We start from the raw sequence: 57,225 nt of genomic DNA on the forward strand, positions 1-57,225 counted from the left end.
GCTGTATGGTACCGGCCCGCCGATCCAGCAACGCGGAGCTGTAGACCCTGCTGCCGATCGCCTCGGCCGCCGCGTCGGCGTCCAGATAGTCCACCGGTGCGCCCAGCGCCTGCCACTCGGCTGCCCGGCCGGCCAGCTCTTCGGCCCCTGCCGCGCCGACGCCGCAGTGCAACGTGCCGGCGCGGGTGGCCTCGCAGGCGATGCCGTGCCGCTCGATCAGTTCGAAGACGGCGGCCGGCCCGCCGCCCAGAAGATCGAGCAGCCGTTTGCCGTGCACCGGGCCGAGGACGTTGGGCAATTCGCGCGGGCGGACCCACATGCCGGCATTGACCAGGCCGACATTGCGCCCCGACCCGCCGAACCCGGCCTCCTCCGCCTCCAGAACGATGACATCGACGCCCTGCCCGGCAAGATGCAGGGCTGCAGACAGCCCTGTATATCCAGCCCCGACGATGGCCACGTCGGCGGTCTTCTCACCATCCAGGGCCGGCGCAGCGGGCGCCGGCGGCGCAGTCCGCTCCCAAAGCCCGTGCGTCCTGTCGTCCTGTTGCATCTAGGGAAACCCGCGCATGAATCGGCGGCATCTTAAGACGACGGATGGGAAAGATGCCAAGCGAAGATTGGTCCGGCCGACAGTCCCGTACGGAATGTCGGTGCATACTGCCTCTAAGCCGGATTGCGGACGCCGACCGCCGATGGGGTGAATTGCGCTACGCCCGTGCCGGCCTGTCTACTGACGCGAAGGCGAAACGGCAGGAGACTACGAGCGCATGACGGCAGGATCGATCTTTCGGGTGGGCGGCTGCGTGCTGGCGCTTGCGATGGCGATGACGTTCCCGGCGCTACGCGCCGAAGCCACGGAACGCGCCTTCTCGACACGCGTGGTCGAATCCGGCCACAGCCTGACCGACCCGATTCCGCCCATGCTGTCGCGCATGGTCGTTGCCGCCGGCGGCAAGCCCAGCATTGCCCGCTCGACCATTCCCGGCAGCCCCATGGATTGGCGGCGCAACAACCCGACCGACCCCTTGCCCAACGCCTGGACCGACATTCAGGACTACGAATTGCTGGTGCTGACGGAGCGGGTCTCGCTGTCCACCACCGTCCAGTGGCACGACTCGGAGAACGAGGCGCTGCGCTGGGTCGAAAACGCGTGGGAAAAGGGCGATGGCGGCAAGGGCGCGCAGACGATGCTGTACGCAAGCTGGATCCACATAACCAGCGGACCGAACTTCGACAATTTCAACAAGGATCCGGAAGGCCATGTGCCCTTCCGCCTGCGCCTGCCGATGGAGTGGCAGCGTTGGGAGAAGATCGCCTCGCATGTGAACGCGAACCGGCCGGAGGGCTCGCCCCCGGTGCGGATGATACCGGGGCCGCTGCTGTTCGCCGCTCTCTACGATGCGGTCGAGGCCAAGCAGGCGCCCGACCTGGAAAAGATGGAGATGCTGTTCACCGACGCCATCCACATCAACGATATCGGCGCCTATTTCATCAGCCTGGCGCACTACGCGATGATCTACGGCCGCGACCCGCGCGGACTGCCGGCCGATGTCGGGCAGGACCAGCCCCCCACCCCGGCCCTGGCAGCTTTCATGCAGGAACTCGTCTGGAAGGTGCTGAACGATTACGAGGGCTCGGGGCTCGCCCCGGCCTGAACCTTCCGGCTGACATTCAGCCGCGACTGGGTTTTCTTTGCCGGGCACGGCCCTAGCTGATTGTCGCACGATCGCTTTATGGAAGGGCGTGCGATGGAATGGGTTCACTCGATCCTCATCCGGTCTCCGGAGATCGCCCTGTTCCTGTCGCTTGCAGGCGGATACGCGCTCGGCAAGGTACAGTTCGGCAAATTCCAGCTCGGCGGGGTCGCGGGCTCCCTTCTTGTCGCGGTGGTCATCAGCCAGTTCGGCGTCACCATCGACAATGGCGTCAAGACGCTCCTGTTCGCGCTTTTCATCTATGCGGTCGGCTTCGAAAGCGGACCCGGCTTCTTCCGGTCCCTTGGCCGGCAGTCGATCCGCGAGATCGTTCTGGCCGCCGTGCTGGCCGTCACCGGGCTTGCTACCGTTATCGTCTTCGCGCGGCTTTTCGGCCTCGACAAGGGGCTGGCGGCCGGCGTGGCCGCCGGCGCCCTGACGCAATCGGCCATCATCGGCACGGCCAGCTCCGCCCTTGCGCAACTGGATCTAGCGGCCGAGGAAATCCAGCGCCTTCAGGGCAATGTGGCGGTGGGCTACGCCGTCACGTACATCTTCGGCTCGTTCGGGGCCATCATCGTCTGCGTCAACATCCTGCCCTGGCTGATGGGCCGATCCATCCGCGATGACGCCATGAAGGCCGAGGCAGCCCTTCTGGCCGGTGCGCAGCAGTATGGCGCGGGCGAATCTCCCGCCGTGCCGGACCTCGTCGGACGCCTGTTCCGTATCGACGGGGCAAGCGGCCGCAGCATCGCGGAGATCGAGGCTGCGGCGTCGTCTCCGGTCAGCGTCGAGCGGGTCAAGCGCAACGGCTCCATCATCGGCGTCGAGCCCGATCTCCAGCTCCAGAAGGACGATATCGTGCTTCTGGTGGGGCGGCGCGGGGGCGTTCTCGAAGGGTCCACCAGCCTTGGGCCCGAAGTTCCCGCATCCGAGGGCATGGACGTGGTGATGGTCAGCCGCGATATCTCGCTGACCTCGCGCGATTTCGTCGGCCGCACGGTCGGCGACATCATGACGAAGACCGCGTCCGCGTTGAAGCACGGCATCTACGTCACCGCCATCAAGCGCGGCGGCACGCCGGTGGCGATCGTGCCGGATGCGCGCGTCGAGGCAGGCGATGTCGTGACCGTCTATGGCAGCGCCTCCGACGTCGCCCGCGTGGCGAAGGCGGCCGGCACACCCATCCTGCCCAGCGACAAGACCGATTTCGTCTATCATGGCCTCGGCATCGTCGCGGGCCTTCTGGTCGGTCTTCTGGTGCTGCGCGTCGGCGATGTGCCGCTGACGCTCGGCGCCGGCGGCGGCGCACTGCTTTCGGGTCTGGTCTTCGGCTGGTATCGCGGCCGCAACATGGCTATCGGCAACCTGCCGCTGCCCGCTTCGACCCTGCTGCGCGACCTTGGTCTGGCCGGGTTCGTCGCCGCCGTCGGGCTGCAATCCGGCCTGCAGGCCGTCAGTACCGTGCGCGAAAACGGCATATCGTTGTTCCTGATCGGCGTCGTGGTGACGCTGCTGCCGATGCTGATCACCATGCTGGTCGGGCGATATGTCCTGAAATACGACAACACCGCCATCTTCGCCGGCGCCCTGTCGGGCTCGCGCAGCGCCAACCCGGCCTTCGGTGAAATTCTCGACAAGGCCGGAAACTCCATTCCGACCGCTTCCTTCGCCATCACCTACGCGCTGGCCAACGTCTTCCTGACCCTTCTCGGGCCCTTGGTCGTCGCCTTCGCCTGAACAGGGAGTTGCATTCAATGACGACAGACTACTCGCAATACGCCAAGCTCAGTCCGTTCGAATTGAAGGACGAACTGATCAAGCTGGCCTCCGGCAAGGCCAACCGGATGATGCTGAATGCCGGCCGCGGCAACCCGAACTTCCTGGCAACCCTGCCGCGCCGGGCCTTTTTCCAGCTTGGCCTGTTCGCCGCTGCAGAGTCGGAGCTGTCGTTTTCCTACCTGCCCAACGGGGTTGGCGGGCTCCCGAAGATCGAGGGTATCGAGGGTCGCTTCGAACGCTTCTGTGCCGACAATCGGGGCAGTGACGGCGTTCTGTTCCTGGCGCGCGCAATGAGCTACGTGCGCGACCAGATCGGCCTTTCGGCATCGGACTTCCTGCACGAGATGATCGAGGGCATCCTCGGCTGCAACTACCCCGTGCCGCCCCGGATGCTGCGGCTCAGCGAAAAGATCGTCCGCGAATATATCGTCAAGGAGATGATCGGCGGCAACGTGCCGACCCGCAGCATCGACCTGTTCGCGGTCGAGGGAGGAACGGCCGCAATGGCCTACATCTTCCACACGCTGCAGCAGAACGGCCTGATCCGGCGCGGTGACAAGGTGGCCATCGGCAAGCCGGTCTTCACGCCCTATATCGAGATCCCCGAACTCGAGGAATACGGCCTCGAGCAGGTATCGCTGGATGCCGACCCGAACATGCATTGGCAGTATCCGGATGCGGAGCTGGACAAGCTGAAAGACCCGGCGGTCAAGATGTTCTTCCTCGTCAATCCGAGCAACCCGCCCTCGGTGAAGATGGACGAGCGCAGCCTGCGCCGCATCGCCGATATCGTCGCCAATGAGCGCCCCGACCTGATGATCCTGACGGACGACGTCTACGGCACCTTCGCCGACGACTTCCAGTCGCTCTTCGCGATCTGTCCCGCAAACACGATCCTGGTCTATTCCTTCTCCAAATATTTCGGCGCAACCGGCTGGCGCCTGGGCGTCGTCGCCACCGCCAAGGACAATGTGATGGATGGCGCGCTGGCGGGCCTGCCCGATGCGGAGAGACAGTCGCTCGACCGGCGCTACCAGTCCATCGTGCCCGATGTCTCGGCACTGTCCTTCATCGACCGGCTGGTTGCCGACAGCCGCGCCGTGGCCCTGAACCACACGGCCGGCCTCTCGACACCGCAGCAGGTGCAGATGGTGCTGTTTTCTCTTTTCGCGCTGATGGACGAGGCGGACGGCTACAAGGCGGAACTGAAGAAGCTGATCCGCCGGCGCGAGCGCGCCCTCTACCGCGAGCTCGGCATGCCGCCGCAATCCGATCCGAACGAGGTGGATTACTATACGCTGCTCGACCTCGAGCCCATCGCACGCCATCTGCATGGCGACGCCTTTGCCGCCTATGTGGTGGAAAAGGCCACCGCCGGCGACATGCTGTTCCGCATCGCCGACGAAACCGGCATCGTGCTGCTGCCCGGCAAGGGGTTCGGCACGCACGAGCCCGCCGGCCGCGTTTCCCTCGCCAATCTCAACGAGTACGAGTACGCCGAGATCGGGCGTTCGCTGCGCCGGATGGCCGACGAGTTTTACGAGGCCTTCCTGCAGGAAAAAGGCGGCACGCCGGCCGCCTGATTCCACGTTTTCTCCGGGGGGCGCCTACTCGGCCGGTACGGCGATCGCCTCCGGCTGGGGTTTCGCCTCGCCGCGCTCGTGGCCGCCCAGCACCGCATGCAGGCGGTCGGTGTCCAGTTCGCCCTCCCAGCGCGCCACCACGAGGGTCGCGACGGCGTTGCCGACAAGGTTTGTCAGGGCCCGGCATTCCGACATGAAGCGGTCGATGCCGAGAATGAGCGCCATGCCGGCAACCGGCACGGACGGCACCACCGACAGCGTTGCGGCCAGAGTGATGAAGCCGGCGCCGGTGATGCCCGCCGCGCCCTTGGAGGACAGCATGGCCACCAGCAGCAACAGGATCTGGTCGGTCAACGACAGCTCGATATTGGTGGCCTGCGCAATGAACAGCGCCGCCAGCGTCATGTAGATGTTGGTTCCGTCAAGGTTGAAGGAATAACCGGTCGGAACCACGAGCCCGACGACGCTGCGCTTGGCCCCGGCCCGCTCCATCTTGTCCATCAGCGTCGGCAGTGCGGCTTCGGACGACGAGGTGCCGAGCACCAGCAGCAGCTCTTCCTTGATGTAGCGGATGAGCGCGAAGATGGAGAAGCCGTTGTAGCGGCATACGGCGCCGAGGATGATGACGACGAAGAGGATCGAGGTGAGGTAGAAGGTGCCCACCAGCATGGCCAGGTTGGCGACCGAGCTGATCCCGTATTTGCCGATGGTGAAGGCCATGGCGCCGAAGGCGCCGATGGGAGCGGCCTTCATCAAGATGCCGACCAGCTTGAACATGGGCACGGATACGGCCTGGAAGAAATCCAGCACCGGCTTGCCCTTTTCGCCGACCATGCCCAGCGCGATGCCGAACAGAACCGAGAAGAACAGCACCTGCAGGATGTCGCCTTCCGCGAAGGCCGACACGATGGTGGTGGGGATGACGTTGGACAGGAAGCCGACCAGGCTCTGCTCGTGTGCCTTGGTGGCGTAGTTGGCCACGGCGCTCGGGTCCAGCGAGGCCGGGTCGATGTTCAGCCCGGCGCCGGGCTTGACCACATTGGCCACGATGAGGCCGACGATGAGTGCCAGCGTCGAGAAGGTGAGGAAGTAGGCCATGGCCTTGCCGGCAACCCGCCCGACCTTCTTCAGGTCGCTCATGCCGGCGATGCCGGTGACGATGGTCAGGAAGATCACCGGCGCGATGATCATCTTGACGAGCTTGATGAAGGCATCGCCCAGCGGCTTCAGGCTTTCGCCGAGCTGCGGGTAGAAATGCCCGAGCGCGATGCCGAGCGCGATCGCGACAAGCACCTGGACATAGAGTTGCGCATAGATCGGCTTGCGCTTCTGGGGGCCTGCGTCGGTTTCGACAGCCATGGGTACGGCCATGATATTCCCTCCCGTAACGGTGGACAGGGTGCCGGGGCACCCCATGTTCTCCCGGTCCGGGGCGATGCGCACGGACCTCAAGCCACCCTTTCGCAAGCGGCGTGCCATTCGCTTTGCGCAGGCCTCCCATGCCGGATTTGCAGGGGTGGCGGCCGCCTGAGTGCTGGATCGGGCGCAGGATTGTGCGATATTTCGCTCGCCTGTTGCAGCCAATGTGCGGTAAACCGCACAGATGAGAGGAATAGCGAAACCGGGAGCGATCTGGCTGGCTGTGGCGTGCCTGGTGGCGCTTGCCTGCATCGGTGCGGCCGGCCCCCTGGCGCGCCAGCACCGCCTGTCGGAGCTTTCGGAAGAAGCCGCGCGTGCCGCCCCGCTGGCGCGTGCCGTGCTGGCCAGCGAGATCGGCAAGCAGCGCAGCGTGCCCCTGATCCTGTCGCAGGACACCGATATTGCCGGAGTGCTGGCCGCGCCCGATGCCGACGCGCTCCGGCGGACCGACGAGCGCCTGGCGCAACTGGCCGGCCAGACGGGCGCGAGCGTCATCTATTTGATCGATGCTGCCGGGGACACGGTCGCCGCCAGCAATCATGCACAGGCCGACAGCTTCGTCGGCAACAATTATGCCTTCCGCGACTACTTCCAGCGCGCTCTGCGCGAGGGCGCAGGTGAACAATATGGCCTCGGCACCGTCAGCCGCCGGCCGGGCCTCTATCTGTCGCGGCGCGTGGATGGCGCGGATGGAGGCGCCTTGGGCGTCGTCGTGGTCAAGGTCGAGCTGGACAGCGTCGAGCAGGCCTGGGCCGCCAGTGGCCGGCCCACTTTCGTCGATGACGGGCGGGGCGTCGTACTGGCGACCAGCGTTCCGGACTGGCGGTTCCGGGCGCTTCGACCGCTGACAGCGGCAGAGGCCGAGGCCATCCGATACAGCATCCAGTTTGCCGATGCGGGGCTGCAGCCCCTCGACATGACCGGCATGGCCGGAACGGCGGTTGACGGCATCGTCACCGTCGATGCCGGCGGCGGCATGCAAGCCCATGTGGAGGCGACCCTGCCCCTGCAGGACAACCCGGCCGAGTGGCGCATCCACGTGCTGGTTCCGGCAGCAGCGGCCCTTGCGCAGGCGCAGCTTTACTGGCGCGGCATCACCGCGCTTGCGCTGGCCCTGGCATTCGGAACGCTGTTCTTCCTGCACCGCAGGCGCCGCTGGGCCGCCGAACGGCGCGCCGACATGGTCCGCACTGCCGCCGTGCTGGAGCAGCGCGTGAACGAGCGCACCTCTGAACTGTCCGCAGCCAATCTCCGGCTGGAAGCGGAAATTACCGAGCGCGAAAGCGTGGAGGCGCGCGTCCTGCGCCTGCGCGACGACCTTGCACAGGCCAACCGCCTGGCCTCGCTGGGGCAGATCACCGCCGGCGTGGCACACGAGATCAACCAGCCGCTTGCCGCGATCCGCACCTTTGCCGAAAACGCCGGAACGTTCCTCGACAGGGGCGATACCCCGCGCACCCGCGCGAACCTCGATACGATTGCCGGCCTTGCCGACCGGATCGGCGAGATCACCGGAACGTTGCGCAACTTCGCCCGGCGGCAGACGGGCGTGCGCCAGGTGATGGATATCGCCGAACCGGTCGACGGCGCGGTCATGATGCTCCGTAGCCGGATGAAGCAGCAGAATGTCCGGCTGGAACGGCAGGCACCCTCCGCACCGGCGCTGGTGGATGGCAACAAGACCCGTCTGGAGCAGGTTTTCGTCAACCTCCTGCGCAACGCATTGGACGCGATGGAGGGCGAGGGCGCGATCCTGATCCGGACGAGCGTCAGCGGCGACAGCGTCCACGTCGCGATCGAGGATACGGGCCCCGGCCTGTCGCAGGAAATGCTGGATCGCCTGTTCACGCCCTTTTCCACCACGCGGCAGAACGGTCTTGGCCTTGGCCTCGTAATCACCGCCGATATCCTGCGCGATCTGGGCGGCGGCATCGCCGCCGGCAAAGCCCCGTCTGGCGGTGCCTGCATGACGATCACGCTTCCGAGGGCAGCGGAATGAACCCATCCATCAACCGTGTCCTGTTCGTGGACGATGACGCTGCCATGCGCTCCGCCAATGCCCAGACGCTGGAGCTGGCGGGCTTCGAGCCCGTTCTTGCGGCATCCGCGATGGAGGCGATGACAGAGCTGGAAAGCGGTTTCGACGGCGTCGTCGTTTCCGATATCCGCATGCCGGGCATGGACGGGCTGCAACTCTTCGAGGCGATCCGCGCCATCGATCCGGACCTGCCCGTCATCCTGATAACCGGTCACGGCGATGTGGACATGGCCGTGTCGGCGCTCAAGCGCGGCGTCTACGACTTCATCCCGAAGCCCTTTCCCCGCGACCGGCTCCTTGCCAGCATCGCGCGGGCGGTGGAAAAGCGCAGCCTCGTGATGGAAAACCGGCGCCTGCGCGCAATGGCCGCCGAAGTGGACGAAGACCTGCCCCTGATCGGTCAGACGCCGCAGATGCGCAGCCTGCGCCGCACCCTGCGCCAGATCGCGGAAACCGAGGTCGACGTTCTGATCGAGGGGGAAACCGGCTCCGGCAAGGACGTGGTCGCCAATCTCATCCATCGGTGGAGCGCCCGCGCTCCCAAGCCCTTCGTGGCACTGAACTGCGGTGCCCTGCCGGAGACGGTGATCGAAAGCGAGTTGTTCGGCCATGAGGCCGGCGCCTTCACCGGCGCGCAGAAACGGCGCGTCGGCCGGATCGAGCATTCGGCGGGGGGCACCCTCTTTCTCGACGAGATCGAGTCCATGCCGCCATCCCTGCAGGTCAAGCTGCTGCGGGTCCTGGAAACACGCCGGATCGACCCTCTCGGCACGAATGAGAGCCGGCCCGTGAACATAAGGGTCGTCGCGGCCTCCAAGGTCGATCTTGGCAACCCCACTGAACGTCGGGATTTCCGGGAGGACCTGTACTATCGGTTGAATGTCGTGACCTTGCGCATCCCACCGCTGCGTGAGCGCATGGACGACGTGCCGCTCTTGTTCGCGCATTTCCTGCAATCCGCCGCCCGTCGCTTCGGCCGCCAAACCCCTGCCCTGACGAAGGCCGTCCACGATCGGCTGCGCGCCCATCGCTGGCCGGGTAATGTCCGAGAGCTTGCGCACTTCGCCGAACGCACGGTGCTTGGCCTCAGCGATTTGGAATCCATTCCCACCGGTGCCGGCGCGCCTGCAATCGACAGCGCTGCGCCTCTTCCGGATCGGGTCGCCGCATTCGAGGCCGAGGCGATCCGTCAGGCGTTGCGGGAACATGACGGAGACGCGCGCGCGACCATCGAGGCGCTCGGCATCCCGCGCAAGACGTTTTACGACAAGCTGCAGCGTCACGGGATCGCTCGCCGGGACTTCGGCTCAACGCCGGATGCAGATTGATTGCCCGATCAACAAATTATTTGACGAGGCGATGCACTCCTTTTGATGTACAATATGCATGTTCACACGAGTTCGTGATCGCACACACTTATCCATTAAAATCATATAGTTACGCTAAAATCATATAAATGATTTTACATTTTACAACCTTAGGTTGATATTTTTTGGTCGTTAAATTGATAAATGATATGCAACTCTTATGGCCCCTGGGTGTTGTGTTGGGCGATGGCGGATGCTGACCGCCGAACCATGAAAGGAAATTTGTCACATGACCGAACTTCTCGATGCCAATATCGACCTGCTGACCGAAATGCTTCTTCGATCACGAGAGATCGCCGTGGACGAGAACCTCGATCAGCTCTTGCCGGCGCTGGACGCTGCCATCTTCATCACGGGCCGCGCCATCGCGGATCGGATGGACGATAGCGCATGGGCATATCTGGAGTCCGGCGCCACCTTGAACTGACGCTTACGACCCGCTTGCCATTAGTCATACTTTATGTACTCTTGATTATCAGGGCCCCGTCAAGCGGGCCATAATCGGGAGGAATCACATGCAAGGTAAAACCCTCGCAGCCGGAGCCGCGTTGATCGCCGCCCTTCTGGCCGGGACCGTTTCCGCATCGGCGCTGACGGTCGGCTTTTCGCAGATCGGGTCGGAGTCCGGGTGGCGCGCGGCGGAGACGACGGTTACCCGCCAGGAAGCCGAAAAGCGCGGCATTGACCTGAAATTCGCGGACGCGCAGCAGAAGCAGGAAAACCAGATCAAGGCGGTGCGCGGCTTCATCGCACAGGGCGTCGACGCCATCCTGATCGCGCCCGTCGTTGCGACCGGGTGGGATCAGGTTCTGGAAGAAGCCAAGGAAGCCGAAATTCCGGTCGTGCTGCTGGATCGCCAGATCGATGCGCCGGACGACCTCTATCTCACGGCCGTCACGTCCGACCAGGTCTTCGAGGGCAAGGTTGCCGGCGAATGGCTGGTGAAGGATGTGGGCGATACCGAATGCAAGGTCGTCGAACTGCAGGGCACGACCGGCTCCTCGCCCGCCATCAACCGCAAGAAGGGCTTCGAGGAAGCAATCGCCGGACACGACAACATCCAGATCGTCCGCAGCCAGACCGGCGACTTCACCCGGGCCAAGGGCAAGGAAGTGATGGAAAGCTTCATCAAGGCCGAAGGCGGCGGCAAGGATATCTGCGCGGTCTACGCCCATAATGACGACATGGTCGTCGGCGCCATCCAGGCCATCAAGGAAGCAGGTCTGAAGCCCGGAACCGACATCAAGGTCGTGTCGATCGACGCGGTGCCGGACATCTTCCGCGCCATGGCCGATGGCGAGGCGAACGCGACCGTGGAGCTGACGCCCAATATGGCCGGACCGGCCTTCGAGGCCATCTCGGCCTATCTGGACAATGGCACGGCCCCGCCGAAGTGGATCCAGACGGAGTCCAAGCTCTATACCGCACAGGACGACCCGATGGCGGTCTATGAGGCCAAGAAGAACCTCGGCTACTGATGGAAGCGCCCGTTCTCGAGGCGCGCGGCATCGAAAAATCCTTTTTCGGTGTCCGCGCCCTCGACCACGTCGACTTTACGCTGGCGCGCGGTGAGGTGCATGCCCTGCTGGGTGAAAACGGCGCCGGCAAGTCCACCCTCATCAAGATCCTCACCGGCGCCTACCGGCGCGACGGCGGCACGATCCGGGTGGACGGCGTCGAGGCGGACCCGCGCAATGTCGGCGAGGCGCAGGCGCTTGGCATCGGCACCGTGTACCAGGAGGTCAACCTTCTGCCCAACCTGACGGTGGCCGAGAACCTGTATCTCGGGCGCCAGCCGCGCCGCTTCGGCCTGGTCGACTATCGGCGTATGAATGCCGATGCGCGCGGCCTGATGAAGCGGTACGGCCTTTCCATCGACGTGAAGCAGACACTGGACAGCTTCTCGGTGGCCATCCGCCAGATCGTCGCCATCGCCCGGGCCGTCGATCTTTCGGGCAAGGTGCTGGTGCTGGACGAGCCAACCGCCAGCCTCGACCCCGGCGAGGTTGAGCTGGTGTTCGGCGTCATCCGCACCCTGCGGGACCAGGGGCTTGGGATCGTCATCATTACCCATTTTCTCGACCAGGTCTTCGCCATCGCCGACCGGATCACGGTGCTGCGCAACGGCAAGCTGGCGGGCAGCCGGCCGGTCCACGGGCTGCAGCGCATGGAGCTGATCGCCCTGATGCTGGGTCGCGAGCTGGAAGGCGAGACGCTGGGCCGCGCCGCCCCGCGCGCCGCCGCTGCCGGAGATCCGGCGTTCCGCTTCGAGGCTTACGGACGCAAAGGCGGCGTTGCACCATTCGACCTTGCCATCGGCGCCGGGGAAGTGGTGGGCGTTGCTGGCCTGCTCGGGTCGGGCCGCACCGAGACGGCGCGGCTTCTGTTCGGCGCCGACCGCCACGACAGCGGAACCGCCTTCGTCGACGGGCATGAGATTTCCATCGGATCGCCCGAGCGGGCCGTCGCCGCCGGATTCGGCTTCTGCCCGGAAGAGCGCAAGACCGAGGGCATCGTCGCCGATCTTTCGGTACGGGAAAATATCGTTCTTGCCCTGCAGGCCCGGCGCGGCTGGGCACGGCCCCTGCGCCGCAGCGAGCAGGCCGCCCTTGCGGACCGTTTCATCGAGGTGCTCGATATCCGCCCGGCCGATCCGGAGATGCCCATCAAGTTCCTGTCGGGCGGCAACCAGCAGAAGGCGCTCTTGGCGCGCTGGCTGGCGACCGAACCGCGCCTCCTGATCCTGGACGAACCGACGCGCGGCATCGATGTGGGCGCCCATGCGGAAATCATCCGCCTCATCGATACGCTGCGCAACGACGGCATGGCGCTGGTGGTCATCTCGTCGGAGCTGGAAGAGCTCGTGGCCTATGCCTCGCGCGTGGTGGTGCTGGCCGACCGCCGCCACGTTGCGGAGTTGGCCGGCGACGAGATTTCGCCGGCATCGATCATGGCGTCCATCGCAGCGCATGGGCATGACGGAGGCACGGCATGACCCGCCTGAAGCGGCTTCTGCCGCAGCTTGTCGCGCTGGCGATCATCCTTGCAGCCAACAGCCTTCTGTCGCCGGGCTTCCTGGACGTCAGCTTCCAGAATGGACGCTTCTACGGCAGCCTCGTGGATATCCTGGTCCGCGGCGCGCCCGTCGGCCTGCTCGCCGTCGGCATGACTCTCGTTATCGCCAGCAAAGGCATCGACCTTTCGGTTGGCGCGGTGATGGCCATCAGCGGCGCAACCGCAGTGTCCCTGACGCTGTCAGGCACGCCGCTGCCCGCTACGCTTGCGGCCACGCTGGCGGTTGGGCTCGTGTGCGGCATCTGGAACGGGCTGCTGGTCGCGGTCCTGAAGATTCAGCCCATCGTGGCAACGCTGATCCTGATGGTCGCGGGGCGCGGCATCGCCCAGCTCATCACCGAGGGAGCCATCCTGACCTTCAACGATCCCGGCCTCGCCTATCTGGGCTCCGGCGCCCTGTTCGGCATTCCGGTTCCCATCCTGGCGCTCGTGCTCGTGGCGCTCGCCGTCGGTCTGACGGTCCGGCGCACGGCGCTTGGCCTGCTGCTGGAATCGGTCGGCATCAACCGCACGGCCAGCACGCTGGCGGGCGTCCGCACGCGGTTCCTGCTGATCGCCGTATACGCCCTGTCCGGGCTGACCGCGGCCATCGCCGGCATCATCGTGGCGGCCGACATCCGCGGGGCCGATGCCAACAATGCCGGTCTCTGGCTGGAGCTGGATGCCATCCTGGCGGTGGTGATCGGCGGTAATTCGCTTCTGGGCGGCCGCTTCTCCATTGTCGCCTCGCTGATCGGCGCGCTTATCATCCAGTCCATCAACACCGGCATCCTGATGGCGGGCTATCCCCCCGAATTCAATCTCATCATCAAGGCCGGCATCATCGTCGTCATCCTTGCGGTGCAGTCTCCGGCGCTGGCGGTGGCCGGGTCATTCCTGCGTCCGCGACGTCGCGATGCCCGGCAGGAGAAGGCCGCCACACGATGATTCCCACGCGCATCCTGCCGTTTCTGGCCACCCTTGCCGTCTTCTTTGCGGCCTATGCGCTGTGTGTCACCCAGTACCCGAACATGCTGTCCAGCCGCGTCATCGCCAATCTCCTGACCGACAATGCCTTTCTCGGCATCGCGGCCGTCGGCATGACCTTCGTCATCCTGTCGGGCGGCATAGATCTGTCGATCGGCTCGGTCATCGCCTTCACCAGCGTCTTCCTGGCCGTCACCATATCGGCGGGGCTGAGCCCGTTCGTGGCGCTTCCGCTGCTGCTCGTCGTCACGGCGGCCTTCGGCGCGGTGATGGGGGCGGCCATCCACTACCTTACCATGCCGCCCTTCGTCGTCACGCTGGCGGGCATGTTCCTGGCACGCGGAGCCGCCTTCCTGATCTCGACGGATTCGGTTCCCCTGTCGGATCCGGTCCTGTCGGCCATCTCCAGCTTCTACATCCGGCTGCCCGGCGGCGGCCGGCTGACCGCCATCGCCATGGCGATGCTTGTCGTGTTCGTGGTGGGCGGCATCCTGGCGCAGCGCACCCGCTTCGGCGCCAATGTCTATGCGCTGGGCGGCAATGCCCAGTCGGCGGAACTGATGGGCGTGCCCGTCGCCCGCACGACCATCCTGATCTATGCGCTATCCGGCTTCCTGGCCGGCCTGTCAGGCATCGTCTACACGCTGTATACGTCGGCCGGCTATTCGCTGGCCACGGTCGGCGTGGAGCTGGATGCCATCGCCGCCGTGGTGATCGGCGGCACGCTCCTCACCGGGGGCACCGGCCTGGTGGCCGGCACCTTTGTCGGGCTGCTGATCCAGGGTCTCATCCAGACATACATCGTCTTCGACGGAACCCTGTCCTCGTGGTGGACGAAGATCGCGATCGGCTTCCTGCTCTTCGCCTTCATCGTCCTGCAGCGCGTCATCCTCTGGCGGAGCGAGGCGCGGACGGCTGCGGCGGGTTAACCGCCTTGAACAGGCGCCCGCGTTCGGTTGCCAGCACGATCAGGATGGCGACGAAGCCGAGGACGGCATAGCCGACAACCACCGGCGTAGCCGTGCCATCGTAATGCTGCCCGATATAGAAACCCAGAAGCGCGCCGCCGACCGTGGTGACGAAGCCCTGGAAAGATGCCGCCGTACCGGCCACCGAGCCCACCGGGTCCATCGCCATGGCGCTGAAATTCGGCATGACGAGGCCGAAGCAGAACATCATCAGCGATTGCAGCAGCAGGAAGGAAACGAGCGACTCGTGGCCTGAAAGGGCGATGGCCGCATGCAGGCACGCGATGGCGGTAAAGGCGACGATGGCCGTATGCGACACCATGCGCATGCCGAGCCGCTCGACGATCCGCGAATTGGTGAAGGACGACGCCGCCATGAACAGGGCGATCCCGGCAAAGAACAGCGGGAAGGAAGACCCCGTGTCGAACACCTCGACAAAGATCTGCTGCGCCGAATTGATGAAGCCGAACAGGCAGCCGAGCACCGCCGCCGCCGCAAGCGTATAGCCAAGGCAGGCGCGGTTGGTGGCGGCGATGCGGAATGCGCCGACGACCGACGAAAAGACGATCGGCGAACGGTTCTGAGCCGGCAGCGTTTCGGGCAGGCGCAGCCAGACCCAGCCCGCCAGCAGGAAACCGAACAGCCCGAGCGCCAGGAATATCCATTCCCAGGGTGCAAAGACGACGATGGCCTGCCCGAAGCTGGGCGCGATGACCGGCACGGCGATGAACATGATGAAGGCGATGGACATGACCCGTGCCATGTGCCGGCCCGAATAGCAGTCGCGCACGATGGAGACGGCCAGCACCCGCGTCGCGGCCGAGCCGATGCCCTGCACGATCCGCGCCGCCATCATCTGGTCGAGCGAGGTCGCCATCGCGGCGGCGCATCCGCCGATCGTGTAGACCGCAAGGCCGAACAGCAGCACGCCGCGCCGGCCGAACCGGTCCGACAGCGGACCGTAGAACAATTGCGCCACGCCGAAACCGAGAAGGTAGGCGGTGATGATAAGCTGCCGCTGATTGTCGTCGGTGATGGACAGCGCATCGCCGATCTGCGGCAGCGCGGGCAGCATGGCGTCGATGGCAAGCGCATTGACCGCCATAAGCGAGGCGACGATGGCGACGAACTCGCGAAATCCCATGCCGGCATGCGGCGACGCAGGGGGCAGCCTGTCGGCTGTTTCCTGTGAACTTGTCATGAGGTTCGATTACCTTTTGCGGCCGGCGCGGAATGGCGCGGACCTGCGCCCTTTTAATCGTAAGTCAGGCATAAGGCCAGCCCGCACGAATTCGTCCACGCGCGCGTATCCTCTTTTCAGCGGTAGCGCCCCGGTATATGTGCACAACCACAAAGCATAGGGACACTCTGATGAAGCCGCAGGCATATCCCCGGGATGGTCTGTCCGCCAGCGGGCCGGCAACGCCTTCGCCCACGGTGGCGCGGGTGACGGTTCCGCCAATCCCGGAGGCGCAGGGTTGGCTGGCCGGCTATGATGGCAGCCATGGGCCCGTCGTGGACATGAGCCAGGCGGTGCCCGGTTACGCGCCGGCCGCCTTTTTCACGGAGCGCTTCGCAGAGGCGGCGACCCGCCCCGACAATGCGCGATACGGGTCCATTCTCGGCAACGCCGCCTTGCGGGCAGCCTATGCGGAGCATGTCGCGGCCCTGTATGGCGCTGCCATCGAGCCCGCATCCACGGCCATTACGGCGGGTTGCAACCAGGCCTTCTTTACCGCCGCCATGGTGGTGGCCGGATCAGGCGATTCCATCCTGCTGCCGACGCCCTGGTACTTCAACCATCAGATGACGCTGGCGATGCTCGGCATCACGCCCACCCCCGTCGAAACGCAGGCGGAGGATGGCTTCATCCCGACGGTCGAGGCCGTCGAGGCCGCGATCCTGCCCTCCAGCCGGGCGCTCGTCCTCGTCACACCGAACAACCCGACCGGGGCAGTCTGCCCACCGGAGCGCATCGAAGCCCTGTTCGAGCTGTGCCGCCGTCGCGGCCTGTATCTGATCCTCGACGAGACCTATCGCGACTTCCTGAAACCGGAGGGCGGTGCGCCGCACGGCCTTTTCGGCCGACCGGACTGGCAGGACACGTTGATTGCGCTTTATTCGTTCTCGAAATCCTACGCCATCCCCGGCCACCGGCTCGGAGCCATGAGCGCGGGGCCGGGCGTTCTGACAGAGGCCGAGAAGGTGCTGGACTGCATGCAGATCTGCCCGCCGCGCCCCAGCCAGGCGGCGCTTTCCCCCAGCATCGCGGGCACCGCCGAGTGGCGTGCCGGCAAATCGCGCGAAATCCGCAACAGGGCGGGCACGTTCCGCAGCGCCATGGCCGCGGCCACAGGTTGGGACGTCGTGCAGGCCGGCGCCTATTTCGCCTATGTGCGCCACCCGTATGCAGGCCGGGACGCCCGCTCGGTCTCGAGGTTTTTGGCGCAGAGGCTTGGTCTCCTGACCTTGCCGGGAAGCTATTTCGGCCCCGGCCAGGAAGGCTATCTGCGCATCGCATTCGCCAATGTCGACGATGCCGGGATCGCCGCCTTCGCGGCACGCCTGGCGGCACATGGCATGGACGGACCACTGGAGGACGCGGCGTGAGCGCGAACGACACAAAGCTCGACGATCTGCGGCAGCGTTTCGGCGGCGACAATGAAAGCGTCATCTACGATCCGCATTTCGCGGCGATGGCGCGGCAGGTGATCGACGCGGGCGGCACCCGGCAGGCGCCCTATGCCGGCATGCCGACCCTTCTGGACGTGCCGTTCAGGCCGGTGGACTGGAGCAGTCCCGACCTGGCCGGGCTGGATGTCGCCATGATCGGCGTTCCGATGGATCTGGGCATCACCAACCGTAACGGTTGCCGCTTCGGCCCGCGCGCCATCCGCGCGATGGAGCGCGTCGGCCCGTACAATCATGTCCTGCGCACCATGCCGGCGCGCGAGCTGGCGGTTGCCGATGTCGGCGACGTACCCTTCCGCTCGCGCTTCGACCTGGCCGGCTCGCACGAGGATATCGAGGCGACCATCGGCAAGATCGTCGCCGCCGGCGTCATCCCGCTGTCGGTCGGCGGCGACCACTCGATCTCGCTGCCGATCCTGCGCGCCATCGGCCGCGACCGGCCGGTGGGCATGATCCATATCGACGCGCATTGCGACACGTCCGGCCCCTTCGATAATTGCCGGTTCCACCATGGCGGGCCTTTCCGGCAGGCGGTTCTGGACGGCGTTCTGGACCCCCTGCGCACCATCCAGATCGGTATCAGGGGCGCTTCGGAATATCTGTGGGAGTTTTCCTACGCATCCGGCATGAGCGTCATCCATGCCGAAGAGGTGCAGGCGCTCGGCACCGATGCCATCGTTCAGAAGGCTCGCGCCATCGCCGGCGACGGCCCCGTCTACCTGTCCTTCGACATCGACAGCCTGGACCCTGCCTTCGCGCCGGGCACGGGCACGCCCGAGATCGGCGGCCTCACCACGCGTGAGGTTCAGGCGATCCTGCGCGGGCTGGCGGGCCTTAACTTCGTCGGCGGCGACGTCGTCGAAGTGGCGCCCCAGTACGACGCCACCACCAATACGGCCCATGCCGGGGCCCAGATGCTGTTCGAGATACTGAGCCTCATGCCTTTCACCCCGGCGCTCGCCGCCAAAAAGGAGACCATCGGATGACGAAGCCCTTTTCCCTGACGCGCCGCAGCCTGATGGCGGGTACTGCGGCGGCCGCCGCCAGCCTTGCCATGCCCTCCATCGTGCGCGCTCAGGACCGCTCGCTGAAGGTCGGCGTCTATGGCGGATACTTCAAGGATTCCTTCGACGAGCACATCTTCCCGGCATTCACCGAAGCCACCGGCATCGAGGTGGAATCGATCGCCGAGCCGACGGGCGAGGCCTGGCTGGTACAGTTGCAGCAGGCCGCGCGCGCCGGCATGGCGCCGGCCGACGTTTCGATGATGTCGCAGACGGCGCTGCGCAAGGGCATCGCAACGGAGCTCTGGACGCCGGTGGATACCGCCCGGATCGAGCGCTTCAACGAGATCCTGCCGCCCTTCGTTGCCGCCTATCCGGATGACCGGGTAGCCGGGGTGGGCGCCGTGTCTTGGTACATCACGCTCGTCTCCAACACGGAATCCTACCCGCAAGCCCCTGAAAGCTGGGCCTTCCTTTGGGATCCGTCGAACGAGGGCAAGCTCGGCCTGCTGGCGCTGGCCTCCAACAGCTTCCTGCTGGAAGTGACGGCCAAGACCTTCTTCGGCGGCACCGACAAGCTCGCCACCGATGAGGGCGTCCTGGAAGTCATGCAGAAGCTGGCCGAACTGAAGCCGAACGTGCAGCTCTGGTATCGCGACGAAGCCCAGTTCGAACAGGCGCTGAAATCCGGCGAAATCCCGATGGGGCAGTATTATCACGACGTTACCGGCCTTGCCGCCAAGGAGGGCTTCCCGGTCCGCTCGACATTCCCCAAGGAGGGCGGCATCTCGGATTCCGGCTCCTGGGCCATTTCCAGCGCCTCGGAAAAGGTGGATGAGGCCCATGAATTCATGAACTTCACCACCACGCCGGCGATCCAGGCGCTGATGGCGCGGCAGATCGGCACCGCCCCGATCATCCGGCGCGAGCTCCTGGACCTGACCGACGATGAGTTCAACGCGGTCTCGTCCTCGATCGACCCGATCGTCCCGCGCTACGAGCTCTATGTCGACAAGGCAGACTGGGTGAACCAGAAGTGGACGGAACTGATCGTAAGCTGATGAGCGGCCTTGTTATCTCCAACCTGACGCGCCGCTACGACAGCGTGACCGCCGTCGACGGCGTGGAACTGACGGTCGAGCCGGGCAGCTTCGTCTGCCTGCTCGGCCCGTCGGGCTGCGGCAAGACGACCCTTTTGCGGATGATCGCCGGGCTGGAGGCGCCAAGCGAGGGCACAATCGCCTTCGATGGACGGGACATGACCGGCCTTCCCGTCCACCAGCGCGATATCGGCATGGTGTTCCAGTCTCTTGCGCTGTTTCCGCATCTGTCGGTGGGCGACAACATCGCCTATCCGCTGGCCATCCGTGGCGTCGGCAAGGCCGACAGGGACCGGCGCGTGGCCGAGCTTCTGGATCTCGTCCGGCTGCCGGGCGTCGCCGGCCGGGCCATTATGCAGCTTTCAGGCGGACAGCGCCAGCGCGTTGCCATCGCCCGCGCGCTTGCCGTCTCGCCGCGCCTGTTCCTGCTGGACGAACCGCTGTCCGCACTCGACGCCAAGCTGCGCGAGGCGATGCAGGTCGAGCTTCGGCAGCTTCAACAGCGCCTCGGCATCACCACCATCGTCGTGACGCACGACCAGCGCGAAGCGATGACGATGGCCGACCGCATCGTGGTGATGCAGGCAGGCCGGGTGCAGCAGGCTGCCCCGCCGGTGGACGTCTACCGCCACCCCGCCACCCCCTTCGTGGCCGACTTCATCGGACAGACGAACCTCGTCACCGTGGAAAGCGGACCCGGCGGCGCCCGCATGCTGGGCATCGATGTCGGCCAGCGCGCGGCAGGCACCGCCTCCATCCGGCCGGAAGACATCCTCCTGAACGCCGAAGGCCAGGGGCCGGTAGCCGCAACGGTGGACTTCGTGCGCGACATCGGCTCCAGCGTGGAAATCCACCTGACGGCCGCTGGGCAACGCATCGTGGCGCTTGCCCCGGCCGGCTTTCACCCCTCGGTGGGCGACACGGTGTCGCTGGGCGTGAGGCCGGACAGCCCGACCTTCTTCGCAGCGGCAGGCGCCTGATGCGGGCAAGCGCTGCCGGCAGCGGACCGCTGCGCGACAACCTGCCGCTGATTTTCCCGGCGGCGATGCTGATCGCCTTCTTCATCGTGCCCTTCGCCACGATGATCTCCGTCTCGCTGTTCGAACGTGCCCAGGGCGGCTTTTACGAGCCAAGCCTGACGCTGGAACATTATCAGCGTTTCTTCACCCTGTTCTTCGGACGCATCCTCGCCTTTTCGCTGGGCCTCTCCGCCCTTGTCGCCGCCCTGTGCATCGCCATCGGCGTTCCCTTCACGCGGGCGCTGACGCGCCTTCCACGCCGGCAGCAGGTGCCCTGGCTCGTTGCACTTCTGGCCGTGCTGTCGCTGTCCGAAGTCATCATCGGCTTCGCCTGGTCGACGCTCCTGTCGCGGACGGCCGGCATCTCGAACCTGTTCGTGTTCCTGGGCCTTACCGAGACGCCCACGGCCTACTCGCCCGGTTTCGTCGCGGTGCTGCTCGGCATGACGTATCAGGCGTTTCCCTATGCGGTGCTGGTTCTCTATCCCGCCTTCTCGCGGCTCGACCCATCGCTGGCCGAATCGGCGCAGACCATGGGCGCCACCCCGACGCGAGCCTTCCTGACGGTCGTGCTTCCAGCCCTGCGGCCCGCCATCGTCGCCACGTTCATCCTCATCTTCGTCTTCGCGCTGGGCAGCTATCTGCTGCCGCAGCTTCTGGGGCGGCCACAGCACTGGACATTGTCGGTCTTCATCACCGACCAGGCCATCTACCAGTCCAACATGCCCTTCGCGGCGGCGATGGCCGTCTTCCTCGTCATCACCAGCATCGCCCTCGTCTCTCTGACGGCAGCCATCGGGCGCGGACGCGGGGTGGCCCAATGAAGGGCCTCGCCAACCGCCTGCTGTTCATCGCCGTCGGCCTGTTCATGGCGGCGCCGCTTGTCGTCATCGCCGGCGTATCGCTGAACGAAAAGCGCACGCTGACCTTTCCCCCGCAGGGCCTGTCGCTGCGCTGGTATGGCGAAATCTTCACCGACGCCGGCTGGCGTGCCGCGCTGACGGCCTCCGTCACCGTTGCGGCACTGGCTGCGGCGTTGAGCGTGCTGATCGCGCTTCCCATCGCCTACGCCCTATGGCGTCGCACGACCCGCTTTGGCCGCCTCATTCAATTGCTGGGTGTTTCGCCCTTCGTGCTGCCGCCCGTCATCACGGCGCTCGGCGCCCTGTCCTTCTGGATCACGGCCGGCTTCTACGGCCAGCACTTCACGGTGGTGATCAGCCACGCGATCTTCTTCACCTCGCTGCCGCTCGTCACGCTGACGCTGGGCTTTGCGACGATCGACAAGGAGATGGTGGAGGCGTCCCGATCCATGGGGGCAAACGAGCGCACCGTCCTCTCGACCATCGTGCTGCCGATGATCGCGCCGTACCTGATCTCGGGCTTCGCCTTCGCCTTCGTCCTGTCGCTCAACGAATACATCGTCGCCTACATGACCGTCGGTTTCACGCTGGAGACGATCCCGATCAAGATCTTCAATGCGCTGCGCTACGGTTACACGCCGGTCATGGCCAGCGTGACGGTGTTCTTCGTGCTGATCGCCGTCGCCGTTTTCGGCGGCATAGCACGCTTCGGAGACCTGCCGCGCCTTCTGGGAGCATGGAAGTCGAACGAGCGCTGACCACCTTGCCTTGAAATGATCCCGATTGCGCGGTTCATGCAACCACAGGGACGCGTGGAATACAGGCTGAAGACATGTCGCAAGCTGCCGGTGGGCTGAGTTCCCTCATCGAATCGCCACTGACGACCCTGATCCTCAATATCATCGGAGCGCTTGTCGGCGCAGCGCTCGTATCGCTTGCCGTCAAGACGCTGGCGCGCACCGTGTCGTCCTTCGCCTGGATCAAGGCGAACCGCGAGATATCCAAGGGTGCCGATCTTGCCGCGCGGCTGCGCGAGCGCGATCCGACGCGCATGCAGATCGCGCTGATCGTGCAGCAATTCTCGGTCTACATCGTCCTGTCGCTGTTCATGACCGGCGCGGCCATCGCCTGCCTCGCCTCGCATGGCAGCCGTTTCGATGCCTGGTTTCCCCTGTGCGTCGGGCTTATCGCGCTTCTGTTCCAGAAGACGCACGAAGATTACGCACGCAGTTCCGACCTTCTACAGATGAAGCATCCGGGCATCGCCCCGATCGAGGCGCGCGTCCATGTTTTCTATCTGGCCCTGACGCCCGAGCAGAAACACGAAATGGACCATCGCCTCGGCGATCTGCGCGCAAGTTTCGCCAGCCTGCGCAATGGCGGCCCACACGGCGCCCCCGGCGCCCCCGGCGCTCAGCCGGCCTGATCGAGCGCCGCACGCAACTCGGCAATGAAGGCCGTTGCCTTTGCATCGGACGGGGCGCGCCAGTCCCCGCGCGGTGACAGCGCGCCGCTGGACGACACTTTCGGTCCGTTCGGCATCGCCGTCCGCTTGAACTGGCTGGTCTGGAAAAAGCGGAACAGGAAACTTTCGAGCCACCGGGCGATGGTCTGCAGATCGTAGGCGCGCCGCGCTTCGTCCGGGAAATTGGCGGGCCATCGGCCGGCCTGTGCATCGCCCCATGCCTCGAGCGCCAGGAACGCCACCTTGGACGGCGCCTGCCCGCCGCGCATGATGTGATACAGGAAGAAATCGTGCAGCGCGTAGGGGCCGATCCGGTCTTCCGTGCTCTGCATGCGCCCGGCCGCATCGGCCGGCACCAGTTCGGGCGAAATCTCGGTATCGAGAATGTCCGCCAGTACGGCATCGGCTTCCGCGTCGAACTGGCCGCTGGCGATGCACCAGCGGATCAGATGCTGGATCAACGTCTTGGGTACGCCGGGATTGACGGCGTAGTGGCTCATCTGGTCGCCGACGCCATAGGTGCTCCACCCGAGCGCGATTTCCGACAGGTCGCCGGTGCCGATCACGAAGCCGCGGCGCTGGTTGGCGAGGCGGAACAGATAATCCGTCCGCAGGCCCGCCTGTACGTTCTCGAACGTCACGTCATAGGCCGGCTCGCCGGCAGCGAACGGGTGGTCCATGTCCGCCAGCATCTGCCGCGCCGCAGGGCGGATGTCGATTTCTTCGCCGTTCACGCCAAGCGCCCGCATCAGCCGCCACGCATTGGCCTTGGTGGATTCGCCCGTTGCAAAACCCGGCATGGTGAAGCCCAGGATACGCTCGCGGGGGAGGCCCAGACGGTCGCAGGCCTTGGCCGCGACGATCAGTGCATGGGTGGAATCCAGCCCACCCGAAACGCCGATCACCATGGTGTCGCCGGGCGTCGATTCGAAACGCCGGATCAGCCCGTGCACCTGGATATTGAAGGCCTCGTAGCAATCCTGGTCGAGCTGCTCCGGCCGGTTGGGAACGAAGGGAAAGCGGCGGATGGCCCGCTTGAGCGGCATTGGCCGCCCGTGCGGCGCGTGGGCAAATGCGACGCGCCGGAAGTCAAGCTCCGGATCTTCGGCTGCGCGGACTGCATCGTTGAACGTGCCGTTTCGCAGGCGTTCCTGGCGGATGCGGGCAAGATCGACATCGGCCAGCACGAGGCTCGCCTCCAGGGAGAACCGCTCCGATTCCGCCAGGAGCTCGCCCAGTTCATGCACCATGCCCTGCCCGTCCCAGGCCACATCGTTGGTGCTTTCGCCGGCGCCCGCCGCCGCATAGACATAGGCCGCCATGCAGCGCATGGACTGCGATGCCGCCAGAAGATGCCGCTCCGCGGACTTGCCCACCGTGATGTTGGAAGCGGACAGGTTGCAAAGAACGTTCGCACCGGCAAGCGCGCCGGCGGTGGAGGGCGGCGTCGGCGCCCAGTAATCCTCGCAGATTTCCACATGGAAGACGAAGTCGGCCAGATCGGTGGCGGCGAAGAGAAGGTCCGGCCCGAAGGGCACGTCCTGCCCGGCCAGCTCGACCGTCAGTCCGGCAAGGCCGATGCCGGGCGCAAACCAGCGCTTCTCGTAATACTCCCGGTAATTGGGGAGATAGGATTTCGGCACGACGCCCAGAATACGCCCGCGCGAGATCGCCACCGCGCAATTATAGAGGCGGCCCTTGCGACGCAGCGGTGCGCCCACCAGAAGCACGGGTGACAGGTCTCGTGTGCCCTCGACCACCGCGGCGACGGCGTCCTCGACGGCGTTCAGCAAGCCGTCCTGCATGTGCAGGTCGTCGATCGAATAGCCGGAAAGCCCGAGTTCGGGAAAGACGACGAGATCGGCGCCGTCATCGGCCGCCCTGCGGGCGAGCTGCAGGGTGGAACGGGCATTTTCCAGGGGATCGGCCAGGGCCACGCGCGGCGTCGCCGCCCCGACCCGCGCAAAGCCGTGTCGGTGGAATGCGCCGAAGGGCATGGTGCTGGACTGCGGCGACACGCGGGAACCTCGCTGTGCGGACATCTGGGCCCATGGTCTAAAGCATCCATCCAGGCAGTGGAAGCGCCGGGCGCACTTGACCTCCCCCGCCGGTGCGACATGTCCGCAGTCTGACTTCGAGGGGAAAACGATGGCAGCCACCCGTACGAGCAAGACGACGACGTTCGCAGCCGCCATTGCCGGGCTTCTCGGCCTGGCTCTGGCTGTCGGCGGTATCTGGCTGATCGCAGTCGGCGGATCCTGGTATTATCTGGTGCTCGCCATCGGCTTTCTCGTGACCGCATTCCTGCTGCACCGCCGCCAGCCGGCCGCGCTGGCCGTCTATGCCCTGATCGTGCTGGGCACGCTTGCCTGGGCGCTGTGGGAGGTTGGCCTGGACTGGTGGCCCCTGGCGGCCCGGGGCGGGCTGATCGTGGTGCTCGGCTTCCTGCTGCTGCTTCCCGCAATCACAAGGCGCCTCGGCCTGCAGACCCTGCCGCAGGCGTTGGACGGCGTACCCGGCCATGCCTCGGCGTTTCGCGGCAATGGGCTGGCGCTCAGCCTGTCGCTTGGCGTTGCACTGGTTGCGGCGCTCGCTTCCTGGTTCACCGACCGGCACAGCGTGGTCGGCGAAGTGGGCGGGGCGGTGGCGCAGGCCCCGGACGACCTTGGCGTTCCGCCGGGCGAATGGCATTCCTATGGCCGCACCAAGCAGGGACAGCGCTATTCCCCGCTGACCGACATCACCCCGGAAAACGTCTCGGACCTGGCGGTGGCCTGGCATTACAAGACAGGCGACATCAGCCAACCGGGCGACCCGGAGGAAACCACCTTCCAGGTAACGCCTTTGAAGATCGGTGAAAGGCTGTATCTCTGCACGCCGCATCAATCCGTCATCGCGCTGAACGCCACCACGGGTGACGAAATCTGGCGTTACGATCCGCAGATCCGCGGCGAGCTGGCGCTGCAGCATCTGACGTGCCGTGGCCTGTCCTATCAGCCGCCGTCCGGTACGCCGGCCGACGCGGCGGCCGCGCAGCCGGGACAGACGCCCCTGCCGACCGAGGCCGTTCAGACGCTTCACCCGCAGGGTGCGGCCGCGGAATCGGGCGCCGTGCGCGCGCCGGTCGACGGCGCGACGGCCGAGCGGCCCCTGCCGGACCTGCCGGTGGCGATAGACGGGCAAGCCCCCGCCTCGGCCTGCGATGCCAAGCTGTTCATGCCGACGGCGGATGGCCGGGTCATTGCCGTCAATCCCGAGGACGGCTCGGTCTGCTCCAACTTCGGCGGCGGCGACGGGCAGATCGACCTGTGGCGCAACATGCCGAACGTCAATCCGGGCTCCTATTACTCCACTTCGCCGGTCATCGTGGCGGGTGACAGCATCATTGTCGGCGGCACCGTCCTCGACAACGTGTCGACGACGGAGCCTTCCGGCGTCATCCGCGCCTTCGACATCGCAAGCGGCGAGCTTCTCTGGAACTGGGACAGCGGCAACCCGGACGACACCGCGCCGCTGGCGCCGGGCCAGACCTATACGCCGAACTCGCCCAATAGCTGGTCGATCTCCAGCCTCGACGAAGACCTCGGCCTCGTCTACGTGCCGCTGGGCAACCAGCCGCCAGACCAGTGGGGCGGCAATCGCAGCGAAACGGTAGAGCGATACTCGTCCTCCGTCGTGGCGCTCGACGTCGCCACCGGCGCGGTACGCTGGGTGTTCCAGACCGTGCATCACGACCTGTGGGATTATGACGTTCCCTCGCAGCCGACCCTCGTGGACATCGCGGTGGACGGCGCCCTTGTGCCGGCCCTCGTGCAGCCCACCAAGCAGGGCGAGATCTTCGTGCTCGACCGGCGCACCGGCGAGCCGATCCTGCCGGTGACGGAGCGCCCGGCACCGCAGGGTGCCGCCGAGGGCGACTTCACCGCGCCGACGCAGCCGGTCTCGGCCATGTCCTTCGATCCGCCGCCGCTGACCGAAAAGGACATGTGGGGCGCAACGCCCTTCGACCAGCTCCTGTGCCGCATCGCCTTCCACAATCTGCGCTATGAAGGCCGCTTCACGCCGCCTTCCGAGCAGGGGACACTGGTCTATCCGGGCAATTTCGGCGTGTTCAACTGGGGCAGCGTCGCGGTGGATCCGGTGCGGCAGGTGGTCTTCGCGACGCCCGCCTATCTGGCCTTCACCTCGCAACTGTTCCGCCGCCAGGACGATACGTCCCTGGTCGTCAACGCGCAGCCGCCTGCGGGTGCGCTGCCGGCGCTGAACGAGAATTTCGGCGGCCCCTTCGCGGTTCAGATGGGCCCGTTCCTGTCGCAGATCGGCATTCCCTGCCAGTCGCCTCCCTGGGGCTATGTCGCGGCGGCCGACCTGCGCACCGGCAAGGTGATCTGGCAGCACAAGAACGGCACGGTCCGCGATGTTTCGCCCGTTCCGCTGCCCCTGCGGCTGGGCGTGCCAAGCCTTGGCGGGCCGATGATAACGGCAGGCGGCGTCGCATTCCTGTCCGGCACGATCGACTATTATATCCGTGCCTACGACCTGACGACCGGTGCTGAAATCTGGAAGGACCGGCTGCCGGCCGGTGGCCAGGCAACGCCGATGACCTACACCGGGGCCGACGGACGCCAGTATCTTCTGGTCGTTGCCGGCGGCCACGGCTCGCTCGGCACCAAGCGGGGCGACGACGTGATCGCCTATGCCCTGCCCCAATAGGGGCAGGCGCCGCATCAGAACGAATGGCCGATCCGGAAGCTGATCGTCTCGTCGCGTCCGTCATTGTTGAGGACGTTGCGGTATTCCAGCCCGGCCGACCAGTCGTCGCCGAATTCGGCCTTGATGCCGGGCGCGACGGTCAGTTGCTCGCGGCCGATGCCCGCCGACGAGAAATCCGGCAGGACCAGCCCTCCGCCGGCCATCGGAGAGACGCGGCTGGCGCCGGAAACCTCGTGCGTCAGCTCGGCCCGTGCCCCCGGCTTGAGGACGAGGTTGGATAGTTCGATCGTGTACTCGCCGCGCACCGCCAGGATGGCCAGCACGCTGTCCACCGTCTGCTCGCCCAAGGTCAGGTCGGTTTCGCCGATCCGCTGGTCCATCGGGTCGAACCGGGTGTGCGAGACTTCGAACCGCCCATAGGGCGACAGCAAAAACCCGTCATCGCGCAGCTCGTAGCCCGCCGATACGGACCCGAAGCCCTGTGCGGCAGCCCGCGAGCCATACTGCAGATCCTGCGGGTCCACGGCGTAGCGGGCATTGGCAAAGTCCATCCACGAGCCGCCGGCAGCCACGTCGATGAAGGTAAAGGCGGTGGGATTGTAGCTGCCGTACAGGGCAGCGCCCAGGCCCTGCCCGCGGGCGCGCGTTCCGAACGAGCCCACCTCGCCGATCGCGCGGTCGAAGCTCAGGCCCATTCCCAGGCTTGCCTGTCTGGAGAGCTCGGCGTCGAAGCCCGAGGCGATCCCGACGCTGGTCCTGTCCAGATCGATCATGCCGTTGGTGCGTCGTCCGAAATCGACGGAGCCCGCCGACCACAGCGCATGTCCCTCGTCGGTAAAGCGGCGCCGCGCCTGCAGTTCATCGGGCCGGTCCGCGCGCCAGGGTGCGTCATCCACATGGTAGGCGGCCGGCAGCTCGGAATCGAGTTCGCGCCATTCCCGTTCGAGCGCGGTTTCGTCGGCCCGTCCATCCGACGTGCCGATGCGGATGGAGTATCCACTCGTCTGGCGGTCGGTGGCATCGCGCAGGACTTCCATCCGCTCATGCAGGCGGCGCGATTGAACACGCGCGAAACGGCGGCCGATATCCACCTGCGCCCCGACAAGTCCGGAGATTTCCTTCTGGTCGCTCGTCTCCTGCGCATGCGCGGGCACGGCCGGTGCCGCCATGAGGAAGCCCATGGACAGGATCGTTGCCAGAAACGGGCGCGTACGCGAGACGGCCCGCAAACGTACAGTCTGCGTTGGCAAAGCTCACATCACTCATCAGTGGTTGATGAGCCGAACATGGCCACGCTTTTGCTGCAGCGCAAATCACAATGATCGAGAAGGGGCTTGCAGTCCTGTTGCGTTGCAAAAAGTCAACAAATCCGGCCACAGTCCGGACATCATACTTAAGAATGTCTTAAGGCTGCTGAATATCTGTGCGCCTGCCGCGCCTGTTGCATGCAGACAGGACAAGGGGCGGCAGTGCCGCCCCTCCGCGATTTGTCGTCAATGCCCTTCGATCAGCCGAGCGATACGAGATTGCGCCGGTCGAATTGGTAAAGCCACGTCTCCGTCAGCGGCTTGCCGTCCAGCGCCATGAACATGCGCAGCTCGGCAATCTTGTCGGGCTCGATCTCCAGGTCGAAGGTCGCACGCCAGACATTGCCATTGGGCACCGGTTCGGCGAACGGCCGGATCACGGTGCCGCTGGAGGTGGTGACGTTGACATCCGGGAACACGCCGTAGGGTATCTGCGTCATGACGGACGGACGGTCGAACTCGACCGCAAACTTGAAGACATTGTCCGGCCGGGGCTTGCCCGGCTCGCCGCCGCGGCCGATCCGCGTGGCGACCGTCTGGGCAATGTTGTCGGCCGGGTGCGGCTCGTTGTCCTTCCAGAACAGGCGATAATGCAGCTTGTACTGCGACCCCTTCGTTGCCGGCGCGTCCGGAACCCAGAACGCCCCGACATTGTCGTGGATCTCGTCGTCGGTCGGGATCTCCAGAAGTTCGACGCGCCCGGCGCCCAGCGGCTCGACCGGCTCCACCCACAGGCTTGGACGTCGGTCGTACATGACGCCGTCCTGGTAATGGTCGAAGTTCCGGTCTCGCTGCAGAAGGCCGAAGCCGCGCGGATCGGTGTCGCTGAACGAGGAGATCGTCGTGAAGGGCGGATTGTTCAGCGGCCGCCAGAGGCGTTCGCCATCGCTCATCCACAAGGCGAGACCGTCGGAGTCGTGCACTTCCGGACGCCAGTCGTTGAGGCGCTCGCGTCCGTACTCGCCATACCAGAACATGGATGTCAGCGGCATCAGCCCGAGACGCTGGATGTCCTCGCGCAGGAAAAGCGCCGCCTCCACATCCATCTCGACGCCCTGCCGCCGATCCAGGCCGCGCGTCAGGTAGAAGCGGAAAGCGCCGGTGATGCTGGGCCCGTTGAGGAAGGCGCAGACCACGACGGGCTGCGCGGGATCCTGCGCCTCGTCGATATAGAACTCGGTGAAGTCGGGGAACTCTTCGTTCACGCCGGGGACGGCGGCATTGATGACCACGCCCCGGGCCGACAGGCCATACTGGCCCGAGGCGCCGATGGCGCGGAAGTAGGAGGCGCCCAGAAAGGCGACCCAATCCTGCGTGCGCCAATCTTCGGCGCCGTTCCACTCCTGCAGGCGGAAGCCGGCGAAGCCGGAATCGGCGGGCAGGTCGTGCGCCGGCGAATCGGCGGGCATCTCGAACAGATCTGGCGAGTACTTGAACTCCCGCGCCTGGCCGTTGACCACGACGTGCATGGCCACCGCCTTGCCGAAGAACTGGCCGAGGTGGAAGAAGGTGGCCGGATAGGCCCCGTCATTGCCGGCGAAGGGCGAGTCCGACGTCTTGAACTTCAGCTTGCCATGCTGCTCGTAGTCGATCTTCTGCACGATTTCCGGATCGGGCCGGTACGGCGGCACATAAGGCTTGGTCGCGGAATCGCGCGCTCGTTCCACGAGTTTCTCATAGGAGAACTCGAAAGGCTCTCCCATGACGGCCGCCGCGGCTGCGGGGCGCAAAGCACCGGGCGCTGCCGCCAGGGCAGCGAGTGCGGCGGAAGAATAAAGGAAATTCCGTCGGTTCAGCTTTGCCATCGGTTCCATCGGTTGGTTGCGTGTGCGGACACTTCTCATGCGACGTTACGCCGCCATCCGGCAAGTCAGGAAGCGGCCAATCAGGGCACGATGATGGCCGACATCCCTCGAATTTCAAGTTGGAAGCCCTAATTCCGGCACCTGGCCGCGCTTGGATGCGCAACCCTGGATTGAAATTTGCTTGGAAGAGACATGAACAGGCTCGGGTTCATCGATGGGTTGCGAGGCTATTTCCTCGTCTTCATGATGATCAACCATCTCAATTTCACGGGCGGGTACTGGCTGGTCAAACTCAACCACAACCAGCTCGCCTTCGTCGAGGATGCTCAGGGGTTCATTTTCCTGTCGGGGCTGCTCGTCGGCCTCGTCTATGCCCGCAAGATGCTGAAGGGCGGCTTCATGGCCGGCGCTCAGGCGGTTTGGAAGCGCGCTCGGCAGCTCTATGTGTATGTTCTGGTTGCCCTGGCGATCCTGCTCGTGGCCGCCGCCACGCTTCCGCAGGCGGCGGAGTTGTGGTCGCCCTGGATGGGCGATCTGTCGATCACCGATCCGGTGCGGGTGATCTCGGCCATGCTGATGATCTACCAGCCGACCTATATGGACATCCTGCCCCAGTACATCGTGTACATGCTCGTTTCGCCGTTCGCGCTGTGGCTGTGCCTTCACAAGCGCTGGGGTGTCGTGGCGCTGATATCCTTCATGGCGTGGCTGATCGCGCAGCTCGGTCTTCATACCGTTCTGACCGGGCCCATCGACCAGGCGCTGGCCGGCGACGGCCCGATCGGCATTCGCGCCCATTTCAACGTCCTGGCGTGGCAGGTCGTGTTTTTCTCCGGCGTCATCATGGGCGCGATGACCGCCCAGAAAAAGATTCCCTGGGATCGCATCTTCAGCCCCGATCGCAGCATCCTGCCCGTTGCGGCGCTCGTGATCTGCCTCTTCTTCCTGCCGCTGCGCGTCGCGACCGGCTATGGGCTCATGTCGGACGAACTTTTGCAGAGCTTCATGCCCTTCGAGGTCCGGGCAACCTTCGGCCTCGTCTATCTGGCGAATTTCGTTGCGGCCGGCGTCGGCATCGCATGGCTGGCGATTGCCGGGCCCAGGCATCGCAATGCCACGGTGCGGTGGATCGCCAATGCCCTGCACTATGTGATGACGCTGTCTTTCCTGCGCCTGATCGGCCGTCACTCGCTGCAGGTCTATGCCTGGCACATCATCATCGTCTACGGCCTGATCTATGTGGATCTGCGCACGCCCGAATTCAGCGAGGTCACGAAGACGCTCATCGCCATCTTCGGCATCTCGCTTCTGGCCATACCGGCCCTGTGGCGAGAGCGCGGCTCGTCCGATGACGGCCCGAAGCCGACTGCCCCGATCGCACGTTGAGCCAAAAAAAGGGGCGCCCCGCAGGACGCCCCTTTTATCGTAAAGACGGATGACGCGGCTCAGGCAGCCGTCGACTTCAAATGCGCGCGCAGCATCCAGGCGAACTTGTCGTGCACCTCGATACGGCCGGTGGCCATATCGTTCGTGGCCCAGTCGCCATGCTGCTCGGCAACCTGCGCCAGGGCCGACAGGGTGGACGACAGGGTCTCCTGGTCGGCCAGAAGCAGCTCCACCATGGTCTTGGCGTCGGTGTGGCCGTCATGCTCGGTGATTGCGCTGCGGTCGAGATAGACCGAGTAGCGCCCTTCCGCATGGGCGTCGAAGGCCTTGATGCGCTCGGCCAGAAGGTCCTGCGCCTCGAAATGGTCTTCGTAGATTTCCTGGAAAAGCGCATGAAGCGGCCCGAAGGACCAGCCCGTGACGTTCCAGTGGAAATTCTGTGCCTTCAGCGTCTCGATTGCCGTCTCGGCCAGCGCCTGGGTAAGGCCATTGACGATTTCTTCCTTGGCATTCGGTTCGATCTTTGCGGCGATCAGGCCCATGGTCTTAAACTCCGATCCGGCCGGTCAACGACGTTCGCGCATGACCCGGCGCTCCTGTAATTCTGGAACGATTACAAGGTAGCCCTGTCTGCTCCCTCTTGCAATCCCTGTTTAGAACTTTTCTAAACTAGGTCCCGGTCGCTGTCATCGCACCCCGGTTCGCCGAAATGGCCCCGCCGGATCGCGTCCAGGCTCAGCCAGTAATCGGCCGGCCGGATACGCGAGCGGAAGCCGGCCAGCGCCACTGCGGCGCTGATCGGAACCAGTACAGAAAGTATTGCGGTTGGAGACAATGCGATCATCGGTGCCCTCTTCGCCGTGCCTGTCCATATGTAAAGTGGATAAACACTTTCATGTTTTTGGCAAGAGGGATTTGGATGGCGGTGACGTGCGGGGTCAGACCGTGCCGACGACCGCGGCGCAATCTCCCGACTTCACGAGGCCTGGAAAATGCCGTGCCGCAAGGATGCCCGAAAGGCCGGCACGCAGGTCGACCGGCTCCGTCCCGGTGCGGTCCACGCTGTGGATGCGGGCGACGACGTCACCCTGCTCCACCGGCATGCCCAGATCGACAAGTGGCTCCATCAACCCGTCATGCTCGGCGAAGGTGAAACAGTCTGCCGACGGCATGTCGAGCCAGCGTGTCGGCGCCGGCTCCGGTTCGCCGGACAGGATGCCGGCATGGCGCAGCACGTTGGCGACACCGCGCCGGGCGATGCCCACCGTGTTCGCCGTCGATGTGCCGCCACCGCCGAGTTCGGTTGTCACGAAGATCTTGCCCTGCTCTTCGGCTGCGGTGTCGTACATGCCGACGGCATCGATCTCGAGCATCTTCATCGAATAGGGTGCGCCGAAGGCCGCCACCGCGGCGAAGCTGGCCGCCTCCTGTGCCTTGTCGGGCAGGATGTGAGCGGCGGCAAAGGGTACGAAATCCAGCGTACGGCCGCCGGAGTGGAAGTCCAGGACGATATCGGCCATCGGCAGAAGGTGACGCTGGAAGAAGTCGGCGATCTTCTGCGTCACCGTGCCGTCCGGCCTGCCGGGGAAGGTCCGGTTGAGATTGCCCTTGTCGATGGGAGAGGTCCGCGTGCCGGCACGGAAGGCCGGATAGTTCATCGCCGGCACGATGATGACGCGGCCGGACACCTCTTCCGGCCGCAGGCGGCGGGCCAGGTCGAACAGGGCGATGGGCCCCTCGTACTCGTCGCCGTGGTTTCCGCCGGTCAGGAGCGCGGTCGGCCCCTCGCCATTGGCCACGACGGTAATCGGGATCATGACCGAGCCCCAGGCGGAATCGTCCCGGCTGTACGGCAGGCGCAGGAAGCCGTGCCGCACCCCCGGTGCGGCAAGGTCGATGGTGGGCACGATGGGCGATGGAGGCAGGTCGAGCGTCATCAGCATGGCCTTATGCCTTGATGAAGAGCTGGCGCGGCACGTCTGCCAGGATCTCCACGCCGGTATCCGTGATAGCGATGGATTCGGTGATCTCCAGCCCCATGTCCTCCAGCCACAGGCCGGTCATGAAGTGGAATGTCATGCCGGGCTGAAGAACCGTCTTGTCGCCCGGGCGAAGGCTCATGGTGCGCTCGCCCCAATCCGGCGGATAGGACAGGCCGATCGGATAGCCGGTGCGATTGTCTTTGACGATCCCGTACTTGCGCAGCACCGCGAAGAACGCGTTGGCGATATCCTCGCAGGTATTGCCGGGCCTTGCCGCGGCAAGGCCTGCCTCCATGCCTTCCAGCGTCGCCTTTTCCGCATCCAGGAAGGCCTGCGTCGGCTTGCCGAGGAAGATCGTGCGCGAAAGCGGGCAGTGATAGCGCTTGTAGCAGCCGGCGATCTCGAAGAAGGTGCCCTCCCCGGTCCGCATGGGCCTGTCGTCCCATGTCAGATGCGGCGCGGAGGCATCCGCCCCCGAAGGCAGCAGCGGCACGATGGCCGGATAGTCGCCGCCGAAGCCGTCGATGCCGCGGGTGCCCGCATCGTAGATTTCGGCCACGAGGTCGCATTTGCGCATTCCGGGCTCGATCGTATCGACGATCCGCTTATGCATGGCGCCCACGATCTTCGCCGCGATGCGCATGTAGTCGAGCTCCTGCGGGCTCTTGACCGCGCGCTGCCAGTTGACGAGCGCCGTCGCATCCACGAAGCGCGCGCCAGGCAGATGTTCGCGCAGCGCGGCGTAGGCCGCGGCGGAAAACCAGTAATTGTCCATCTCGACGCCGATCGTCAGCGTGTCCCAGCCGCGCTCGCGCAGCACCTCGGACAGGTAGTCCATCGGGTGCCGCTCGGTGGACTGCACGTAATGGTCGGCGTAGCCGACGATATTGTCGTGCGACAGATACGCCGTGCGCTTTGCGCCATTGGCGTCCTGGCCGCGCCCGTACCAGACGGGCTCGCCCTCGGGGGGCACGATGACGCCCTGGTGCACATAGAAGGACCAGCCGTCATAGCCGGTCAGCCACGCCATGTTGGACGGGTCCGACACGTAGAGAAGGTCGATGCCCTTGGCCGCCATGGCCTTGCGCGTCTTCTGAAGACGGCTGGCATATTCGGCGCGGGTAAAATTGAGCTGCGGCTCTGTCATGGTGCACCCTGGAAAGGAGGATCAGCTGGTAAAGCGCGTACCCACCCCGGCCGACTTGGCGCGGGCATGGGCCAGCGTGGCGATGGCGGTATCCTGCACACCGGTTCCGGTGAGGTCCGCGAAGGTGATGGAGTGGGCATCGGCGCGTCCGGGCGCCTGCCCTGCGACGACAGCGCCAAGCTCGGGAAAGGGCGCGTCGGCGGCCACCAGGCCGGCCGCGATGGCATGATGCAACTCGCCCAGAATGCGCGTCTGGGCCAGCTTGTCGGCGACGTAGCGGGCGGCTGCCACGAGAGTGGGGTCCACTTCGTTCTTGTGCTCGGCATCCGAGCCCATGGCCGTGACATGGGTGCCGGGGCGCACCCAGCCGCGCTGCAGGATCGGCACCCGCGACGGTGTCGTCGTGACGATGATGTCGGCGCGCCGCGCCGCCTCCTGCGGGTCGCGGGCCGCTTCGACCGGCAGACCGATCGCCTCGGTCATCTCGGCGGCGGCGGCCTCGGCACGCGCGGCGTCGCGAGCCCATATCGTGGCGCCCTGCAGGGGGCGCACCATGGCCAGTGCCCGCAACTGCAGACGCGCCTGCATGCCGGCGCCGAAGGTGGTGGCATGGGATGCATCCGCTCGTGCCAGATGGCGCGCCGCCACCGCGCCGGCGGCCGCCGTGCGAATGTCGGTCAAATAGCCATTGTCGAGAAGCAGCGCCTGGACCAGCCCGGTGCGGGCGGACAGCAGCACCATCATGCCGTTGACGCTTGGCAGCCCCAGTTTCGGGTTGTCGAAGAAGCCCGGGCTGATCTTGATGGCGAAGCCGTCGATGCCGGGCACATAGGCGGTCTTTACGTCCACCTCGCCATTATGCTCCGCAACATCCAGGCGCAGGATCGGCGGCATCACGACCGCCTTCTCCGCAAGGGCGCGGAATGCGCGCTCCACCGTATCGATGGCATCGATGTCCAATGGCACCAGGGTGCGCAGGTCCGGCTCCGTCAGGATCAGCATGTCGGGCATCAGGCCGCGTCCTCCAGCCCGTCGGCGCCGGCTATCACGCGGCGGTGCAGGTCCATGTCGATATTGCGCCCCGAAACAAGGGCCAGCACCGGACCGGAAGGCCGTATCCGCCCGGCGACGAGGGCCGCGATGCCGACTGCGCCGGCCCCCTCCACCACTTCGCGCTCTTCGAGATAGGCGTGGCGCATCCCCGCCGCGATCTCCGCCTCGCTCACCAGGATCACGTCGTCGACCAGATCCCGCACCATGGAGAAGGTGTAGCGGTTCGCATGGCCCACCCCGCCGCCGAGCGAGTCGGCCAGTGTTGGCAGCTCCTCTACCTCGACGGGCCGGCCGGCCTGAAGGCTGGCCGCCATGGCCGCGCCCCGCTCCATCGAGATGCCGAGGATGCGCACGGTAGGCCGCAGCGCCTTGATCGCGCAGGCGATACCGGCAATCAGCCCGCCGCCGGACAGCGGAACCAGCACGGTCTGCACTTCCGGCGCCTGCTCCAGGATCTCCAGCCCGATCGTACCCTGGCCAGCGATGACGTCGGCGTGGTCGAAGGGCGGCACGGAGACGATCCCCTCCTCGGCCACCATCCGGTCCACTTCGCGCTGCGCGTCGTCCTGGCTGCGACCGACGATGCGCGCTTCGGCGCCCAGCGCCGAGATCGCCTTCACCTTGTTCATCGGCACCAGGCTGGACATCGCGATGATGGCGCGTGCGCCCGTCCGGCGCGCCGCATAGGCAAGAGCCCGGCCGTGATTGCCGGTCGACGCCGCCGCAACGCCGCGCGCCCGCTCGGCCGCCGACAGGCGTTCCACGGCATTGGCCGCACCGCGCAGCTTGAAGGCACCGGTGATCTGCCGTTGCTCGTGCTTCAGGAACACCGGTACGCCAACCCGCCCGGACAGGCTTTCCGACTGGTCCACGGGCGTTTCCCGCACGATTCCTGCGATACGCCGGCGGGCGTCCTGAATATCGGAAAGGGCGATCATGCGGCCTCCGGCATGGCAGTACGCATCAGCCGGCCGACGGCGCGCGGCCCGGCCGTCAGGCCACAATGGTTGAGGGCGGCCCAGGCACTGGCCTGGTTGCTGGTCACAACCGGCCGGCCGATCCGCGCCTCGATCTCGTCGATAACCCCGGCCGAGCGGACCGCCGTGCACGAGATGAAAAGCGCCTGCGCGTCGTCCGCCGTTGCGGACACGGCGGCATCGACAATACTTTGCCGGCTTATTCTTGCCATCTGGCGGTCATCCGTCAGGCCCAGGCAGGTAAAGCCGGCAAGCTCGAGCCCCTTGTCCTCGAAGTAGCGGGCCATCGGCACGCTGGTCTCGACCGTATAGGGCGTCAGCACGCTGACACGACGTGCGTCGAGCGCCATCAGGCCTTGAACCGCGGCCAGAGGCGGCGTTACCACGGGCACGCCGGGCTTGCCGAGCGCGATGGCGTCCGCCACCGCCGCATCGCCGATGACGACCGAGGCCGAGGTGCACGAAAAAACGATCGCGTCGAGGCTCTCGTCCGGCAACAGCAGGGCGGCGGCCTCCGACAGGCGCGGCGCCGCAGCGGCAAGGTTTTGCGGCGTCGTCGGGTTGGCATAGGCAATCCGCGCGGCATGGAGGGCCACGCCTGGCGCCGCCACCAGGCGTACGAAGTCGGGCTCGCTCGTCAGGTCCGTCGCCAGCAGGATCAGGCCGATCCGCCTGTCGACCGGCTGTGGATCGAACTGCAGTGGAGCGGTGGCCAGACGGACCGTTGCGGACATGTCAGGCGACCTTTCCATAGCGCCGCTCGAGATAGCGTACGCCGAAGACCGAGATGAGCGAGATGACCAGGAAGAAGGCACCGACGAGCGTGATCGGCTCTATGTAGCGATAATTGTAGTTGGCGATCGAGCGCGCCTGGTTCATCAACTCCAGCACGGTGATGGCCGACAGAAGCGGCGTTTCCTTGAACATGGCGATAAGGTAGTTGGCCAGCGCCGGAACCATCGGCGCCACGGCCTGCGGCAGCACGACGTGGCGCCAGGTCTGCCCGCCGGTCATGTTGCAGGCCTTGGCTGCCTCCCACTGGCCGCGCGGCACGTTCTCGATGCCGGCGCGGTACACTTCCGCCGTGTAGGTGGCGTAGTGCAGCCCGAGGCCGATGACGCCGGCAACCAGCGGCGCCAGCGTGATGCCGATATCCGGCAGGATGTAGAAGAGAAAATAGAGCTGCACCAGCAGCGGCGTGCCGCGGATGAATTCCACCACCAGCGAAACGGGGCGCGCCAGCCAGGGGTTTGCCGACCGCCGCGCGACGGCGATGACCAGGCCGAGCACGGCCGCCAGCACGAAGCCGAGCAGCGTCGCGACAACGGTGATCTTCGCACCCGCGACAAGGGTCGGCATGATCTGCCAGACGAAATTCCAATCCCATTCCATCGCGTCAGGCCCTCACGCCGTCGAGGCCGCGGGACAGCCGCCGTTCCAGAAACCGGATTCCGGCGGTGATGACCGACGCCATGGCGAAGTACAGGACGAGGATGGTGATGAAGGGGACAGCGGTATTGCCGGTCTGCGCCCGCACCACCTGCGCCTGGAAGGTCATGTCCGCCAGCGAGATCAGCGACACGATGGCCGTCGCCTTGAGAAGCTCGATAGCGTTGTTGTTGAAGGTGGGCAGCATGATCACCAGTGCCTGCGGCAGGATGATGTGGCGCATGGCCTGCCAGCGCGTCAGGTTGAGCGCCACGCAGGCCTCGCGCTGCTCGCGGCCTATGGCACGGATGGCGCCGCGCACCACCTCCGCGCCATAGGCGCCGACATTCAGGCCCAGCGCCAGCACGCCGGCCTGCATTTCGCTGAGGGTCAGGCCCATCAGCGGCAGGACGTAATAAGCCCAGAAAAGCTGCACGAAGATCGACGTGCCGCGAAAGAACTCGACATATGTGGTGGCCAGCGCCCGCACCCACCAGAGCTGCAAGACGCGCCCCAGACCGGCCACGAAGGCGACGAGCAACGCGAAGAGACAACCATAGACCGTCAGCTTCACGGTGACGACCGCGCCTTCCAGTATCAGCTGGAGATAGCCGAGCCACATATCCATCGGAGTTCTTCTTCAGCCGGGCTTATTGCTGGGCGCACAGCTTTTCGCGCGTCGTCGACATCGCCGCCTCCGCCGAGAAGCCATAGGGCTCGATGATCTGGGCGAACTCGCCCGACGCCTTGATGGCCGCCAGTTCGCGGTCGAAGGCATCGCGCAGCTCGGTCTGGTCCTTGCGGAAGGCTGCGCCGTCGCAATAGACCGGCGCGCCCTCCACGGGGGCCACCACTTCCAGGCTGGTGTCGTTGGCCTGCTTGACCAGCGCGTTGATCGACAGGACCGGCAGAGAATAGACGTCAATGCGCCCCTGCTGCAGCATGGTCAGGCCGCTTTGCGCGTCCGGCACCACGATGACACGGTCGCGCGGCACGCCGGCCTCCAGGGCCAGGCGTTCTTCCGTGCCACCGCCCGGCGCGCCGATGCGCAGTTCGGCATTGTCGGCGATGTCCTTGTAGGACTTCAGCCCATGCGGATTGCCGGCCTTCAGCAGGAAGGCCTCGGCATCGCACAGGACCGGCTCCGAATAGGCGACGGCGGCGCAGCGCTCGGGCTTCATGAATAGACCGGCGGTCACGGCGTCGAAGCGCCGCGCCTGCAGGCCGGGTATCATCGCGCCATATTCGGAGATCGAGGCGACCACGTCGTCGACGCCGAGCCGCTTGAAGACGGCGCGGGCGACATCGGGCGCGGCGCCCGATACGCTTCCGTCCGGGTTGACGGCGGTGAAAGGCGGCTCGTTGGCGATGGCGATGCGCGCAAAGCCCTGCTCTTTCAGGGCGTCGAGCGCCTCCTGAGCCTGTGCCGGCAGGGCCGACAGGGCAAGCGCGCTCAGCGAGACACCGAGGATGGCACGGCGGATCTTGGCATTCGGCATGGGTGTGGCTCCGTTGGCAGAAGCATGTCCGGCCGCGGCAAGACCGCCGCGACGCCGAACGATGCGATGACTTCCCGACCGACGCTCAGACGCGCTGGCCGGCGGCGACGACCTTGCGAAGGAACGCCTGGGTGCGCTCCTCCTTCGGGTTGGTGAAGATGGCGTCCGGCGGTCCGGACTCGACGATGCGTCCCTTGTCGAAAAACAGGACACGGTCCGCGAAATCGTGGGCAAAGCTCATTTCGTGGGTCACGAGCAGCATGGTCATGTCCGTCTCGCGTCCGAGAAGGCGCATGACGTTCAGCACCTCCTCGACCAGCTCGGGATCGAGCGCGGACGTCACCTCGTCGAACAGCATGATGCGGGGGTTGAGCGCCAGCGCGCGGGCGATCGCAACCCGCTGCTTCTGCCCGCCGGAAAGCTGCGACGGCATGGATTTGGCCTTGTCGGCCATGCCCACCATGTCCAGCAGTTCCAGCGCCCGCTTCTTTGCATCGGCCGGCTTGACGCCCTGTGTCAGGACAGGCGCCAACGTGACGTTCTCGCAGACGCATTTGTGCGGAAACAGGTTGAAGTGCTGGAACACCATGCCGATCTTGGCCCGCATCCGATGCAGGTGCTTTTCGTCGGCCGGCTTCAGCGCACCCTCGGCGCCCATGTGGAACAGATGGTCCCCGTCCACCTTGATGTGGCCGTCGGTCAGGTCTTCCAGCGTCATCAGAATGCGCAGGATGGTCGTCTTGCCCGAACCGGACGGGCCGATCAGCGCGATCTTCTCGCCGGGCATGACATCGAAGTTCAATCGGTCGAGCACGGTCAGCTCACCGAAGCGCTTGGTCACGTTTTCGAACTGGATGATCGGTGACGCCACGTAGCATCCTCTGATTGAGGCCATCGAGTGACGCAACGATGAGACCGGCACCAAATCATGTCAATTGACAAAATCAAATCATGACAATTTAGCTGGCGATGCCGATTTTTGGTGCAGGCCCCGCCCAGTCTCGCGCCGCTTCAGATCGCCAGCAGCAGCGGCTCCGGGTCGGACCGGTGGAGGTTTGCGATGACCTTCAGCCCGGTGCGCAGCTCCGCCTCCGTGGTCGAGCCGACCGACACGCGCACGGCAGGCTGCCGGATCGAACCCATCTGAAACGAGCGACCCGGAGCAACGGCAACGCCCCGCAGGCGCGCCTGCGCCACGAACAGCTCTTCCGCCTCGGGCGTTTCCAGCGGCAGCCACAGATGCAGCCCTTCGCGGTGGGCCTTGTAAGGAATTCCGGCCAGCATCTCGGCAACCACCTCCTGACGCTGCCGCAGGGCCTGCCGCTGCCAGCGCACCAGCTCGACGGCGGTGCCGTCGGCCACCCAGCGCGTCGCAAGCTCGGCGATCAGCGGCGTGGCGATCCAGTTGGTCACGAGGTGCCGGTTCACCACGGCCGACAGCATCCTGTCCGGCACGGCCAGATATCCCGTCCGAAGGCCGGGCAGCACCGTCTTGGTGAAGGAGGTGACATAGAGTGTCCGCTCGGGGGCGAAAGCCGCGACGGGCGGTGGCCTGTCCTCGATCAGCGGTCCCAGAACGTCGTTCTCGATAATGGCGATGTCGTGCTTGCGGGCAACGGCGGCGATGGCGGCCCGCCGGCCTTCGCCCATCAGCGCCGCGGTCGGGCCGATGACGGAGGGCTGCAGGAACACCGCGCGGATGCCGTCGTGCCGGCATGCGGCGTCGAGCGCGTCGGGCAGTATGCCCTCGTCGTCGATGTCCAGCGCCGTCAGCTTGAGCCCAAGATAGGTGGCCAGCGGAACCAGCGTGTGATGGCCGATCGCCTCCGTCCCCACCGCGCCGCCGGCGCCCGCCACGCTCATCAGGGCGATGGTCATGCCCGCCGTCGCCCCGTTCGTCAGGCAGATGTTGGCCGGCGCCACGGACACCCCGCAATGGCGCAGCCAATCCACCGCAACGGCCTTATGGCGCGGGAAGACGACATTGGGGCGGAACGACAGGACGGTCGACGGCGGCAGGCTGCCGGCCAGATCCACCAGGGCGGCCTGCATGCGCTCCACATGCATCGTCTCGCAGACCGGCTTGAGGATGGACAGATCGACGATCTCGCCCAGCCGCTCCGGAATGTAGGGCAGGGTCCCTTCCGGCTTGTCGCCCCGCACGAAGGTGCCGCGCCCCGTTTCCCCCGATACGAGGCCCCGGCGGATAAGCTCCTCATAGGCCCGGCTGACGGTCTGGACCGAGAGTTTCAGCCCGTCGGCCATGATCCGGTGGGGCGGCAGCCGCACGCCGGCCGCCAGCCGCCCATCGCCGATGGCACGGCCGATCTGATCGGCGAGCGACAGATAGTAGGGCCGCCGCAGAGCGGGCCGATCGATGTACCACATTGTCATGAATTGACCTTTGCCGAAATCATGACAATTCACAATTGGAAAATGCGGCGCTTGGGCTTAAACATCCAGTCTCGACCGACCGAAGGGCAAGGGGCGGCATGAAGCTCGACGCAGCGGATCTGCGCATCCTCAAAGAGATCCAGAATGACGGCCGGATCACCAAGCTGGCGCTGGCCGAGCGCGTCGGCCTGTCGCCTACGCCATGCTGGAACCGGCTGAAGAAGCTTGAGGACTCCGGCATAGTGATGGGCTACCGGGCACGGATCCGCATGCGGGGTATCGCGCCGATCGCCGAGGTGCTGGTAGAGGTCACGCTCGGCAACCACCGGCAAGCCGATTTCGACCGCTTCGAGCGGGCGATCCGCGCGGCGCCGGAGGTGGTGTCCTGCTGGTCGGTGGGCGGCGGCGTCGACTATATACTCAAGGTCGTCAGCCCAGGCATCGACCACTATCAGCGGCTTGTGGACGGCTGGCTGGCCCGGGAAATCGGAATCGCACGCTACTTCACCTACATCGTCACGCGCACGGTCAAGGAGGAGATCGATGCGCCGGTGGAATTGCTGGCCTTGAAGCCTTCTAAGGAGTAGTCGTTGCCACACGCGCAATGGAGATGGACATGAACCGACTGATCCGACCGGAAGACAAGGACGCGTGGCTTACCCTGTGGGAGGGCTATCAGCGCTTCTACAAGGTCGAGATTCCGCGTGACGTTTCCGAGAAGACGTTCGCGCGGCTGCTGGACCCGGCCGAGCCGATGTTCGGCGTGCTGGCCTTCGAGGACGACAAGCCGCTCGGCCTCGTCCACTACATCTTTCACCGGTCCACCTGGACTGTCGGCGACTATTGCTACCTGCAGGATCTGTTCGTGGCCGAGGGCATGCGCGGCCGCAGCCTCGGCCGCAAGCTGATCGATTTCGTCTATTCCGAAGCGGCCAAGGCCGGCGCATCGCGCGTGTACTGGCTGACGCACGAAACCAATCGCGCCGCCATGAAGCTGTACGACCAGGTGGCCGACCGGACGGGCTTCCTGCAATATTCCAAAAGCTTCTGATCCCGACCGGACCGGAAGAGATTGTCTCTGCCCCGGCGACGGTCTTGAGAGATTGTCTCCGCGGGCGGGCACCAGAAAAGACCAAACAGGGCACCGCTCCCGCCTAGGCTCGAATCTCCACCACAAGGGGATTCGACGAGATGAGCGCCTGTTTCGCCCGACACCAGACCCATGCCGCGCTGGACCGCCTGTCCGACAGGCGCTTGCTGCGGGATAACGGCTATTGCGATGGCCGCTGGGTGCGGGAGCCGTCCGGCGCTGCCTTCCCCGTGAGCGACCCGGCTTCCGGCACGCCCCTTGCCTATGTTTCGACGCTGGGAGCGGAGATGACCACCAAGGCCGTCGAGGCCGCGCAGGCGGCCCTGAAGCCGTGGCAGGCGCTGACGCCGCAGGCCCGCGCGGCAATTCTGATGCGCTGGCACGACCTGATCCTTGCCGCCAAAGACGATCTGGCGCTCATCATGACGCTGGAGCAGGGCAAACCCCTGGCCGAGTCGCTGGGCGAAATCGATTATGCGGCATCGTTCGTCTCCTTCTACGCAGAGGAAGGCAAGCGCGTATCGGCGGAAGGCGTCGCCAGCCATCTGCCCGGCGCCGCCATGAGCGTGTCCCGGGTGCCGGTCGGCGCCGTCGGCCTGGTCACGCCCTGGAACTTCCCTTCCGCGATGCTGACGCGCAAGGCCGCCGCGGCGCTGGCGGCGGGCTGCAGCGTGGTTGCCCACCCCTCCTCCCATACGCCGCTGTCCGCCCTGGCTCTTGCCGAGCTGGCCGAGCGTGCGGGCTTTGCCCCCGGTCTCTTCAATGTCCTCACCGGAGAGGCCGCGACGATCGTCGGCACGATGTGCGCCGATACGCGCCTGCGCGCCATCAGCTTCACCGGTTCCACCGAGATCGGCCGCATGATCGCCGCGCAGTGCGCCCCGAGCGTCAAGCGGCTGGTGATGGAACTCGGCGGCCACGCCCCCTTCATCGTGTTCGAGGATGCAGATATCGAGCGGGCCGTCGATATCGCCATGGACGCGAAATTCGCGACATCCGGCCAGGACTGCCTTGCAGCCAACCGCATCTACGTCCAGCGCGCGCTATACGACGCCTTCGTCGAGCGTTTCGCAGACCGGACCAGGGCGCTGAAGCTCGGCAACGGGCTGGATGCCGGCGTGGACATCGGCCCGCTGATGCACGAGCGCGCGGTTGCCAAGGCGGCGGAGCATGTCGCCGATGCAAAGGGGCGCGGGGCACGCCTTATGGCCGGCGGAACGGCGGGCCGGCCGGGCCCGCTGTATTTTGCTCCCACCGTCCTGGCGGACGTGCCGGACGATGCCCTGATCATGCGCGAGGAGACCTTCGCGCCCGTTGCCGCCATCACCCCCTTCGATACGGAGGACGAGGTGATCGCGCGGGCGAACGACAGCGAATACGGGCTTGTCGCCTATGTCGTGACACGCGATGCCGCCCGTGCCGCGCGCCTGTCTTCGGCGCTGGAATACGGCATGGTCGCGGTAAACCGGGTCAAGATCACCGGTGCGCCCGTTCCCTTTGGCGGCGTCAAGCAATCCGGCCTCGGCCGCGAGGGGTCACGACACGGCCTCGAGGCGTTCACCGACCTCAAATATGTCTGCCTCGACCTCGCCTGAGGACAAGGCTCCCCAAAAGTTTCACGCAAGGAGATCGCCATGATGCTCGACCAGGCCAGCCGCGACAATGAATTGAACGCCTACGACCGCGATCATTTCTTCCATCCGTCCACACATGCGGGCATGCATGCGCGCGGCGAAACGCCCAACCGCATCATCGAGGGCGGTCAAGGCTGCACCATCGTCGACCGCGACGGCCGCGAGAGCCTCGATGCCTTTGCCGGCCTTTATTGCGTCAATGTCGGCTATGGCCGGCACGAGATCGCCGACGCCATCGCAGAGCAGGCCCACAAGCTCAGCTATTACCACGCCTATGCAGGCAACGGCTCCGAGCCGTCCATTCGTCTGGCGAAGATGATCGTCGACCGCGCCCCGGCCAATATGAGCAGGGTCTATTTCGGTCTGTCCGGCTCGGATGCCAACGAAACGAACATCAAGCTGATCTGGTACTACAACAACGTGCTGGGCCGGCCGGAAAAGAAGAAGATCATCTCGCGCTGGCGCGGCTATCACGGCTCGGGGATCATGACCGGCTCCCTCACCGGGCTGCAGCTTTTCCACGACGCGTTCGACCTGCCGCGCGCGCCCGTGCTGCACACCGAGGCGCCCTATTACTTCCGCCGCGAAGACCGCTCCATGAACGAGGAGCAGTTCTCGCAGCATTGCGCCGACAAGCTGGAAGAGATGATCCTTGCCGAAGGGCCGGACACCGTGGCCGCCTTCATCGGCGAGCCGGTCCTTGGCACCGGTGGCATCGTGCCGCCGCCGGCCGGCTACTGGCAGAAGATCCAGGCGGTGCTGAAGAAGTACGATATCCTGCTGGTGGCCGACGAGGTCGTTACCGGTTTCGGCCGTCTCGGCTCCATGTTTGGATCGGACCATTACGGCATCGAGGCCGATTTGATCACCATCGCAAAGGGACTCACCTCCGCCTACCTGCCCCTTTCGGGAACCATCGTGTCCGACAAGGTCTGGAACGTCCTGGTGCAGGGCTCCGACGCCAAAGGCGTCCTCGGCCATGGCTGGACCTACTCGGCACACCCGCTGTGTGCGGCGGCGGGCATCGCCAACCTTGAACTGATCGACCGGCTCGACCTGATCGCGAACGCGCGGGACACCGGCGCCTACCTGCGCGAGGCGCTGTCGGCGGCGGTATCCGGCCACAGGCTGGTGGGTGACGTACGCGGAGAGGGCATGCTGGCCGCGGTGGAATTCGTGGCCGACAAGGATGACAGGATCTTCTTCGATCCGGCGCTGAAGGTCGGTCCGCGCATAGCCGCCGCATTGTTCGAGCGCGGCGTCATCGGGCGCGGCATGCCGCAAGGGGATATATTGGGCTTTGCCCCGCCCTTCTGCCTGACGCGCGAGGAAGCCGACAGGGTCGCACAGGCGACACGCGACGCCATCGAGGCGGTGGCGTCCGAGCTATAGGGGCCTGCGCCGTCTGTCCGTTCGGTCAGGCGGCGCCCAGCTTGGCGACGATTTCGTCGGGCATGTAAGGCTTTGTCACGAAGCCGAGCGGCTTGGCATCGGCAGCGACGGAGCGGAGCTTTTCATTGATCTGCGCGCTGACGAAAAGGGACGGTATGTCCAGTTCGGCGCGCAGGCGGCGAGCCGTTTCGATGCCGCAGGTGCCGCGCGCCAGATTGACGTCCATGATCGCCGCGTTCACCGGCGTCTCACGCGCCAGGGCCAGTGCGGCCTCCGTGTCGGTCGCGATCCCGACCACTTCGAAGCCCGCCTCGGACAGCAGATCCTCAAGATCCATGGCAATCAGGAACTCATCTTCGACGATCATGATGCGATAGGTCATGCGGCAAGCGTTCCCGGTTGTCGTCGGACCGTCATGTTCCCGACTATCGATCTCATAACGGCGAAACCCCGAAAAAGTGCCGAAGGCGTGAAAACCTTTTTGTCGCAGCGCAAGACGCCCCGTGATTCGAACCGGCCCGCTTTTCGCATTTGGGCAATTCGACTGCGCCGTGCGTCAATCGACACTTGAGAATGCCGCTAACCTTCCCCGCACCATACGCCTCCATATCCCATGATCTGCGCTGCGGCGCACAGAAGAAGGAAGCGCGCATGATGCGGCTGACCCCTGTCATCCTTGCAACAATGTCCATCCTGACGGTACCGGCCACCGCCGCCGATGGCTCGGCCTGTGCGGCCCCCCGGTTTTCCGATGTCGGCTGGACGGACATCACGGCCACGACGGCCGTCGCCAACGAACTCCTGACTGCCCTCGGCTACAGCCCGGACGTGTCCGTGCTTTCGGTGGCGATCACCTTCCGGGCGCTCGAGCAGGGCGACACCGACGTCTTCCTGGGCAACTGGATGCCGCTGCAGGAGCCCATCGCGACCCCGCTGATCGATTCCGGCGCCATCGAAGTGGCCGCCGTCAACCTGACGGGCGCGCGCATCGGCTTTGCCGTCCCGCAGTCCACCTACGATGCCGGTTTGAAGACCTATGCCGACATCGACGGCTTCAAGGACAAGCTGGAAGGGCAGATCTACGGTATCGAGGCCGGCAGCAGCGCCAACGAGACCATCCAAAAGATGATCACCGACGATACGTTCGGCCTCGGCGATTTCGTCCTGGTGGAATCCAGCGAACAAGCCATGCTGGCGCAGGTGTCTTCGCGCATGCGCCAGAATGGCGATGTCCTGTTTTTCGGCTGGCAGCCGCACCCGATGAACCTCAACCACGATCTCGCCTATCTGGCCGACGGCAACGACGTGTTCGGCCCCGATGACGGCGGCGCCACCGTGCAGACGGTAACCCGGAAGGGCCTTTCCACCGATTGCCCGAACCTCGGCGCGCTGTTGTCCAACCTCGTCTTCGACGTCGCCATGGAAGACCGCTTGATGAGCGACATCATCGACAAGGGCATGCAGCCGGATGCGGCCGCCCTTGCGTGGTTGAAGGAGAACCCGGAGACGCTGGCCCGCTGGCTCGATGGCGTGACCACGCTGGACGGGCAACCCGGCCTTGCCGCCGTGGAAGCCAGCCTCGGCGGCTGATCAGCCGCGCCCCCTCCGCGCCGCGGAGGGCGCCTGCCCGTAATGGCGGCGGAAGGCGCGCGACAGCGCCGAGATGGACGAGAAGCCGCTGCGATCGGCGATTTCGGCCATCGACAGATTGGTATCCACCACAAGGCGGCGCGCCTGGGCGATCCGCAATTTCAGGAAATAGGCCGCCGGCGACATCTCGACCATGCGCCGGAACAGAAGCTCCAGATTGCGTGTGGACAGGCCGACGCGCAGCGCGATGGCGGCCATCGTCAACGGCCGGTCCAGATGGGTCTCCATGATGCGGATTGCCTCGGCGACGCGCGGCTCGTGCCGGCGGATACGCCCCAGGGAAACGACGGGCTGGGTATCGCCCGCGGCCCGCATTTCCTCGTAGATATACAGGCTCGCCACGTCGAGCGCGGCGGAATAGCCGTTGCGCGCGCGGATCAGCGTCAACATCAGGTCCAGCGCCGGCGTGGCGCCGCCCGTGGTGTAGATGGCACCGTCGCCGACGAACCGGTCGGGCACCACCTCGACATGCGGAAAGCGCGCCGCGAAATCCTCCAGATCCTCCCAATGGGTCGTGGCGCGCCGTCCGTCCAGCAGGCCGGCCAGCGCAAGCACCCAGGCGCCGGCCTCGACGCCGAACACCATGTCGGCGCGGCGGACGCCCTTTCGGACGGCCATCAGCGTTTCGGGCGTCGCCTGCCGCTCTGCCCCGAAAGCCGCAACGAGGACCAGCAGCGGGCCGCAGGCATCGGCATCGAAACGGCCTTCGACGGCCACCGGCACGCCGCAACTGGCGCAAGGCGCCGATCCATCCATGGAAAACAGCCGCCAACGATAGGCTTCCCGGCCAAGAACCCGGTTGGCGCCGCGCAGCGGGTCCAGCGCCGTGGCAAGCGACATAAGGGAGAAGCCCGGAAACAACAGGAGGGAAACGTCCAGCGTATCGTCGGTCTCGGTGAAGATCATCGCATCGCATAATGTCAAACGGGTTTCGCAGACAGTGTGATGCGGCTTCTTCCTCTCGTCCACCCTTTCCCGAGCATTTCCAGCAACGGAAGGTCAGACGATGCCGCTTTCCATGAACCGCGACGTCTTCATCACCTGCGCGGTGACGGGTTCCGGCGACACGGCCGGGCGCTCGCCGCATGTCCCGGTCACGCCGGCCGAGATCGCCACATCGGCCATCGATGCGGCCAAGGCCGGCGCGGCCATCGTGCATTGCCACGTCCGTGACCCGGAAACCGGCAAGCCCGCCCGCGACAGGGCACTCTACCGCGAAGTCACGGAGCGAATCCGTGATGCGGATGTGGATGTGGTGCTGAACCTGACGGCAGGCATGGGCGGCGACCTCGTCTTCGGAAGCGTCGAACGCCCCCTCCCCGTGAACGAGGCAGCCACCGACATGGCCGGGGCCACGGAACGGCTTGCCCATATCGCCGAATGCCGGCCGGAAATCTGCACGCTGGATTGCGGCACCATGAACTTCAACCTTGGCGACTATGTCATGGTGAATACGCCGGGCACGCTGCGCGAGATGGCCCGGCAGATCACCGCGCTGGGCGTGCGCCCCGAGATCGAGGCCTTCGATACCGGCCATCTCTGGTTCGCGCGGCAACTGGCGGAAGAGGGCCTGATCGAAGACCCGGTGCTGGTTCAGCTTTGCATGGGTATTCCCTGGGGCGCGCCCGACGATCTCAACACCTATCTGGCAATGGTGAACGCCATGCCGGCCGGCTGGACCTTCTCTGCCTTCGCCATCGGCCGCAACGCCATGGCCTGGCCCGCCGCCGCGGTGCTTGCCGGCGGCAATGTGCGCGTCGGGCTGGAGGACAATCTGCGCCTTGGCAAAGACCGGTTCGCCACCAATGCCGAACTGGTGGAGTCCGCCGTGCGCGTGGTGGAGGGCATGGGGGCCCGCATCGTCGGGCCGCAAGCCGTCCGCGAGAAGCTGAAGCTCACCAAACGCGAGGTCGTGCGATGACGGGCCCGGCAATCGGACGGGCCGCCTGTGTCGGTGGCGGCGTCATCGGCGGGGGCTGGGTGGCCCGGTTCCTGCTGGCCGGCATCGATGTGGACGTGTTCGACCCCCACCCGGACGCGCAGCGCATCGTCGGCGAGGTGGTGTCCAATGCCGAGCGCGCCTATGCCATGCTGACTTACGCGCCGCTGCCGCCGCGCGGCCGCCTTGTCTTTCATGACAGCCTTGCCGAGGCGGTAGCGACGGCGGACTGGATACAGGAAAGCGTGCCCGAGCGGCTGGACCTCAAGCGAAGCGTTCTGGCTGAGATCGATGCCGCCGCGCAGCCCGGCGCGATAATCGGATCGTCGACGTCGGGGCTCCTGCCCACCGACCTGCAGGCCGAGATGGCGCATCCGGAGCGCTTGTTCGTCGCCCATCCCTACAATCCTGTCTATCTTCTTCCGCTGGTGGAACTGGTGGGCGGGCAGCAGACGGACAAGGCGGTCCTCGGGCGGGCACAGACCGCCCTGCAGGCCATTGGCATGAAGGGCGTCGTCATCCACCGGGAGATCGAGGCCTTTGTCGGCGATCGGCTTCTGGAAGCCCTGTGGCGCGAGGCGCTGTGGCTCGTCAAGGACGATGTCTGCGACGTCGAAACGCTGGATGACGTGATCCGCTACTCGTTCGGCCTGCGCTGGGCACAGATGGGCCTTTTCCAAACCTATCGCATTGCCGGGGGCGAAGCCGGGATGCGGCATTTCCTTCAGCAGTTCGGACCGTGCCTCGCCTGGCCATGGACCAGGCTGACCGACGTGCCCGAGATGGACGCGGCGCTTGTCGACAAGATCGCCGCCCAGTCGGACGCCCAGGCCGGCGGGCTGTCGATCCGCGAGCTGGAACGCCTGCGCGACGAAAACCTGGTCGGCATCCTGCAATCCCTGAAAGCCGGCGACGGCGGCAAGGGCTGGGGCGCGGGCCGGCTGCTGGCCGAGTTCGAGCAGACATTGCAGGCAAGCGCGTCGCCTTCACCCGACGCGGGCGGCCGTCTGAGGCTGCTGTCGGCAACGGTCAGCCCCGCCTGGATCGACTATAATGGCCACATGACGGAGCACCGCTATCTCCAGCTTTTCGGCGAGGCGACGGACGCCTTCCTGCGGTTGATCGGCGTCGATGCAGACTATGTGGCAGGCGGAAGCAGCTACTACACCGTCGAGAGCCATCTGCGGCATCTGGGCCAGGCCCGCGCCGGCCAGCGCCTCGATGTCGAGACCTTCCTTCTGGGGCATGACGCAAAGCGGCTGCACCTTGCACATGCGATCACGGACGAGGCCGGCGCGACACTGGCAACGGCGGAGCACATGTTGCTGCATGTCACGGCCGAGCGCGCCGCGCCTGCGCCGCCGGCCGTGGCGGCAGCGCTAAATGGCGTGGCGCAGCGTGCCGCCCACCTGCCGCGCCCGGACTATGTCGGACGTGCCGTCGCCATGCCGCAGGCCAAGCCGTGATCAGATGATGGTGCGCAGCCGATGGCTTTGCGGATGCACCATCCGCACATGGGTGATCGGCCGCGTCAGGATGAAGGTCAGCCGCTCTGCCACGAAAACCGGCTGGCCTGCCGGCAGGGCAAGATAACCCGCCTCCGCCTCGGTTGCGGCAGCCGCCAGGAAGCTGAGTTCCGCATAGGAGAAGGGCGCGTTGTTGACCAGCCATTCATTGGGGCCGATGGCACGAAAGGCCTCGTCCCGGGCGGTCGGGACGGCGTCGAGGCTGATGAGCCTGTCCTCGTACTGATATGGCTTGCCGTCCGCGCGATGCAGGCATGCGATAGCCAGAACGGGCCGCCCCACGGGCACGCCCAGCCGGCGCGCATCGGCCGGGCCGGCGGCGTGCTCGGTGCGCGTCAGCAAAGCATAATCATAGGTCTGGCCGAGCGCCGCGATCTCTTCCCCTACGATGGGGATGGACAGCCGGGCCTGCCGGACGGGGTTCAGCGCAACGCGGGTGCCGGCCTTGCGCTTGCGCTCCAGAAGGCCGGTGCGCGCCAGCTCCTGCAAAGCGCGGTTGACGGTGGCCCGCGCCGCGCCGAACTCGTCCGCCAGGGCCGCCTCGCCGGGGATGAGCGTGCCCGGCGGCCAGACCTTGTCGCCGATGCGCCGGGCGATCTCGTCCTTGATGGTGCGAAAGGATACCCGCTCGTTCATGAAAGCTGCGTCAGCCGCGACAGCGTCCTGGCGTAGCGCGCCTCGAGCGCCGCGCGTGCCACATGCCGCCCGGCTTGCACGCTGTGTCGCCCGGCCGACCACACATCCGTTATGGCGCGGGAATCGGCGGTGAAGACGAACGCGTCGATCAGGCCGTCGCCCTTGCCGGAGCCCGCCAGGCGGCCGGCATCCAGCGCGACGAGATCCGCCCACTTGCCGGGGGCGATGGCGCCACTGTCACGGCCGAGCGCCCGCGCGCCACCGGCCAGGGCGGCATCGTAGAGGCGGCGGCCGACGGATCCGCCGGGCTCGGCAAGCACGGCCCGGCCCCGATGCTTCAGCCTTTGGGAATATTCGAGCTGTCGCAATTCCTCCCCCGTCGAGATGCGGATGTTGGAATCAGAGCCTATGCCGAAATGGCCGCCGGCCGAAAGATAATCGACGCCGTTGAAGATGCCGTCGCCCAGATTGGCCTCGGTCACCGGGCACAGGCCGGCCACCGCGCCGCTGCGCGCCAGTCGTTCCGTTTCGTCCTGCGTCATGTGGGTGGCGTGGATCAGGCACCAGCGCGCATCCACGTCGTGATTGTCGAACAGCCATTCCACCGGACGCGCGCCCGTGGCGGCCACCACCTCTTCTATCTCGAGTTCCTGTTCCGCGATGTGCATGTGAAGCGGGCCGGATTTGCGCAACGCCGCAGCCTCGGCAAGGCTTTGCGCCGATACCGCGCGCAGCGAATGCGGCGCAATGCCCAGCGCCGCATCGCCCGGCAGGCGGGCGAGCGCCGTTTCGGCATCCGAGACGAGCCGCAGGAAGGAATCCGTATCGTTGAAAAAGCGCTGCTGGCCGCCGGCCAGGGGCCGCCCATCCAGCCCGCCCTGCTGATACAGCACGGGCAGCAGCGTCAGGCCGATGCCGCTATCGCCCGCCGCGGCGATGATCCGCTCCGAAAGCTCGGCCAGATTGTCGTAAGGCACGCCGCCGGGCGCGCGATGCAGGTAATGGAACTCGGCCACCGCGGCAAAGCCCGCCTCCTGCATCTCCATGAAGGCAAACGCCGCGATGGCCTCGATCTCGTCGGGCGTCAGCACGTCGAGAAAGCGATACATCAATTCGCGCCAGGTCCAGAAGCTGTCCCGCCCAGCCGGCCCCCGCCATTCGGTCAGGCCCGCCATGGCACGTTGAAACGTATGGCTGTGCAGATTGGACAGGGCCGGCAGCAGCACCGGAACGGACAGGTCGGACGCATGATCCTTAGCCGGCTCCACGGCTTTGATCCTGCCGTCGCTGCCGATGGTGACGACGAGGTCGTCGCGCCATCCATCCGGTGTCAGGGCTGTCGCGGCTTTGATACGCATGCTGCTGCCTCCATCACGTCAGGCCGGGATTATGCCCGATTGACTTTTTATGTCTATACATAATAGCGTTTCACGTGAAATGACGCATCAGGGAGATGAGCCGTGGCCATACGCCTTCTGACCGATCTCACGCTTTGTACCATGGCCGGGCCAGAGCCCTACGGGACAGTCAAGGACGGCGCACTTGCGCTGGAGGACGGCCGCATCGCCTATGCGGGCCCGATCGCGGATTTGCCCGAGCGCTTCCGTGGCGTAGCGGCGGAAAGCCAGGGTGGCCGCGTCGCGACGCCGGCGCTGATCGACTGCCACACGCATCTGGTTTTCGGCGGCGACCGGGCCCGCGAGTTCGAGATGCGGCTGACGGGCAAGTCCTATGAGGAGATCGCCCGGGCCGGCGGCGGCATCATCTCTACCGTAGCGGCGACGCGCGCGTTGGACGCGGCAGCGTTGGCCGATGCAGCCCGGCCGCGCCTGGACGCCCTTCTGGCGGAAGGCGTCGGCACGGTCGAGATCAAGTCCGGCTACGGGCTGACCATCGACGCCGAGCTCGCCATGCTGCGTGCCGCCCGCCAACTCGGCCGCGAAAGGCAGGTCCGGGTGCGGACCACCTGGCTTGCCGCACACAGCCTGCCGCCCGAGTACAAGCAGCGCGCCGATGACTATATCGCCGAGGTCGTTCTGCCCGGCATGGATGCCGGCGCAGCGGAAGGCCTCATCGACGCCGTCGATGCCTTCTGCGAAGGCATCGCCTTTTCCGTGGCCGAGGTTTCCCGCGTTTTCGAGCATGCCGCCAGGCTCGGCCTGCCGGTCAAGCTGCATGCGGAGCAATTGTCCAATCTCGGCGGCGCAGCGAGGGCGGCCGGCTTCGGCGCCCAGTCGGCCGACCATCTCGAATATCTGGACGATGCCGGCATTGCCGCCATGCAGCGGGCCGGCACCGTGGCGGTGATGCTGCCCGGCGCCTATTACACGCTGCGGGAAACGCAGGCTCCGCCGGTTGCCGCCCTTCGTGCGGCCGGTGTGCCGATGGCGCTGGCAACGGACTGCAACCCCGGGACATCGCCCCTCACCTCCCTGCTCATGGCCATGAATATGGGCGCGACCCTGTTCCGCATGACGCCGGAGGAAACGCTGGCGGGCGTCACCCGCCATGCCGCCAGGGCACTGGGGCTGGAGGACGAGATCGGAACGCTGCAGGCGGGCAAGCGCGCGGAGATCGCCATCTGGTCGATCGCACATCCCGCCGAACTGTCCTACCGCATCGGCTTCAACCCGCTTCACGCAATCATTCTCGGGTCTTCGCAATGAGCATCATCCTCACACCCGGCAAGGTCACACTGGCGACGCTGGAATCCATCTATCGCGGCAGCGGGTCGGTAACGCTGGACGCCGCCTTTCGGCCGGCCATCGCGGCCGCCGCCGCCCGCATCGCGGAGATCGCCGGCGGCGGCGACGCCGTCTATGGCGTCAATACCGGCTTCGGCAAACTGGCCAGCGTGCGCATCGCGGCGGGCGACGTCGCGACTTTGCAGCGTAATCTCATCCTGTCGCATTGCTGCGGCGTCGGCGAGCAGCTACCCGACCCCATCGTACGGCTGATCATGGCCACCAAGCTCATCTCCCTCGGCAGGGGCGCGTCGGGCGTGCGCCCGCAGATCGTGGAACTGATCGAGGCCATGCTGGCGCACGGGATTTTGCCGGTCATCCCGGGCCAGGGCTCGGTGGGCGCGTCGGGCGACCTGGCCCCGCTGGCACATATGGCGGCTGCCATGATCGGCGAAGGCAGGGTGCGCGTGGATGGCGTCGACATGGCCGCGGGAGACGCCTTGCAGCGGCACGGACTGGAACCGGTCGTGCTGGCCGCCAAGGAGGGCCTTGCCCTGATCAACGGCACGCAGGTTTCGACTGCGCTGGCGCTGGCAGGACTGTTCCGGGCGCATCGGGCATCGGCGGCAGCGCTGGTGACGGGGGCCCTCTCCACCGACGCGGCCATGGGCTCGTCCGCGCCCTTCCACGAAGAAATCCACCTGCTGCGCGGCCACCAGGGGCAGATCGATGCCGCAACGGCCCTGCGCGGGCTTCTTGCCGGCTCGCAGATCCGCGACAGCCATCTGGAGGGCGACGAGCGCGTTCAGGATCCCTATTGCATCCGCTGCCAGCCGCAGGTCGACGGCGCTTGCCTGGACCTGCTCCGGCAGGCGGGGCGCACGCTGCGCATCGAGGCGAATGCCGTTACCGACAACCCCCTCGTCCTGTCTGACGGACAGGTTCTGTCGGGCGGCAATTTCCATGCGGAGCCGGTCGCGCTTGCGGCCGACCAGATCGCCCTTGCCGTCTGCGAGATCGGCGCCATCGCACAAAGGCGCATCGCGCTTCTGGTGGACCCTGCTTTGTCCTTCGGCCTGCCGGCCTTTCTGGCGCGCAATCCCGGGCTGAACTCCGGACTGATGATCGCGGAGGTCACCTCCGCCGCGCTGATGTCGGAAAACAAGCAGATGTCGCATCCGGCATCGGTGGATTCCACGCCCACCTCCGCCAATCAGGAAGACCATGTCTCCATGGCCTGCCACGGTGCGCGTCGGCTTCAGCTTATGACGGCCAATTTGTTCGGTATCGTCGGCATCGAGGCGCTGACGGCCGCCCAGGGTGTCGAGTTTCGCCACCCCTTGAAGACGGGCACGGAACTTCTGAAAGCGCAGGCCGCGATCCGCAGCCGCATAGCCACCCTCGACGAGGATCGCTACATGGCAAACGACCTGGCGGCCGCCGCCGCGATGGTAGAGGATGGCAGCCTGACGAATGCCGTGTCCAGAGGCCTCCTTCCGACGCTGGAGGACGCCGCATGAGCGTCTTTAAGGTCAGGCAGGGCGACGGGCCCGTCATCCTTGCCTATCCCCACTCCGGTACGCTGGTGCCCGACGAGATCGCCGCGCGCTTCAACGCGCAAGGGCATTTGCTGCGCGATACCGACTGGCATCTGCCGACGCTGTACCATGGCCTGCTGGCCGGCGCGACGCATGTGGAAGCGACGTTCCACCGCTATGTCATCGATGCCAATCGCGACCCGTCCGGCGCAAGCCTCTATCCGGGACAGAACACGACCGGGCTGATCCCGCTGACGGATTTCGACAACCAGCCGATCTGGAAGCCGGGCGAAGAGCCGACAGAGGACGACCGGGCCATGCGGCTGGAGCAGTTCCATGCGCCGTATCACGCCGCTCTTCGCGCCGAGATCGAGCGCGTGCGCCGGCGGCACGGCGTTGCCATCCTCT

General features: G+C 65.9%; 50 protein-coding genes (1 of these 50 only partly in view). 29 read left to right on the forward strand and 21 right to left on the reverse strand.

The genetic code is table 11. The features are described from left to right. The coding region (locus AUL31_RS17550; RefSeq protein WP_156417299.1) for an NAD(P)/FAD-dependent oxidoreductase at positions 1 to 553 on the reverse strand (553 nt) is incomplete at its 3' end. A gap of 217 nt (positions 554 to 770) precedes the next feature. On the opposite strand from AUL31_RS17550, the gene AUL31_RS17555 reads away from it, so the two are divergent. The 3 genes from AUL31_RS17555 (at position 771) to AUL31_RS17565 (ending at position 5,062) form a co-directional block, all read left to right on the forward strand. Beyond that, on the forward strand, positions 771 to 1,658 hold the full coding sequence (locus AUL31_RS17555) for a hypothetical protein (protein WP_060609548.1): 888 nt from the start codon (positions 771 to 773) through the stop codon (positions 1,656 to 1,658). Positions 1,659 to 1,751: 93 nt separating this feature from the next. Continuing rightward, positions 1,752 to 3,437 (forward strand): aspartate-alanine antiporter, encoded by a 1,686-nt coding sequence (aspT, locus tag AUL31_RS17560; RefSeq protein WP_082647005.1) that lies wholly within the window; start codon positions 1,752 to 1,754, stop codon positions 3,435 to 3,437. Between the two features lie 17 nt (positions 3,438 to 3,454). Continuing rightward, positions 3,455 to 5,062, forward strand: coding sequence for a bifunctional aspartate transaminase/aspartate 4-decarboxylase (locus tag AUL31_RS17565; RefSeq protein WP_060609556.1), 1,608 nt, complete (start codon positions 3,455 to 3,457; stop codon positions 5,060 to 5,062). 24 nt (positions 5,063 to 5,086) lie between these two features. Here AUL31_RS17565 and AUL31_RS17570 read toward each other — a convergent pair whose 3' ends face one another. Beyond that, positions 5,087 to 6,421: a dicarboxylate/amino acid:cation symporter gene (locus tag AUL31_RS17570; RefSeq protein ID WP_192842535.1), complete on the reverse strand. Its 1,335-nt coding sequence runs from the start codon at positions 6,419 to 6,421 to the stop codon at positions 5,087 to 5,089. A 244-nt stretch (positions 6,422 to 6,665) separates the two neighbouring features. Between AUL31_RS17570 and AUL31_RS17575 the strand changes: the two genes are divergently transcribed. The 7 genes from AUL31_RS17575 (at position 6,666) to yjfF (ending at position 14,856) form a co-directional block, all read left to right on the forward strand. After that, a complete protein-coding gene (locus AUL31_RS17575) occupies positions 6,666 to 8,480 on the forward strand; it encodes a sensor histidine kinase (protein ID WP_073469410.1) in 1,815 nt (604 codons plus the stop codon). Further along, on the forward strand, positions 8,477 to 9,847 hold the full coding sequence (locus AUL31_RS17580; RefSeq protein WP_060609562.1) for a sigma-54-dependent transcriptional regulator: 1,371 nt from the start codon (positions 8,477 to 8,479) through the stop codon (positions 9,845 to 9,847). Before AUL31_RS17575 ends, AUL31_RS17580 begins: the two co-directional genes overlap by 4 nt. A 268-nt stretch (positions 9,848 to 10,115) precedes the next feature. Beyond that, positions 10,116 to 10,313, forward strand: a complete 198-nt coding sequence (locus AUL31_RS17585; protein WP_060609566.1) for a hypothetical protein — start codon at positions 10,116 to 10,118, stop codon at positions 10,311 to 10,313. 88 nt (positions 10,314 to 10,401) lie between these two features. Beyond that, positions 10,402 to 11,364, forward strand: coding sequence for a galactofuranose ABC transporter, galactofuranose-binding protein YtfQ (gene ytfQ, locus AUL31_RS17590; RefSeq protein ID WP_060609569.1), 963 nt, complete (start codon positions 10,402 to 10,404; stop codon positions 11,362 to 11,364). Beyond that, positions 11,364 to 12,881, forward strand: a complete 1,518-nt coding sequence (locus AUL31_RS17595) for a sugar ABC transporter ATP-binding protein (RefSeq protein WP_060609573.1) — start codon at positions 11,364 to 11,366, stop codon at positions 12,879 to 12,881. The genes ytfQ and AUL31_RS17595 overlap by 1 nt, the downstream gene beginning before the upstream one ends. Then, a complete protein-coding gene (locus tag AUL31_RS17600) occupies positions 12,878 to 13,888 on the forward strand; it encodes an ABC transporter permease (RefSeq protein ID WP_060609575.1) in 1,011 nt (336 codons plus the stop codon). The genes AUL31_RS17595 and AUL31_RS17600 overlap by 4 nt, the downstream gene beginning before the upstream one ends. Beyond that, a complete protein-coding gene (gene yjfF / locus AUL31_RS17605) occupies positions 13,888 to 14,856 on the forward strand; it encodes a galactofuranose ABC transporter, permease protein YjfF (RefSeq protein ID WP_060609694.1) in 969 nt (322 codons plus the stop codon). The genes AUL31_RS17600 and yjfF overlap by 1 nt, the downstream gene beginning before the upstream one ends. On the opposite strand, the gene AUL31_RS17610 is transcribed toward yjfF, so the two are convergent. Beyond that, positions 14,813 to 16,096 (reverse strand): multidrug effflux MFS transporter, encoded by a 1,284-nt coding sequence (locus AUL31_RS17610; protein WP_200801693.1) that lies wholly within the window; start codon positions 16,094 to 16,096, stop codon positions 14,813 to 14,815. The genes yjfF and AUL31_RS17610 overlap by 44 nt on opposite strands. Before the next feature lie 170 nt (positions 16,097 to 16,266). On the opposite strand from AUL31_RS17610, the gene AUL31_RS17615 reads away from it, so the two are divergent. From AUL31_RS17615 to AUL31_RS17645, 7 genes are all read left to right on the forward strand, one after another. Next, positions 16,267 to 17,505, forward strand: a complete 1,239-nt coding sequence (locus tag AUL31_RS17615) for an aminotransferase (protein WP_060609578.1) — start codon at positions 16,267 to 16,269, stop codon at positions 17,503 to 17,505. After that, on the forward strand, positions 17,502 to 18,572 hold the full coding sequence (speB, locus tag AUL31_RS17620) for an agmatinase (RefSeq protein ID WP_060609581.1): 1,071 nt from the start codon (positions 17,502 to 17,504) through the stop codon (positions 18,570 to 18,572). Before AUL31_RS17615 ends, speB begins: the two co-directional genes overlap by 4 nt. Further along, a complete protein-coding gene (locus AUL31_RS17625; protein ID WP_060609584.1) occupies positions 18,569 to 19,651 on the forward strand; it encodes an ABC transporter substrate-binding protein in 1,083 nt (360 codons plus the stop codon). The genes speB and AUL31_RS17625 overlap by 4 nt, the downstream gene beginning before the upstream one ends. Continuing rightward, positions 19,651 to 20,670: an ABC transporter ATP-binding protein gene (locus AUL31_RS17630; RefSeq protein ID WP_060609587.1), complete on the forward strand. Its 1,020-nt coding sequence runs from the start codon at positions 19,651 to 19,653 to the stop codon at positions 20,668 to 20,670. The genes AUL31_RS17625 and AUL31_RS17630 overlap by 1 nt, the downstream gene beginning before the upstream one ends. Beyond that, positions 20,670 to 21,533 (forward strand): ABC transporter permease, encoded by an 864-nt coding sequence (locus tag AUL31_RS17635; protein ID WP_060609590.1) that lies wholly within the window; start codon positions 20,670 to 20,672, stop codon positions 21,531 to 21,533. Before AUL31_RS17630 ends, AUL31_RS17635 begins: the two co-directional genes overlap by 1 nt. Beyond that, positions 21,530 to 22,330 carry an ABC transporter permease gene (locus AUL31_RS17640; protein WP_060609593.1) on the forward strand — a complete coding sequence of 267 codons (801 nt, stop codon included), beginning with the start codon at positions 21,530 to 21,532 and terminating at the stop codon, positions 22,328 to 22,330. Before AUL31_RS17635 ends, AUL31_RS17640 begins: the two co-directional genes overlap by 4 nt. 74 nt (positions 22,331 to 22,404) lie before the next feature. Then, on the forward strand, positions 22,405 to 22,998 hold the full coding sequence (locus AUL31_RS17645; RefSeq protein ID WP_060609596.1) for a hypothetical protein: 594 nt from the start codon (positions 22,405 to 22,407) through the stop codon (positions 22,996 to 22,998). On the opposite strand, the gene AUL31_RS17650 is transcribed toward AUL31_RS17645, so the two are convergent. Next, entirely contained in the window at positions 22,986 to 25,034 is a 2,049-nt protein-coding gene (locus AUL31_RS17650; RefSeq protein ID WP_082647006.1) for an NAD(+) synthase, read from the reverse strand. The genes AUL31_RS17645 and AUL31_RS17650 overlap by 13 nt on opposite strands. Before the next feature lie 151 nt (positions 25,035 to 25,185). On the opposite strand from AUL31_RS17650, the gene AUL31_RS17655 reads away from it, so the two are divergent. Next, on the forward strand, positions 25,186 to 27,750 hold the full coding sequence (locus AUL31_RS17655) for a membrane-bound PQQ-dependent dehydrogenase, glucose/quinate/shikimate family (RefSeq protein ID WP_060609602.1): 2,565 nt from the start codon (positions 25,186 to 25,188) through the stop codon (positions 27,748 to 27,750). Between the two features lie 14 nt (positions 27,751 to 27,764). On the opposite strand, the gene AUL31_RS17660 is transcribed toward AUL31_RS17655, so the two are convergent. After that, positions 27,765 to 29,000, reverse strand: a complete 1,236-nt coding sequence (locus AUL31_RS17660) for an autotransporter outer membrane beta-barrel domain-containing protein (protein ID WP_143190284.1) — start codon at positions 28,998 to 29,000, stop codon at positions 27,765 to 27,767. Positions 29,001 to 29,257: 257 nt separating this feature from the next. After that, entirely contained in the window at positions 29,258 to 30,862 is a 1,605-nt protein-coding gene (locus tag AUL31_RS17665; RefSeq protein ID WP_073469459.1) for a glucan biosynthesis protein, read from the reverse strand. 192 nt (positions 30,863 to 31,054) lie between these two features. On the opposite strand from AUL31_RS17665, the gene AUL31_RS17670 reads away from it, so the two are divergent. Next, positions 31,055 to 32,248 (forward strand): OpgC family protein, encoded by a 1,194-nt coding sequence (locus AUL31_RS17670; protein WP_060609614.1) that lies wholly within the window; start codon positions 31,055 to 31,057, stop codon positions 32,246 to 32,248. A 59-nt stretch (positions 32,249 to 32,307) separates the two neighbouring features. Here the strand turns inward: AUL31_RS17670 and AUL31_RS17675 are convergent, their stop codons facing one another. The 11 genes from AUL31_RS17675 to ehuR all read right to left on the reverse strand — a co-directional run bounded on the left by AUL31_RS17675 (position 32,308) and on the right by ehuR (position 42,728). After that, a complete protein-coding gene (locus tag AUL31_RS17675; RefSeq protein WP_060609617.1) occupies positions 32,308 to 32,790 on the reverse strand; it encodes a Dps family protein in 483 nt (160 codons plus the stop codon). A 396-nt stretch (positions 32,791 to 33,186) separates the two neighbouring features. After that, positions 33,187 to 34,191: a N(2)-acetyl-L-2,4-diaminobutanoate deacetylase DoeB gene (doeB, locus tag AUL31_RS17685; protein WP_143190285.1), complete on the reverse strand. Its 1,005-nt coding sequence runs from the start codon at positions 34,189 to 34,191 to the stop codon at positions 33,187 to 33,189. Between the two features lie 4 nt (positions 34,192 to 34,195). Continuing rightward, positions 34,196 to 35,377, reverse strand: coding sequence for an ectoine hydrolase DoeA (gene doeA / locus AUL31_RS17690; RefSeq protein WP_060609625.1), 1,182 nt, complete (start codon positions 35,375 to 35,377; stop codon positions 34,196 to 34,198). Between the two features lie 21 nt (positions 35,378 to 35,398). After that, positions 35,399 to 36,388 carry an ectoine utilization protein EutC gene (gene eutC, locus AUL31_RS17695; protein WP_060609628.1) on the reverse strand — a complete coding sequence of 330 codons (990 nt, stop codon included), beginning with the start codon at positions 36,386 to 36,388 and terminating at the stop codon, positions 35,399 to 35,401. After that, on the reverse strand, positions 36,388 to 37,368 hold the full coding sequence (eutB, locus tag AUL31_RS17700) for a hydroxyectoine utilization dehydratase EutB (protein ID WP_060609631.1): 981 nt from the start codon (positions 37,366 to 37,368) through the stop codon (positions 36,388 to 36,390). The genes eutC and eutB overlap by 1 nt, the downstream gene beginning before the upstream one ends. Further along, entirely contained in the window at positions 37,365 to 38,141 is a 777-nt protein-coding gene (eutA, locus tag AUL31_RS17705) for an ectoine utilization protein EutA (RefSeq protein WP_073469412.1), read from the reverse strand. The genes eutB and eutA overlap by 4 nt, the downstream gene beginning before the upstream one ends. A gap of 1 nt (position 38,142) precedes the next feature. Then, entirely contained in the window at positions 38,143 to 38,799 is a 657-nt protein-coding gene (gene ehuD, locus AUL31_RS17710) for an ectoine/hydroxyectoine ABC transporter permease subunit EhuD (RefSeq protein ID WP_060609637.1), read from the reverse strand. 4 nt (positions 38,800 to 38,803) lie between these two features. Further along, a complete protein-coding gene (ehuC, locus tag AUL31_RS17715) occupies positions 38,804 to 39,463 on the reverse strand; it encodes an ectoine/hydroxyectoine ABC transporter permease subunit EhuC (protein ID WP_060609641.1) in 660 nt (219 codons plus the stop codon). 22 nt (positions 39,464 to 39,485) lie between these two features. Beyond that, the gene (ehuB, locus tag AUL31_RS17720) at positions 39,486 to 40,334 is read right to left on the reverse strand and encodes an ectoine/hydroxyectoine ABC transporter substrate-binding protein EhuB (protein WP_060609646.1); all 849 of its coding nucleotides are present in this window, start codon (positions 40,332 to 40,334) and stop codon (positions 39,486 to 39,488) included. Positions 40,335 to 40,419: 85 nt separating this feature from the next. Beyond that, entirely contained in the window at positions 40,420 to 41,205 is a 786-nt protein-coding gene (ehuA, locus tag AUL31_RS17725) for an ectoine/hydroxyectoine ABC transporter ATP-binding protein EhuA (RefSeq protein WP_060609649.1), read from the reverse strand. A 140-nt stretch (positions 41,206 to 41,345) separates the two neighbouring features. Continuing rightward, a complete protein-coding gene (ehuR, locus tag AUL31_RS17730; protein ID WP_060609652.1) occupies positions 41,346 to 42,728 on the reverse strand; it encodes a MocR-like ectoine utilization transcription factor EhuR in 1,383 nt (460 codons plus the stop codon). A 98-nt stretch (positions 42,729 to 42,826) separates the two neighbouring features. Between ehuR and AUL31_RS17735 the strand changes: the two genes are divergently transcribed. The 4 genes from AUL31_RS17735 to AUL31_RS17750 all read left to right on the forward strand — a co-directional run bounded on the left by AUL31_RS17735 (position 42,827) and on the right by AUL31_RS17750 (position 46,844). Then, a complete protein-coding gene (locus AUL31_RS17735) occupies positions 42,827 to 43,315 on the forward strand; it encodes an Lrp/AsnC family transcriptional regulator (protein WP_060609655.1) in 489 nt (162 codons plus the stop codon). A 29-nt stretch (positions 43,316 to 43,344) separates the two neighbouring features. Further along, positions 43,345 to 43,779, forward strand: a complete 435-nt coding sequence (locus AUL31_RS17740) for a GNAT family N-acetyltransferase (protein WP_143190286.1) — start codon at positions 43,345 to 43,347, stop codon at positions 43,777 to 43,779. Positions 43,780 to 43,919: 140 nt separating this feature from the next. After that, positions 43,920 to 45,413 (forward strand): NAD-dependent succinate-semialdehyde dehydrogenase, encoded by a 1,494-nt coding sequence (locus tag AUL31_RS17745; RefSeq protein WP_060609660.1) that lies wholly within the window; start codon positions 43,920 to 43,922, stop codon positions 45,411 to 45,413. Between the two features lie 42 nt (positions 45,414 to 45,455). Further along, on the forward strand, positions 45,456 to 46,844 hold the full coding sequence (locus AUL31_RS17750) for an aspartate aminotransferase family protein (protein WP_060609704.1): 1,389 nt from the start codon (positions 45,456 to 45,458) through the stop codon (positions 46,842 to 46,844). 25 nt (positions 46,845 to 46,869) lie between these two features. Here the strand turns inward: AUL31_RS17750 and AUL31_RS17755 are convergent, their stop codons facing one another. Then, entirely contained in the window at positions 46,870 to 47,226 is a 357-nt protein-coding gene (locus AUL31_RS17755; protein WP_060609662.1) for a response regulator, read from the reverse strand. Between the two features lie 269 nt (positions 47,227 to 47,495). Between AUL31_RS17755 and choX the strand changes: the two genes are divergently transcribed. Next, positions 47,496 to 48,434: a choline ABC transporter substrate-binding protein gene (choX, locus tag AUL31_RS17760; RefSeq protein ID WP_060609666.1), complete on the forward strand. Its 939-nt coding sequence runs from the start codon at positions 47,496 to 47,498 to the stop codon at positions 48,432 to 48,434. Here choX and AUL31_RS17765 read toward each other — a convergent pair whose 3' ends face one another. After that, positions 48,435 to 49,400 carry a GlxA family transcriptional regulator gene (locus AUL31_RS17765; protein ID WP_060609669.1) on the reverse strand — a complete coding sequence of 322 codons (966 nt, stop codon included), beginning with the start codon at positions 49,398 to 49,400 and terminating at the stop codon, positions 48,435 to 48,437. A gap of 100 nt (positions 49,401 to 49,500) precedes the next feature. On the opposite strand from AUL31_RS17765, the gene AUL31_RS17770 reads away from it, so the two are divergent. Beyond that, complete coding sequence (locus AUL31_RS17770; protein ID WP_060609672.1) at positions 49,501 to 50,415, forward strand: beta-keto acid cleavage family enzyme; 915 nt, start codon at positions 49,501 to 49,503, stop codon at positions 50,413 to 50,415. Continuing rightward, positions 50,412 to 51,899 carry a carnitine 3-dehydrogenase gene (locus tag AUL31_RS17775; protein ID WP_060609674.1) on the forward strand — a complete coding sequence of 496 codons (1,488 nt, stop codon included), beginning with the start codon at positions 50,412 to 50,414 and terminating at the stop codon, positions 51,897 to 51,899. The genes AUL31_RS17770 and AUL31_RS17775 overlap by 4 nt, the downstream gene beginning before the upstream one ends. On the opposite strand, the gene AUL31_RS17780 is transcribed toward AUL31_RS17775, so the two are convergent. Beyond that, positions 51,900 to 52,595, reverse strand: coding sequence for a GntR family transcriptional regulator (locus AUL31_RS17780; protein WP_060609677.1), 696 nt, complete (start codon positions 52,593 to 52,595; stop codon positions 51,900 to 51,902). It lies immediately after the preceding gene. Continuing rightward, entirely contained in the window at positions 52,592 to 53,953 is a 1,362-nt protein-coding gene (locus AUL31_RS17785) for a formimidoylglutamate deiminase (protein WP_060609680.1), read from the reverse strand. Before AUL31_RS17785 ends, AUL31_RS17780 begins: the two co-directional genes overlap by 4 nt. Before the next feature lie 141 nt (positions 53,954 to 54,094). Here AUL31_RS17785 and hutI point away from each other — a divergent pair, with 141 nt between their 5' ends. The 3 genes in view from hutI to hutG are tightly spaced (each overlapping or abutting the next) and all read left to right on the forward strand, a layout consistent with a single transcriptional unit that may run on beyond the window. After that, entirely contained in the window at positions 54,095 to 55,261 is a 1,167-nt protein-coding gene (hutI, locus tag AUL31_RS17790) for an imidazolonepropionase (protein ID WP_060609707.1), read from the forward strand. Beyond that, a complete protein-coding gene (gene hutH, locus AUL31_RS17795) occupies positions 55,258 to 56,799 on the forward strand; it encodes a histidine ammonia-lyase (protein WP_060609683.1) in 1,542 nt (513 codons plus the stop codon). The genes hutI and hutH overlap by 4 nt, the downstream gene beginning before the upstream one ends. Further along, on the forward strand, positions 56,796 to 57,225 hold the 5' portion of the coding sequence (hutG, locus tag AUL31_RS17800) for an N-formylglutamate deformylase (RefSeq protein WP_060609686.1). Its footprint extends 380 nt past the window's final position; the window shows 430 of its 810 coding nt (coding positions 1–430); it begins with the start codon at positions 56,796 to 56,798; its stop codon lies beyond the right edge, outside the window. Before hutH ends, hutG begins: the two co-directional genes overlap by 4 nt.

It is taken from the genome of Aureimonas altamirensis (genome assembly GCF_001463885.1).
GTDB classification, from domain to species: domain Bacteria; phylum Pseudomonadota; class Alphaproteobacteria; order Rhizobiales; family Rhizobiaceae; genus Aureimonas; species Aureimonas altamirensis.

What these genes read in the sequence shown, in the direction of transcription:
- ehuB (WP_060609646.1), bottom strand. Translation starts at nt 40,334, where the DNA reads ATGCCGAATGCCAAGATCCGCCGTGCCATCCTCGGTGTCTCGCTGAGC.
- AUL31_RS17630 (WP_060609587.1), top strand. Translation starts at nt 19,651, where the DNA reads ATGAGCGGCCTTGTTATCTCCAACCTGACGCGCCGCTACGACAGCGTG.
- hutI (WP_060609707.1), top strand. Translation starts at nt 54,095, where the DNA reads ATGGCCGGGCCAGAGCCCTACGGGACAGTCAAGGACGGCGCACTTGCG.
- AUL31_RS17775 (WP_060609674.1), top strand. Translation starts at nt 50,412, where the DNA reads ATGACGGGCCCGGCAATCGGACGGGCCGCCTGTGTCGGTGGCGGCGTC.
- AUL31_RS17755 (WP_060609662.1), bottom strand. Translation starts at nt 47,226, where the DNA reads ATGACCTATCGCATCATGATCGTCGAAGATGAGTTCCTGATTGCCATG.
- ehuC (WP_060609641.1), bottom strand. Translation starts at nt 39,463, where the DNA reads ATGGATATGTGGCTCGGCTATCTCCAGCTGATACTGGAAGGCGCGGTC.
- aspT (WP_082647005.1), top strand. Translation starts at nt 1,752, where the DNA reads ATGGAATGGGTTCACTCGATCCTCATCCGGTCTCCGGAGATCGCCCTG.
- AUL31_RS17735 (WP_060609655.1), top strand. Translation starts at nt 42,827, where the DNA reads ATGAAGCTCGACGCAGCGGATCTGCGCATCCTCAAAGAGATCCAGAAT.
- AUL31_RS17670 (WP_060609614.1), top strand. Translation starts at nt 31,055, where the DNA reads ATGAACAGGCTCGGGTTCATCGATGGGTTGCGAGGCTATTTCCTCGTC.
- eutB (WP_060609631.1), bottom strand. Translation starts at nt 37,368, where the DNA reads ATGATCGCCCTTTCCGATATTCAGGACGCCCGCCGGCGTATCGCAGGA.
- choX (WP_060609666.1), top strand. Translation starts at nt 47,496, where the DNA reads ATGATGCGGCTGACCCCTGTCATCCTTGCAACAATGTCCATCCTGACG.
- AUL31_RS17655 (WP_060609602.1), top strand. Translation starts at nt 25,186, where the DNA reads ATGGCAGCCACCCGTACGAGCAAGACGACGACGTTCGCAGCCGCCATT.
- AUL31_RS17765 (WP_060609669.1), bottom strand. Translation starts at nt 49,400, where the DNA reads ATGATCTTCACCGAGACCGACGATACGCTGGACGTTTCCCTCCTGTTG.
- AUL31_RS17580 (WP_060609562.1), top strand. Translation starts at nt 8,477, where the DNA reads ATGAACCCATCCATCAACCGTGTCCTGTTCGTGGACGATGACGCTGCC.
- ehuR (WP_060609652.1), bottom strand. Translation starts at nt 42,728, where the DNA reads ATGACAATGTGGTACATCGATCGGCCCGCTCTGCGGCGGCCCTACTAT.
- AUL31_RS17770 (WP_060609672.1), top strand. Translation starts at nt 49,501, where the DNA reads ATGCCGCTTTCCATGAACCGCGACGTCTTCATCACCTGCGCGGTGACG.
- AUL31_RS17640 (WP_060609593.1), top strand. Translation starts at nt 21,530, where the DNA reads ATGAAGGGCCTCGCCAACCGCCTGCTGTTCATCGCCGTCGGCCTGTTC.
- AUL31_RS17625 (WP_060609584.1), top strand. Translation starts at nt 18,569, where the DNA reads ATGACGAAGCCCTTTTCCCTGACGCGCCGCAGCCTGATGGCGGGTACT.
- eutC (WP_060609628.1), bottom strand. Translation starts at nt 36,388, where the DNA reads ATGCCCGACATGCTGATCCTGACGGAGCCGGACCTGCGCACCCTGGTG.
- AUL31_RS17575 (WP_073469410.1), top strand. Translation starts at nt 6,666, where the DNA reads ATGAGAGGAATAGCGAAACCGGGAGCGATCTGGCTGGCTGTGGCGTGC.
- hutH (WP_060609683.1), top strand. Translation starts at nt 55,258, where the DNA reads ATGAGCATCATCCTCACACCCGGCAAGGTCACACTGGCGACGCTGGAA.
- AUL31_RS17650 (WP_082647006.1), bottom strand. Translation starts at nt 25,034, where the DNA reads ATGCCCTTCGGCGCATTCCACCGACACGGCTTTGCGCGGGTCGGGGCG.
- AUL31_RS17745 (WP_060609660.1), top strand. Translation starts at nt 43,920, where the DNA reads ATGAGCGCCTGTTTCGCCCGACACCAGACCCATGCCGCGCTGGACCGC.
- AUL31_RS17555 (WP_060609548.1), top strand. Translation starts at nt 771, where the DNA reads ATGACGGCAGGATCGATCTTTCGGGTGGGCGGCTGCGTGCTGGCGCTT.
- AUL31_RS17595 (WP_060609573.1), top strand. Translation starts at nt 11,364, where the DNA reads ATGGAAGCGCCCGTTCTCGAGGCGCGCGGCATCGAAAAATCCTTTTTC.
- doeA (WP_060609625.1), bottom strand. Translation starts at nt 35,377, where the DNA reads ATGACAGAGCCGCAGCTCAATTTTACCCGCGCCGAATATGCCAGCCGT.
- AUL31_RS17635 (WP_060609590.1), top strand. Translation starts at nt 20,670, where the DNA reads ATGCGGGCAAGCGCTGCCGGCAGCGGACCGCTGCGCGACAACCTGCCG.
- AUL31_RS17785 (WP_060609680.1), bottom strand. Translation starts at nt 53,953, where the DNA reads ATGCGTATCAAAGCCGCGACAGCCCTGACACCGGATGGATGGCGCGAC.
- AUL31_RS17740 (WP_143190286.1), top strand. Translation starts at nt 43,345, where the DNA reads ATGAACCGACTGATCCGACCGGAAGACAAGGACGCGTGGCTTACCCTG.
- ytfQ (WP_060609569.1), top strand. Translation starts at nt 10,402, where the DNA reads ATGCAAGGTAAAACCCTCGCAGCCGGAGCCGCGTTGATCGCCGCCCTT.
- AUL31_RS17585 (WP_060609566.1), top strand. Translation starts at nt 10,116, where the DNA reads ATGACCGAACTTCTCGATGCCAATATCGACCTGCTGACCGAAATGCTT.
- eutA (WP_073469412.1), bottom strand. Translation starts at nt 38,141, where the DNA reads ATGTCCGCAACGGTCCGTCTGGCCACCGCTCCACTGCAGTTCGATCCA.
- AUL31_RS17570 (WP_192842535.1), bottom strand. Translation starts at nt 6,421, where the DNA reads ATGGCTGTCGAAACCGACGCAGGCCCCCAGAAGCGCAAGCCGATCTAT.
- doeB (WP_143190285.1), bottom strand. Translation starts at nt 34,191, where the DNA reads ATGCTGATGACGCTCGACCTGCCTCCATCGCCCATCGTGCCCACCATC.
- AUL31_RS17665 (WP_073469459.1), bottom strand. Translation starts at nt 30,862, where the DNA reads ATGGCAAAGCTGAACCGACGGAATTTCCTTTATTCTTCCGCCGCACTC.
- ehuD (WP_060609637.1), bottom strand. Translation starts at nt 38,799, where the DNA reads ATGGAATGGGATTGGAATTTCGTCTGGCAGATCATGCCGACCCTTGTC.
- AUL31_RS17645 (WP_060609596.1), top strand. Translation starts at nt 22,405, where the DNA reads ATGTCGCAAGCTGCCGGTGGGCTGAGTTCCCTCATCGAATCGCCACTG.
- AUL31_RS17615 (WP_060609578.1), top strand. Translation starts at nt 16,267, where the DNA reads ATGAAGCCGCAGGCATATCCCCGGGATGGTCTGTCCGCCAGCGGGCCG.
- AUL31_RS17600 (WP_060609575.1), top strand. Translation starts at nt 12,878, where the DNA reads ATGACCCGCCTGAAGCGGCTTCTGCCGCAGCTTGTCGCGCTGGCGATC.
- AUL31_RS17750 (WP_060609704.1), top strand. Translation starts at nt 45,456, where the DNA reads ATGCTCGACCAGGCCAGCCGCGACAATGAATTGAACGCCTACGACCGC.
- AUL31_RS17565 (WP_060609556.1), top strand. Translation starts at nt 3,455, where the DNA reads ATGACGACAGACTACTCGCAATACGCCAAGCTCAGTCCGTTCGAATTG.
- AUL31_RS17610 (WP_200801693.1), bottom strand. Translation starts at nt 16,096, where the DNA reads ATGACAAGTTCACAGGAAACAGCCGACAGGCTGCCCCCTGCGTCGCCG.
- AUL31_RS17780 (WP_060609677.1), bottom strand. Translation starts at nt 52,595, where the DNA reads ATGAACGAGCGGGTATCCTTTCGCACCATCAAGGACGAGATCGCCCGG.
- AUL31_RS17675 (WP_060609617.1), bottom strand. Translation starts at nt 32,790, where the DNA reads ATGGGCCTGATCGCCGCAAAGATCGAACCGAATGCCAAGGAAGAAATC.